The following is a 42260-nucleotide window of genomic DNA, read 5'->3' as shown; positions in this document are numbered from 1 at the left end:
GCGTAATTCAGGCTATAGCCTCAAGGAACAATCACCACCGCCAGAGGCGGTGGTTTTGGGATGACAATAAAAAAGAGGCTTATAGCCTCTTTGTTATTGTCGATTAAACAGTACACAGATTTAACGTAATTCGGCTGGCACAGCAAAAACAGTGTCTTCTTTACGCCCTTCAACTTCAGTCACAACACTAGGGGCAAGTTTAGCGATTGCTTGAACCACTTGTTGGACTAAGACCTCGGGGGCTGAAGCTCCTGCGGTGACGGCTACACGTGTAACATTATCAAACCAACTAGACTCAACATCATCTGCAGTATCCACTAGATAAGACTGAGTTCCTGTTTTCAATGCTAGCTCGCGTAAACGATTAGAGTTAGAGCTGTTCTTTGAGCCAACAACAATCAACAAATCAACGTCTGCAGATAAATTGCGTACCGCATCTTGACGATTCTGCGTTGCATAACAAATATCGTCTTTTCGCGGACCTTCTATAGAGGGAAACCTTTTCTGTAACGCAACAATAATGTCCAAAGTATCATCTACAGACAAAGTAGTTTGTGTCACGAAGCAGAGATTATTGGGATCGCGCACTTCCAAAGCTTCAACATCAGCAGGCGATTCAATCAGATAAACTCCACCATTAGGATTATCGTATTGACCCATAGTACCCTCGACTTCAGGGTGCCCTTCATGGCCAATCAGGATGCACTCAATACCTTTGCGGCTGGCACGCGTCACCTGAAGATGTACTTTAGTCACTAAAGGACACGTCGCATCAAAGACTCTCAGCCCTCTCGCCTTAGCTTCTTGTCTCACCGCTTGAGATACACCATGGGCACTGAAGATAACAATGTTGTTATCCGGCACTTGATCTAACTCTTCGACAAAAACCGCACCGCGATCCTTCAGATTCTGCACGACATAGCGGTTATGCACGACTTCATGGCGAACATAAATAGGCGGCGAAAATAATTCCAACGCCCGTTCAACAATACTGATAGCACGATCAACACCCGCACAGAAACCTCGCGGGTTAGCGAGCATAATGTTTAAACTTGGGCTAGTAGGATCGAGTTTCATCTTAAAATACCTTTACTACGTCCAGTTCAAAAGTGATCTTGTGTCCTGCCAGAGGATGATTAAGATCGACTGTGATGGAATCACCCGCAACATCACGGACAATACCTGGGATCTCACTACCACCAGGGCCTGCAAAACTCACAATCACGCCAGCCTCTAAACTCATGTCAGCCGGAAAACGGCTTCGATCTAGATAATGGATAGCATCAGGATTGGATTCGCCAAAGGCATCAATCGCTTCAAGCGTGAAACTGTGCTTATCACCTTCAGCAAGCGTCACCAGCTGCGCCTCAAATGCAGGACTTAAAGTACCATCACCCACATTTAATCGAGCCGGTTTACCCGAGGCTTTAGTGCTATCGGCAGTTGAGCCATCAGCAAGCACAATGTTCATGTGGCATAATAATGAACGTGTCACAGTCACTTTTTAACCCCTTCAGCGCTATCAGCTTCAGACTTATCGCTTACAAATGCATCCCAAATAATCAGCACTGCACCGACACAAATAGCAGCGTCGGCAATATTGAATGCTGGATAATGGCTCTTATTCCAGAAGAAATCGATAAAATCAACCACGAAACCATGCATCAATCGATCGACTAAATTACCTAAAGCACCACCAATCACTAAGGTGTAAGCTAGATTCAGTTTCCACAAAGAAGACGATTGCTTACGCAACCACACAGTTAATAACGTACTGAATCCAATCGCAACAATCGTAAACAGCCAGCGCTGCCAACCTCCAGCTTCACTTAAAAAACTAAAAGCTGCACCATAGTTACGTACATAAGTGAAATTAAAGAAGGGCAATAATTTCACTGATTCATACAAATCAAAATTGGCTAAGACCCATTGCTTAGATAGCTGATCGGCTAAAAACACCAATACAGCTACCCAATACCAACGTAAGCCACTGTCTTTCCAAGTTAATGGCATACAGATCCTTTACGCAAACTGACGAACTTCGCCGTCACCTTCAATATTGGTTACGCAGCGAGTACAAAGTGTTGGGTGAGCCTCAATAGTACCAACCTCTTCTCTGTGGTGCCAACAACGCTCACACTTTTCGGCAGTGCTTGAAGCAACCACTAATTTCAATGATGCCAACTCAGTCTCAACCGCTTCCAATGTCGCATCGGCTAAAGGCAATACTTTGGCTTCAGAAGTCAACAACACAAATCTCAGCTCATCGCCGATATGGGTTAATTGCTCAGTCAAGGTAGCATCCGCAAACAAGGTCACTTCAGCTTCTAATGAGCCACCGATACGTTTGTCGCGGCGAGCTTGTTCAATCACTTTGTTGACTTCATTACGCACGGTTAGCAACTGCTGCCAATAGTCATCGCTCAAATCAGTCGCTAAGGTGACTGATTTCAAGCCTTGATACCATTCTTGGGTAAAGACATAAGCATCACGCTCGCCAGGCAGTAATTGCCATACTTCGTCAGCAGTGAAGCTTAGAATTGGCGCAATCCAACGCACCATGGCCTCAGAGATCAGATACAGCGCCGATTGACAACTACGGCGTGCATGGCCTTCTTGCTTAGCCGTATATTGGCGATCTTTAATGATATCCAAATAGAAACTGCCTAACTCAACCGAGCAGAACTGCATCAGTTTTTGAGTCACTATATGGAAGTTATATTGATCATAGGCTTCGATGATTTCCTGTTGTAGCGCAGCGGCACGACGAACAACCCAACGATCTAACGCCACCATATCTTCAACGGCCACTAAATCCTTAGCGGGCTCGAAACCGTTTAAGTTGGCTAATAAGAAACGCGCAGTGTTGCGAATACGACGATAGGCATCGGCACTGCGATTTAAGATTTCGTCTGAAACCGTCATCTCACCGCTGTAATCTGTTGCCGCAACCCATAAACGCAGAATGTCGGCGCCTAATTTGTTGGTTACCGTTTGTGGTGCAATCACGTTACCAATAGATTTTGACATCTTACGGCCTTTACCATCAACGGTAAAACCGTGGGTAAGCACTTGCTTATACGGTGCTTTGCCATTCATTGCGGTTGAAATCATCAAAGATGACATAAACCAACCGCGATGTTGATCGCTACCTTCAAGATACAAGTCAACCCCGTGTCCGTGGAATTCAGGACGTGCGGCTACCACTGATGAGAAGGTTGAGCCAGAGTCATACCAAACGTCCAAAGTATCAGTGACTTTACGGTATTGTTCCGCTTCATCACCCAGCAATTCTGCGGTATCAAGATCCCACCAAGCTTGGATACCCTGCTGTTCGATACGATTCGCCACGCGTTCCATCAGCGACACGCTATCAGGGTGTAACTCTTCGGTTTCTCGGTTCACAAACAGCGTGATAGGCACACCCCAAGTACGTTGGCGTGAGATACACCAGTCAGGGCGGTTTTCAACCATTTTTTCGATACGACTTTGACCCCAATCAGGGATCCATTGGGTTTGTTCGATTTCTTTCAATGCTTGCGTGCGTAGGCCGTGGTTATCCATAGATATGAACCACTGCGGTGTCGCACGGAAGATGATCGGTGTTTTGTGGCGCCAGCAATGTGGGTAGCTGTGACGGTAAGCCACGTGATTCAGCAAGGCACCTTTTTCTCTCAGCAAAGCTACGACGTTATCGTTAGCTTTAAAAACATGTTGCCCAGCAAAATACTCAGTATCAGGCTTGTATACACCGTTGTCGCCAACAGGGTTTGCGACTTCTAAGCCGTACTTTTGACCAACAACAAAGTCGTCTTGACCGTGACCTGGGGCAGTATGAACGATACCGGTACCCGCATCAGTAGTGACGTGATCACCTAAAATTGCAGGCACATCAAAATCCAAGAACGGGTGATTAAAGCGGACAAGCTCAAGCGCGGCGCCTTTGGTTGTACCAAGCACAGTATGGCTTTCGATGTTATAGCGAGTCAGGCAAGATTCAACCAAGACTTCAGCTAAAATAAGCGCTTGCGTCACACCGTCTTTTTCGAATTCGACTAAGCTGTAATCCAGCTCAGGACTCAAAGACAAGGCGCGGTTCGCTGGTAGCGTCCATGGCGTGGTCGTCCAAATTACCATAGAGACAGGATGTGAGTAATCGCTTACCCCAAACTTAGCCGCAACGGCTTTACTGTCAGCGGCGACAAACGCCACATCGATTGCGGGTGATGTCTTATCTTCATATTCGACTTCGGCTTCGGCTAACGCTGAACCACAGTCGGTACACCAATGCACAGGTTTGACGCCTTTATGCAAGTGACCACTCTCAATCACTTTCGATAAAGAACGAACAATATTAGCTTCCGTCGAAAAATCCATTGTTAAGTACGGATTTTGCCAATCACCCAACACACCTAAACGGATAAAGTCTTCACGTTGGCCGTTAACTTGCTCTGCAGCGTATTTACGGCATTCTTCACGGAATTCTGCTGCAGTGATTTTTTGACCTGGCTTACCCACTTTTTGCTCAACTTTCAGCTCAATAGGCAAACCATGGCAATCCCAACCTGGTACATAAGGTGCGTCAAAACCAGACATAGTTTTTGACTTAACAATAATGTCCTTGAGGATTTTATTAACTGAGTGACCAATATGAATACTGCCATTCGCATACGGTGGGCCGTCATGCAAAATGAAGGGAGTACGGCCAATTCGGCTATCACGGATCTGTTGATACAAACCGTCTTTTGTCCAGCGCTCTAACATCTCTGGCTCGCGATTTGCCAAATTACCACGCATCGGAAACTCTGTTTCCGGCAAATTCAAAGTAAATTTATAGTCGCTCATTGATCCTATACCGTTAATTAAACTGATAAATTTCAGCCTGCATCATTACCAAATAAAGCTCTGGCTTCATTTGCATCATTTAAAATCTGTTTTTTTAGCGCATCCAATGAGTCAAAAGGTTGCTCATCTCGGAGTTTAGCTACCAACTCGACTTCAACATGTTTGCCGTAAATGTCACCTTCAAAATCAAAAAGATGCACCTCAAGCTGACACACTTGACCGTTCACTGTCGGGCGAAACCCAATATTGGCGACGCCCTCATAAATATCGCTGTTATCCCAATAACATTTAACCGCAAACACACCGCGTACCGGCACAACATTGCGCTTTAAGGCGATATTCGCGGTGGGAAAACCAATTGTGCGGCCAATTTTTTGCCCATGCGCTACACGGCCACTCAAGGTAAAAGGATGTCCTAATAGGCGTCTCGCCTGTTCAAGATTGCCCTTCGCCAATTGTTCACGCACAGCAGTCGAGCTCACTCTTTGCGAGCCCAGCATAAAACTTTGAGTGCTGACCACAGTAAAGCCATATTGGATACCCGCCTGCACTAGCATTTCAAAATTGCCTTTACGGCCTTGACCAAAACAAAAATCATCACCGACGACGAGGTATTTGACACCCAGTTTGCGGACCAACAATTCTTCAATAAAATGCTCTGCAGGTTGATTAGCAAAAGTGCGATTAAAGTTAACACACACTAACCGCTCAACCCCGAGTTCATCGAGTAAAATGACTTTATCACGTAATAAACTTAAACGAGCCGGCGCGTTGTCGCCGCTAAACAATTCTTGCGGCTGAGGCTCAAACGTCATTAATGTCGATGGCAGCGATAACTGCTTCGCCTTCTGCACTAAATTCGCAATCACTTGTGCATGACCACGATGGACGCCGTCAAAATTACCTATAGTCAATACACACCCGTGGTGGGATGACAAAATGTTATGTATACCGCGGATTAATTCCATAACGTTAGACAACTGCCAAGCGCAAATCGGCTGATTATATAACAGCTAGCGATGAGAATCAGCAATCAAGCTCCTCGTTTAATTGACCAAGGACGAATTCCGAGCAAAAGCAGACACAATAAATAACTGACTGCCCCAACTAAAATTAAGCCTATCAAGGCTTTCGCACGATCGAACAAATGCCAATCTAACCAAATTTGTTGTGAAGGCAAAAAGTAATACAAGACTACCACCATCAAGGCTGTAGAGACCACGGCTTTAGCAAAAAACACCATAGTCGGCCTAGAAACACGATAAACGCCAGCTAAATGCAAGCCTCGGTATAGTAATGTGGCGTTAAGCAATGCTGACATCGAAGTCGCAATCGCCAGTCCAACATACCCAAAAGGAATAGCAAACAGCAAGTTAAAGCCCATGTTTGTGATCATGGCAATAATGCCATAACGCACAGGTGTTTTGGTATCTTGACGAGAGTAATAGCCAGGAGCAAGCACCTTAATCAACATAAAGCTAAGCAAACCACTGCCATAAGCCATCAAACTATAGGAAGCCATTTCAACATCATGCAATGAAAAAGCGCCGCGCATAAATAATACCATCAGCATGGGCTTTGCGAGCACGATCAACCCCATCATAGCCGGTAGACCTAGCAGTAGAATCGCTTTAATCCCCCAATCCATCGTCTTGCCAAAGCCCGCACTTTCGTCATTCACATGGTTTCGTGACAACGCAGGTAAAATCACAGTAGCAATCGCGATCCCAAACAATCCTAAGGGGAATTCGAGTAAACGGTCGGCATAATAGAGCCAACTTATTGAACCCGTCATCAAAAAACTGGCGATAAATGTATCAAATAGCAGGTTAATCTGTGAGACAGACACGCCAAACAATGCTGGGATCATCAAAGTTCTGATTTTCACCACGCCTGGGTGATGCCAGCCCCAAGAAGGCTTGACGAGCGCATTTTCACGCAATAAAAAGGGAATTTGAAATAGGAACTGAATCAAACCACCACAAAAAACGCCCCAAGCCAAGGTAATCTCAGGCTGGGTCGATGTAGGCGCATAGAAAATAGCCGCCGCAATAATTGCCACATTGAGAAAAACGGGTGTAAAAGCCGATACCGCAAAACGGCCTCGGGTATTTAAAATTGAGCCCGCTAATGCCGTAAATGTGATAAACCACAGATAAGGAAAAGTAATTTTAAGCACAACGGTAGCGAGTTCAAATTTAGCACCATCTGGCTCGTTGTTAAGCCAAGCGATGAACCAACCACCACCGAATAAAGCTGACAACACAGGTGATGCAACCACCCCCAAAAGGGTCACTATTGTCACTAGTAAACCTAATGTGCCCGCAACTTTACTCAATAAATCACGAGTCTCTTCTGCGGTATGTTTCTCTTGGTACTCAGTTAAAACAGGTACAAACGCCTGTGCAAAAGCCCCTTCAGCAAACAAACGGCGTAAAAAATTAGGAATTTTATTTGCAAAGAAAAACACATCAGCACTTGTCCCTGCGCCCATCAAATTAGCAACAACCACATCCCTAACTAGACCTAAAACTCGGGATATCAATGTCATAGCACTAACAATCAGGCCAGATTTTAATAATTTTCTACTCAAACGTCCCCCAGACCCATATCGAATTGATTAGGTGATACATCTCAAAAAATCGATTCAGGCTCTGTCACACTGCGGTAATAGCTGCTAGAATTGCGCCACATATTACACGAGTTGGGTCGAAGATAGCCAAGGCAGGTTGGATTAATTTATCTTTATGATGAATATTCAATCATAGTCATTGACAAAGTGACTAAATGCAGGCATATTCCTCGGCCTTTAAAAGTATCAAATCCAGTTTTTAGGAGTTGCACCTTGGCTAATAGCAAGTCTGCAAAGAAGCGCGCGCTTCAATCTGAAAAGCGTCGTCAGCATAACGCCAGCCGTCGCTCAATGTTACGTACATACGTTAAAAAAGTAATCGCTGCAATTAAAGCAGGCGATCACAAAACAGCAACAGAAGCTTTTGCTGTTGCACAACCAATCGTTGACCGTATGGCGACTAAAGGTCTTATTCACAAGAATAAAGCCGCTCGTCAAAAGGCACGTTTGAACGCTAAGATCAAAGCAATCGCTGCTTAATCTATAACATAGCAAATGAAAAAAACCGGCAATTGCCGGTTTTTTTATATCTGAAAAACACTATTAATGACAATAAATGTTGTTCAATAAGTGAATCATCTCCCGTACTTCATCACTCTTGAGTGAATAAAATACCGTTTGCGCTTCTTTGCGTGTGGTTACTAAATTATCTTTGCGTAACCAAGCAAGATGTTGTGATAGTGCCGATTGACTTAAGCCTAATTTTTTATTCATTTCGCCAACGCACATTTCTCCTTCATTCAATAAATAACAAAGAATAAATAAACGGCGTTCGTTCGCGAGTGCCTTTAATAGCACTACGGCATGATCGGCTCGCTCCTGCATTAATTCAATATTCATTACGCACTTTCTCTCCTAAAACTAACCCCTGCGCTAATATAGCGTCGCCTTACGGATATAGTCGGGACATAAAGCACACTTTTTGCTAGATTGTTTTTAAAAATGGGACATGCTTAATAAAAATAAAGGAAATCTAATGAAGCCCTATCAAACTACACTTCTCTCGAGTCTTTTAATCGGGAGTTTAAGTGCGTGCCAAACTCAAGTAGAAACTGCCCCTAGTGAAGTCATTCAATTACAACAGGCAGCATTATCTTCGCAATTAAGCTATGACTTAGTCGAGTCACTCACGGTTGAAGTGGGTCCAAGACTTGCTGGAAGCCCAAAAGATATCCTCGCCGTTAACTGGGCGATAAATAAACTGACCAGCCTTGGTTTTGACCGTGTTTATAAAGAAGCCGTACAAGTGCCAATTTGGGAGCGCGGTGAAGCCAAAGCCAAAATCACCGTCCCTGTAGAACAGCCGTTGGTCATTACTGCGCTTGGTGGCAGTATTGCGACTCCTGCTGGAGGTATACAAGCTAAAATCGCGCGCTTTGATAGCCTAGAGGCATTACAACAAGCCAAGCCTGAAGAGGTGCAAGGTAAGATTGTTTTTATTGACCAAAAAAACAGAGCGCCATATCACTGGTGAAGGTTATGGTAAAAGCGTTGGTGGCCGCTCGAAAGGGGCAGTCGCTGCAGCACAAAAAGGCGCAGTTGCTATCGTGATCCGCTCTATTGGCACAGATCATGACCGCATGGCCCATACTGGCATCATGCGCTACCAAGATGGCGTGCCTAAGATCCCCGCGGCTGCCATGTCAAATCCCGATGCTGATTTGGTTGGTGCATTGCTAAAACGCGATCCTAATGCCCTGCTCGAATTGCATATGTCGCCAAAAAACTTAGGTTTTAATACTTCTTACAATGTCATTGCCGAAGTAACGGGCAGTAGTAAGCCCAATGAAATAGTGCTCATTGGTGCTCATTTAGATTCCTGGGATGAAGGTACTGGCGCGATTGATGATGGCGCTGGTGTCGCCATTGTGACGGCTGCAGCCAAGCATATTCAAGATCTCGTGATAAAACCCGCTCGCACAGTTAGAGTCGTGCTATATGCCGCTGAAGAAGTTGGGCTCATTGGCGGTAAAGCGTATGCAGAGGCTCATAAAGCGGAATTACCGCTGCACTACATAGCTGCAGAGTCTGATTTTGGGGCCGGTAGAATTTATCAAATCGACACTAAAGTGAATGAGAACATATTCACAGAAGTACAGCAAGCGCTCAGCCCTATGTCATTCAATGGCGTTGCACTGGGCAATAACCAAGCTTCAGGCGGGCCAGACGTGTCTATGCTCCCCGCCTTAGGTGTTCCAGTTGCATCTTTGAGGCAAGATGGCCACGATTATTTTGATTACCATCACACACCGAATGATACCTTAGATAAAATCGACCCTGCCGCATTGGCTCAAAACGTCGCCGCCTACGCACAATTTGCTTATATCATGGCAAATTCAACGGTGACATTAACGCCTTTAGTCACCCAATCTGAAAAATAGGCCATCAATGATATAGAGAACAGCATTAGCTGTTCTCTATCAATTAACATCTTATCGATATTTCGCTATTGCTCTTCACGTAAAAACGTTGGATTTGTTAGGGAACTCTGCTCTTCACTATAATAATAACCAGCAACATTAAATGCTTTTAATTCATCTAAAGTGTTAATTTGATGCGTAATGAGATATCTCGCCATCATGCCTCTAGCACGCTTAGCAAAAAAACTGATCACTTTATATTGACCATTTTTACAATCTTTAAATATGGGTGAAATTAATTGCCCTTGAAGTTTTTTAGGCTTTATTGCTTTGAAATATTCATTAGATGCAAGATTGACAATAATATCACTACTCGTTTCAGCAAGCGTTTCATTTACCGCTTGAGTTAACGTCTCTCCCCAAAACTCATATAGGTTTTTACCTTTAGGATTAGAAAGTGCCGTGCCCATTTCTAAACGATAAGGCATAATTAAATCCAGCGGTCTGAGCAAACCGTAAAGTCCAGATAAAATACGTAGTTGTGACTGAGTTCGAGCAATTTCATCTTCAGACAATGTATCAGCATCAAAGCCAGTATACACATCGCCTCTAAAAGCAAAAATGGCCTGTTTTGCATTATCTAAACTAAAATCTAGCCGCCACTCCCCAAAACGTGCCGCATTTAAACCCGCAATTTTATCGCTCACTTTCATTAAAGTGGCGATGTCTGTAGGGGTCAATTGCCGACACACTTGGATCAACTCCTGACTATAAGTTAAAAAATCAGGTTGTGAATACACCTGCGTCAGTGGCGGCTGTTCAAAATCTAAGGTCTTCGCCGGCGAAACCAATATCAACATCAAAAACTCCCAACAGAAACAAAAATATATGCCTATGATACTGAACGAGCATAAAAAACCACGCTTTAACAGCGTGGTCTTTTCGATTACAACAATCAGTAATGCCTATTGTCGATGCGCTAGGCTAATTAAAGCTTTTTAGCCGGCACAAGACTGGTATCTTGCCAAATATCATCATCAAGCTGATCCATCAACTCAGGAAATTTACTACGATCGAATTCTGGAGTCTTACCCGCTTTGATCTGTTCGCGATAATCATTGATAACGCGAATTGCCAGACCCGATAATAGTAATAGAGCAACAATGTTTACCGTCGCCATCAATCCCATCGAAACGTCAGCCAAGTTCCACACTAAACTTATCTTAGCGACGGCACCAAACATGACCATGCCAAGCACGCACAAACGGAATAAAGGCAGTGCTTTGGTACTATTTCCCATTAAGTACATCACATTTGTTTCAGCGTATGAGTAATTGGCTATGATGGATGTAAAGCAGAATAAGAAAATAGCCACCGCAATAAATGCGCCCCCCCAGTCGCCAACATGTGCAGACATGGCATTAATGGTTAATCGAATCCCATCATCACTCGAGCCAATATCCCCTGATAGCAGGATTATCGCAGCCGTTGCAGTACAGATAACGATAGTATCCGCAAACACGCCCATCATCTGCACAAAACCTTGGGATGCTGGATGATTAGGGTTAGGCGATGCACTTGCCGCAACATTCGCCGCACTGCCCATGCCCGCTTCGTTCGAGAAAAGTCCACGAGCAATACCCGCTTGCATTGCCTGCGCGACAGTATAAGCCACGCCGCCAGCGGCAGCCTCTTGCCAACCAAAAGCACTTTTCACAATTAAGCTAATAATCGCAGGTAATTGTTCTAGGTTAAAAATAACGATAATGAAGGCTACAAGAATGTAGGCTAAGGCCATAATGGGGACAAGAAATTCAGATACTCGCGCGACTTTACGTAGACCACCGACAATCACAAATCCACTGGCAATCACTAGCCCAATCCCTACATAGGTTGGATTAAAACCAAATACTCGCTCCATGGCACCGGTAATAGTGTTAGCTTGTACTGCATTGAATACTAAACCAAAAGCAATGATCAAAAAGACAGCAAATAAAATGCCCATCCATTTCTGACCCAATCCTTTTTCCATGTAGTAGGAAGGACCACCGCGAAACTGGCCATTATGATCTCGGACTTTATAAACCTGCGCTAAGGTTGATTCAACCATAGCAGTCGCCATACCTAAAATAGCGATAAGCCACATCCAAAATACTGCACCTGGACCCGCTGCACCAATAGCAACAGCAACACCGGCCATATTACCAGCACCGACGCGGGCAGCCATACTTGTACAAAAGACTTGAAATGAAGAAAGACCGCTATCGCAACCTTGCCGACTCATGGTCATAACTTTGATGGAATGTTTAAAGTGGGTTAACTGAATAAAGGCAAGTCTAATAGTGAAATAGAGACCAGCTCCTACTAGTCCATATACTAACAACTTACCCCAAAGTAGCGCATTCAAAAAATTAACTATGGTTTCTAACATATTATTTTACTTCTTCCCGTAGCAAATGCTCCTCTAATTGCAATTAAAGGTACAACATCTGTGGTGAATGAATCCTTCCAAGTTAAAGGTAAGAATTTCGGTAGATTTATTTTTTCAAATTATCCTTCCGTGAATTTACAACATCACGGCTACCGAATTCAACGCAGCAAAATAGCACAGTATTCGAAATTGCTCATGTGATCAAGCTCGCGTTTGCACAGTTAAACGTCATTGACATCACGCCTTACAACACTAGCTAAGCTACTGTTAAAGCTAGATTAACAAAAGTTATAAGTTGCGCTATTATATTTAACAGCAAAAACAACTTTTAAAATTTGGATGTAGGGCACATTTTTGTAATAAAACTACAAATATAGTAACCCCATAGAAACTTCAATCATCTCTTGTTTGTTTTAGTGAGGCTTAACATGACACAAATACATGAAATCAATGCTCTGAAAAAGTATGTCAGAGCGACAAACTTTCTTGCGACCTCGCAAATTTACCTCAAACAAAACGTCTTACATAAACGTCCACTTGCCCATACTGATATCAAGCCACGTTTACTTGGCCATTGGGGCACCTGCCCAGGTATTAACTTTGTCTATGCCAACATTAACCGCTTGATAGTGAAGCATAACCGCTCTTTTATCTATTTAGTCGGTCCAGGCCATGGTTTTCCTGCTGTACAAGCAAACTTATTCATTGAAGGCTCTTTAAGTCATTTCTACCCAGAAACTATTCCCTACAATGAAACTGGCATCGAAGATATTTGTAAGAAGTTTTCTGCCGCTTATGGTTATCCTTCACATGCAAACCCTGAAGCACCTGGACAAATTCTTGAAGGTGGCGAATTAGGCTACTCACTATCAGTAGGCTGGGGGGCAGTATTAGATAATCCAGATCTGATCGCAACCGTCTTAATTGGTGACGGCGAAGCAGAAACGGGACCATTAGCCGCATCTTGGTATGCAAACCGCTTAGTTTCACCAGCGACCAGCGGTGCAGTATTGCCAATTGTGCACATTAACGGCTATAAGATTTCCGGTCCTACCCGCATGGGCCGTATGAGCCATGAAGAACTGGATCTTGAATTCCGTGGTCTTGGCTATTTCCCCATCATAGTTGATAACGAATTAGAAGAAGATATCTATGTGCAGATGACAAATGCCATGGATACCGCTTATACCATGATCAATGACATTCAACGTCGAGCACGCAGTGGCGAAGACGTAGTTAAACCAAAATGGCCAGTCATTTTAATGCGCACAGCCAAAGGTTGGACTGGTGTCAGTGAATATAAAGGTAAAAAATTAGAAGGTAACTGCGAATCGCATCAAGTAATCGTCAATAAATGTGCCACTGATAAGGGCCATTTAGATGCACTGGATAATTGGCTTGCCAGTTACGACTTCCAAGAACTCTATCAAATGAATGAAAAAGGCGAACTGATTTTTGATGCCGACATTTGTTCATTAATCCCACCCAAGCAACTTGCCTGTGGCCGTCAACATTTAACCTATGGCGGGGAAGTTGTTAGAGCATTAACCAATCCAGATCTTGAAAAACTCAGCTATGGTCCAGAAGTACCACGTGGTCAACGTGGCTATTCAATGTTAAAAATGGGCGAATGGATGCGCGATGCATTCAAGTTAAACCGCGACCAACGTAATCTACGTATTTTTAGTCCTGACGAAACCTATTCAAATCAATTACAAGCAGTATTTGAAGAAACCGATCGTGCATGGCAGTGGCCAATTGAGAGTTGGGATGAAGATATGTCCCGTGAAGGTCGAGTCATTGAACTGCTTTCTGAAAACTTACTTTTTGGCATGCTACATGGTTACACAGTAACAGGCCGCCACGGCATGCTACCCACCTACGAAGCATTCTCACAAGTTATCTCATCGATGGCCGATCAGTACTGTAAATATGTCTACGCCAGCCAAGGCGTACATTTCCGTAAGCCACTGCCAGCCTGTAATGTCGTATTATCTTCATTACTTGAGCGCCAAGATCATAATGGCTATTCACATCAAAACCCATCTTTCCTTGGGGCTATGCTGGAGAAACATCCAAAAATAATCTCGGCTTACTTACCCGCAGATGCAAACAGCACATTAGTTTATACAGAGCGAGCCTTCGCTGACCGTGACAAACTCAATATTCTGGTTGCAGGTAAAAAAGAATTACCACAATGGCTAAGCTTGGAAGAAGCGCGTAAACAAACAAAAGACGGCGTAATGGTGTGGGATTTTGCCTCAGATGAGAATCCCGATATTGTGCTGGCAGGTTGTGGTGATTATGTCACTCAAGAATGTATGGCTTCTCTAGTATTAATCAGAGAACTCCTTCCAAGGGTGAAAATCCGCTTCGTTAGTGTCACTGAATTAAGCAGTGATGGCTTAGGTAGCCGTAAATTTAAAGAAAAACCTTGGTTAATGGACGAAATATTTACTCAAGATAAAGGCGTGGTATTCAACTACCATGGTTACCCAAATACAATCAAAAAGTTAATTTTTGATTACAAAGGCAGCCGTCGCTTCAGAATTAAAGGCTACGAAGAAGAAGGTTCAACAACAACGCCATTTGATATGGGTGTTCGTAACGGTACATCACGCTATCACCTTGTAATTGATATGGCTTACAAGCTGTTCCAACAGGGTGTTATTGATGAAACTATGCACGTCTCTATTACCACTGATATGCTGCAAAGATTAGTTGACCACCGCAACTATATTAAAGCGAATGGTGTAGACCCAGTGGAAATCGAAAATTGGGTATGGACACGCTAATAGAAACATCTAATTAACATTAGATTGTAATTTAAAGGCATTCTTCGGAGTGCCTTTTTTGCATTAAAAATGCCAGTTACAGAATGGCAACCTTTAAAAGGTTGATCTTAATACTGGAAAAAGTTAACAAACCAAGTGATAATTAACCGCTGGCTAAAATATCAAAGGATCCCCACACTAAGTGCTAGCAATGTTTTGCACAAAACCAGCAAAGCATATTGGTGGAGAATCATAATCAATGGACGTAAATAAAATGATGAAGAACACATTAAAAGTAGTATTACTGACATCTCTGCTTCCACTCGCAGCCAGCGCATCTCAGGAACTTACACCTTGGTATGTTGGTGCCGGTTTAGGCGTTAATAACTATGAGCACGTTGCCACTCAGAACGGTGAAGACAGTCCATACGCTTGGGATGTTTTCGCAGGCTACATGTTCAACGATTACTTCGGTGCTGAAATCGGCTTCCGTGATTTAGGTAATGCAGATTGGAACGCAGCGGGTATCAGCAATGATGCAAGCGTAAAAGGTTCTACACTTGGTCTAGTTGGTATTTGGCCACTAGCTAACCGCTGGAGCCTATCAGCTGAAGCTGGTGCAATGTACTATTCACTCGAAAACAGCCAAAACAATGGTGTAACGTCGAGCAAATACAGTACAAATGATTTTGCTCCATATTTAGGTGCTGGTGTTGGTTATAACTTCACTGACAACTTAAAATTACAAGCTAAATATCGTCGTTATGAAAACTTAAATGATGATTACAATATTGTTGAAGCTGATAGCAACTACTGGGGTCTAGAACTGAGCTACCGTTTCGGAACTCCAGTTGCAGCAGCTCCAGTTGCCGCAGCAGTCGTTGCAGCAGCACCGGTTGATTCTGACAACGATGGCGTTTACGACGACAAAGATCAATGTCCAGCAACACCAGCAACTCACAAAGTTGACTCTGTTGGCTGTACTATCTATGAAAACGTGAAGAACAAAGAAGACGTAGGTTCAATCCAGTTTGCTAACGATTCTGCTGTAGTTAAAAATGTTTACTACAAAGACATCGAAAGATTAGCTAACTATTTGAACAAAAACCCAGCTTTCACTGTTGAAATCGCAGGTCACGCCTCAAATGTAGGTAAACCAGAATACAACATGGAATTGTCTGACAAACGTGCTGACGCCGTTGCCAAGATTCTTGTAGAGAAATATGGTATCAGCGGAAGCCGCGTAACTTCTAACGGTTACGGTGTTACTCAGCCATTGGTTGCTGGTGATTCAAAAGAAGCTCACGCTGCGAACCGTCGCATCGAAGCTATCGTGACTACAACAACAAAACAACCTGTTCTGAAGTAATAGTACTTACTGAAGTAAAAAAGTCGCTGCTTGCAGCGACTTTTTGTTTTTGTGGGGTATACACTAGGACAAGCGACGCCCTCTACTGCAGCCAAGATGATAGCCCGTAGCTCGAGCCATACCTTAATAGACATAAAATTGTCATTTTTGTAATTTTTTTACATTCAAGGTTGGAAAAGTTGGCAAAATCGCTTCTAATAGTCATCAGTGAATTCCGAGTTAAAACTGCTACCTGAGAAGGATGTTTTTCATGGCCAATACATTAGAGCAACTCAAGTTATATACCACTATCGTCGCTGACACAGGCGACATCGAAGCGATTAAACGCTACCAACCTGAAGATGCGACCACTAATCCATCACTCATCTTGAAAGCGGCTCAAATTCCTGAATATGAATCCCTTATAGATAACGCTATCGACTGGGCAAAATCACAAAGTACCGATCTCGTGCAGCAACTTGATGATGCCAGCGACAAACTAGCGGTCAATATCGGCGTAGAAATACTGAAACTCGTTCCTGGCCGTATTTCAACTGAAGTTGATGCCCGTTTATCATTCGATAAAGAAAAATCAATCGCTAAAGCCCATAAATTGGTTCGCCTATATAAAGAAGCGGGTGTAGATAAATCACGCATTCTGATCAAACTCGCTTCAACTTGGGAAGGCATTTGTGCCGCTAAAGAACTAGAGCAAGAAGGCATCAACTGCAACTTAACCCTACTATTTAGCTTTGCTCAAGCGCGTGCGTGTGCCGAAGCGGGTGCTTATCTCATTTCTCCTTTTGTAGGCCGCATACTTGATTGGTACAAAAAAGATACGGGTAAAGATTACAATGCCGTAAATGACCCTGGTGTCATTTCAGTGACTGAAATTTATAACTACTACAAACAACACGGTTTTGACACTGTTGTTATGGGTGCAAGTTTCCGTAATATCGGTGAAATTATTGAGCTAGCAGGTTGCGATCGTCTGACCATTGGCCCTTCTCTATTAGAAGAACTGGCTAATTCGCAAGTTGACATCACACCTAAACTGGTTGCAGCAACGACCACTGTCGCTGCAGAACCCCCATTGACTGAAGCACAATTCCGTTGGGACTTTAACCAAGATCCAATGGCGGTTGATAAGCTTGCCGAAGGCATTCGAAACTTTGCGATAGACCAAGGTAAGCTCGAAGTCATGCTCACGGCTAAGCTCGCGAACTAAGCACTCTGGAGACGGTGAAATGACACTCTTGACCCAAAGCTCAACATGGCAAGCTTTATCAGCACACAGTAAAAATGTTCCGCATATGCGGGAATTGTTTGCAACTGACGCGGCACGTTTCAATAAAATGTCGCTATCAGCCTGTGGTTTATTACTCGATTACTCTAAAAACAGAGCAACAGCGGAAACGCTGGATCTGTTATTTGCGTTGGCAAGCAATAGCCAACTTGAAGCAAAAATCAAAGCGATGTTTGCAGGTGAAATCATTAACACCACAGAGAAGCGCGCCGTACTGCACACAGCGCTTCGTAGTACTGCAGAACAATCGATTATTGCCGAGGGTCAAGACATAGTTCCTGAAGTTCAACAAACTCTAGATAAGATGCAAGAGTTTGTGAACTCAGTGACGTCAGGTCAATGGAAAGGTTACACAGGTAAAGCGATAACCGATATTGTAAGTATTGGTATTGGCGGCTCTTTCCTAGGCCCCAAAATCGTCTCTCAAGCGTTGCGCCCTTATTGGAACCCCGAATTAAATTGTCACTTTGTGGCAAACGTCGACGGGACTTCTATTAGTGAGAAGCTGAAGTTATTGGATCCTGAAACGACCTTGTTCATCATGTCATCCAAATCTTTCGGAACACAGGAAACCTTAACCAATACCCTCACCGCAAGAGACTGGTTCCTGGCGAAAGGCGGTTTGCAGTCTGATGTGGCAAAACACTTTGTCGCAGTCACTTCAAACGTGGCAAAAGCGACAGATTTTGGTATCGATGCAAACAATATTTTCCCTATGTGGGATTGGGTTGGTGGCCGTTACTCTCTCTGGTCAGCGATTGGCTTGCCCATTGCACTTTTGATCGGTATGGATAACTTCAGAGCTCTACTCACGGGTGCGCAACAGATGGATGAGCACTTCGCCACAGCACCACTGACTGAGAATATGCCAGTTATCATGGGATTACTCTCTCTATGGTACGGAAACTTCTTTAATGCTCAGTCCCATGTAGTATTAACCTACGATCATTATCTGCGAGGCCTACCCGCTTACTTCCAGCAGCTCGACATGGAAAGTAACGGTAAGTCAGTCACCTTAAATGGTACTGATGTTGACTACAGCACAGGTCCCGTCATTTGGGGGGGCGAAGGCACTAATGGCCAACATGCCTACCACCAGCTATTACATCAAGGTACCGCACTGATCCCTGCCGATTTCATTATGCCGCTGCAAAGCCATAATCCTATCGGTGAGCACCATGACCAATTAGCGTCAAACTGCTTCGGTCAAACCCAGGCCTTAATGCAAGGTCGTACTTTTGATGAAGCTTTAGCCGAACTTGCTAATAGCACATTATCCGCCACAGAGAAGCAGCTGATCGCTCAACATAAAGTCATGCCTGGTAACAAGCCGAGCAACACCTTACTTATGGATAAGCTCACTCCAAGTACCCTAGGCGCTTTAATTGCCTTGTATGAACATAGAACCTTCGTTCAAGGTGCTATTTGGGATATCAACTCCTTCGATCAATGGGGTGTAGAACTCGGTAAGAATCTCGGTAACGATGTGTTAGCACGCATTGGCGCAGAGCAAGATTCCGATGCTTTAGATGCCTCAAGCAACGCATTGATTAACCTTTATCGACAAGGCAAAATCTAATCGAACAAAAAGCCAGCAATTGCTGGCTTTTTAATTCTACCCCGTTCTTTTTATTAAGTTTTCCTGCTTAACTCCGCTCTACTTCTGCATATAACATCAATGACATATCACTCAAAGTTCATTTCAACTTAACACAAATGAAACATAATTCTTGCACCCTGTTTTAAAAATATGTTATTTAATCGCTGACAAAACATACAACAACAGGAGGTTGCCATGGATCGTTTAGATTATGGTTGTGCGCTAGATGAAGTCGTTGAAAGACCCGATCGTTCGCGAGGCTCCAATAAAAAGCGTAAATGGCGTGAAATCGAAGCGTTAAAAGATAAGCATCGTTTGCTCAAAGAACTCCAAGAAATCGATAATAACTTTAACTACGACATTGATGCTATCCAGTTGTAATTACATGTTTATATGAGCTAGTTATCATTTCAAACATGAATAGAAAAGCGCCCTTCGGCGCTTTTTTTATTTACAACTATTGGAGAAAACAGAATATAAGCGGGGTATGGCCTTACGAGCCGGAGCTTTAAAAACACATCAAAAAAACCAGTAAGTTACGATAAAAACCAACGTCATCAACACCGATAATACTTTACAAATCCCAACCAACTTTGGCTCACGAGACATCGCAGTCAGAATCAAAAATGTGCTCCTGAGCTGTATAAAAACACCAGCTTAAGCCCACAACATGGACCCAATAAACTAAAGAGTATTAGTCAGATGCTGTGAGATAAACCCGTAAATCTTCAAATTCTTTCTGCTCTCGATCCAGAAACAAAGGATCATCGATCAGCGATTTCTGACACTCTAACTCAATAACTTGCCAATCTTGCTCAGTTAAACTTTTGGCTAACAAAGGAAATATTTCCCGTTCCTCCATCTGCATATGTCGCTCTTGCAATGCGACATACTCTGCAAAATCAACAATCAGTTTCTCGCGGGCAACCACAATATCACTGAGGATCAAGTTTAAAGTCGCCATCAAGGTGGCCGAGGATTGAATCACCGACTCATGTTCGGCACTCAATTTATCGATAGTATCGTTCGTTTTATGGGCTAGGTAGTAGGCATAAATAATGTCTTCAATGGGATGATGGCAACGTTCAGCATATCCTTGCATATATTCAACAATATCGCGCACGACGCTGAAGTTGATTGACTCACCTTCGGATAGTTTCATCTGCTTGTTTTTTAAAACATTTAGCAATACAGCTATATGTTTATGATCATGCATGAGTCTTTTAAGCATAATGCCTCCTGAATATGGGTCTGACTATTGATACTAGCCAAGTCGTGAACTAACACCAATATAACAGGCTAAAACCTGTTCACTTTATGACGTTGATCAAGTAAATCACATACCAAACAGTAAACAGAACACAAACATTAGCACGTCTCGGCATATTTCAGGGAAATTTAGCTGTTTATCTCACCACTTTGCGATTTCTAATCACTTTTTTATTCGTAAATACCACAACCACATAGTCATTTGGCAAGCTGATGTAATTGCTGTTGTAGCTTTTTAAACTCAAGTCTTAATACTTGCTGCGATTCGATTAGCTGCGCTTCATCTACATCCTTAACTGCAAGATACGGGTAATCCTTGAGCAGTTTTTGTTCCAGCACGAATGCTTGCTCAGTCTCCTTCGCTTCGATGAGGACTTGTAACCGATGTAAATACTCAGTCAATGACACTTGGTTGATTTCAGCAGGCTCAGATAATTTTGGTGCATTCATAGACCTTGCTGCGATAGCGGGGCTAATTGCATCCTGCTGCTCAGTTGCTCCCAATGCGGCTTTAGCTTGCTGCATTTCCGTCTGTCTTTTATGTTCAGCCACGGCTTCTGTTTGCATGTTTAAAGATTGCATCGCTTCAGTATCAGCCATTCTTGCCATCGTTTGTGGCGCGGGGGCACTCATCACCATAGGACTTGGAACAAGTGTATCTTCGACTTGAGGTCGATTCAGCACCAGCAGACCAACAACAAGCACTAACGATGCCGCGCTCGATAACGCCCAAGGATGGCGTCGCCAGACGGAACTTGGCGCTTCAACGGCGGTTATTTTGCTTTGATGCATTTCAGCTAAGTGAGTTTGCGCCAGCTGTAAGATATCTTGATCGAGTTGCTGCGGTGGAACCTCTAAGGCCTGTTGGCGATACCAAGCCAGCACTTCCTGTTGTAATGCGCGCTCATCAGCACTTGAAGAAGAATTACTCATGACCCGCCTCCTGCCATTTCGCGCTGACACAATCTTTTAGGCTTTGGTAAGCATAACGAATACGGCTTTTAGTCGCTTCTAAGGTCACGCCCGCAATGTCGCTAATGATGGCAGCCGTAAAACCCATTTCAATATTCAGGATAAATGCCTCTTTCTGAACTTGGGGTAACAGTGCGATACAGGTCTTTAGCAATAAGCTCTTTTGCGCTTCTTGCCACTGCACATCGGGCTTATCTTGCTCACCCGCCACAAAAGTATCGAGTCCTGCATCATCTTCATCAGTAGCGACTAAATCCACGGGCTTAACCGCCCGAACATGATCAATCAATAAGTTATGAGCGATACGATATAGCCAAGTAGTAAACTTAGCACTGGCTTCGTAGTTAGCCGCAGCGCGGATCACCCGCCCCCAGGTTTCTTGATACAAATCTTCAGCTAACTGCTTATCACCTAACTGGCGTACAAAGTAGCGATAGAGTGCACCTTTGTGCTTCAGGTATAACTGTTCAAATGCTTTTGAATCGCCCTTGGCATAGCACAACATCAATTGCTCATCTGAGTGCTCATGGTTTGATAATTGCGCTATTGCTAATGCCACGGGAAATTCCTCATCATTGGGGTTAGCCCCACGAATTTACTTTTACTATTGTAATCTCTCATTGCGCGTATTGCTCTTGTCTCTCACTGGCTCGCCATGAAGCTTATCTTGGGGAGGAAAAGGTTTATCCGTACCATCGAATACCTTCTTAATCGGCACATGATTAGATTGCTCTATGGCCGCGGCGGTTTCCATTAATTGCACAAACTCATGGCGATATCCAAAAGGATCGTCCCCTAATGCCGAACGTGCTAACTGGCTTAACTTAGTATAATCAAATTGATGTAGATAATGGCTGCCATTCAGTAATTGCCCTAATCCTGCAACCGCTGCTGCAAATCTAAAATCATCACTCGCTTGTTCTAACAGCTTAACATTTTGGTCTAACCTGATGGGATAGCTCAGTAACTGACTCTGTGTTTGCTCTGGCAGCTTGTATCTCAGTTTAAGGAAAGCGATTTCTTCACGGCTGTATTTTTCTTGCCCCGTTTGAGCATCAACGCCATATCTGAGTTTATCATTCGCCATCTGCCCTGCTTCAACATATCTTAATTCATATAAGGCAGTCACTGTATGACCCGCGCCAATTTCGCCCGCATCCACCTTATCGTTGTTGAAATCCTCCCGTGCTAAAGCACGATTCTCATAACCGATTAGACGATACTCAGACACTAAGGCCGGATTAAACTCCACTTGCACTTTGACGTCTTTAGCAATAGTGAACAAGCTTGAACTTAACTCGTCCACCAGCACTTTTCGCGCTTCATTCAGGGTATCGATATAGGCATAGTTGCCATTGCCCTTATCCGCTAATTGCTCCATGAGTTGATCGTTGTAATTCCCCAAACCAAACCCTAAGGTTGTCAGGCCAATACCATGATCTTTTTCCTTCTCAATCAAGGCAATCAAATCATCAAAATCTGTCATACCAACGTTGAAATCACCATCAGTCGCGAGGATGACTCGATTAATACCATGGGGGATGAAATGCTTTTTCGCCAATTGATAAGCTTGTGTGATTCCTTGCCCACCATTGGTTGAACCACCTGCGCTCAATTGCTCTAACGCATAGGTTAAAGTTTGAGTGTCATTACCCGACGCGCCATCGAGCACTACACCAGCAGCCCCTGCATAAACCACAATAGAGACTTTATCCTGCGCGCTTAATTGCGCCGTCAGCAACTTGAGTGCTGTTTGCAGTAAAGGCAATTTATCGGTAGATGCCATAGAACCTGACACATCGAGCAAAAAGACTAAGTTACTAGCACCTAACTGAGATTTAGGTAAGTCATACCCTTTAAGACCAATCCGTAACAGCATCATGTCATCGTTATAAGGGGATGGCGCAAGCTCTGTCGTAACACTAAACGGCGCGGCATTTTTAGCAGGTAAGGGATAATCGTAGGCAAAATAATTGAGCATTTCCTCAACTCTGACAGTGCCTTTCTCGGGCAAGCGCCCTTCCCTCAGCATCCGCCTTAAGGTGGCATAACTGCCAGTATCGACATCGATGGAAAAAGTCGATACTGGGATTTCTCCTGCCACCATGATGCCATTTTGCACCAGCGGCTCGAATTTATTTTGTGCTAACGGAATCGCGGCATAGTCTGACGGCGTTGGGGCTATGTTCATTCCCATCACTGCACCATGGGTAGACATTTGCATCGGCGCCGCGACTCTGGCCATCTCAATCTGAGTAGCATCACGCATTTCAGCACGGCGCAGTGACACTTCTTTATGACTCTGCTCAGCTTGCAGCTCCGCTTGTCGTTGTTGAGCCTCAGAGCCTTTACCGCCACAGGCCGTTAAACTCAGCATGACTAAGAATAAAGCTGCGCTATTGCTCGCCGATATGCTGGCGTTTCCCCAAGGTAATAAGGAATGTGCAATGGTTTTCTGGGAGTATATTGTTTTCATGTTGAATGCCTTTGATGTTGACCTAAGGCTGTAAACGGCGCAAATGACTAAAAGGGTTAAAGTATCAAAATATTTTACAAACCACTCTTAAATGAGAATCAAACAGCCTCCAAGCACACTATTTATACAAAACAAAGTATTTTCAATCGTTTTTGCAATCAAGCTCACACTGCGTCTTGTATCAGGTCACTAAAATAGAAGCTTGTTACTCGCCTCGCTATGGGACCCACTCGTGTCACACTCAGCTCATTTGTTTTCCCTAAGAATCGCCCACGCACTCACAGAAGCTTGCGTGAAGGATAAGTATTCGTTTAAACGTTTTGGGCAAGATCTTCTTGCAGGTCTCACTGTCGGCATTATTGCCATTCCGTTAGCAATGGCATTAGCCATTGCCAGTGGAGTTGCACCTCAATACGGTTTATACACTGCGATTGTCGGCGGTTTTATTATCGCCATATCTGGCGGCTCACGTTATAGCGTGTCAGGCCCGACAGCGGCATTCGTAGTATTGCTCTATCCGATAGCCCAACAGTTTGGTTTAGCAGGATTATTAATCGCAACTGTGATGTCCGGAATGATACTCGTCGGCATGGCAATGCTGCGACTTGGCCGATTAATTTTGTATATCCCTGAATCCGTCACCTTAGGCTTTACCGCGGGGATAGGTGTCGTCATCGCGACCTTGCAGCTCAAAGATTTTTTCGGACTCGAGATAGCCCAGATGCCAGAGCAATATCTGGCTAAGTTGATGACATTAGCTCAAGCGCTACCCTCGGTGCATTTACCTAGCCTACTGGTAGCATCCGCGACCTTAGCGACTATGCTACTTTGGCCAAAACTCAAAACACCCGTGCCAGCGCACCTTCCAGCTATTATACTCGGCACTATGTTCGCCTTGGTTCTCAATGCTATGGGTGCAGATATAGAAACCATAGGAACCCGTTTTCACTATCAACTGAGTGATGGCACCACAGGCATGGGAATTCCTGCCGTATTACCCAGTTTCGAATGGCCTTGGCTGCAAGCTGGCGCGAATGGCCAAGCCTTTCAGTTTAATCTCGCGACCTTTCAAGCCTTATTACCTGCCGCCTTTGCCATTGCCATGTTAGGTGCAATTGAATCGCTACTGTGTGCAGTGGTGCTCGATGGTATGACAGGTAAACGTCACAGTGCCAACAGTGAATTACTAGGCCAAGGTATAGGTAATATCATCACGCCGTTTTTTGGCGGTATTCCGGCCACTGCAGCAATTGCCCGTAGCGCGGCAAACGTCAAAGCGGGCGCTCAGAGCCCGATAGCGGCCATGATCCACGCCATAGTAGTCTTAATTGGTTTAGTCGCCTTAGCGGGCGTATTAGCTTATTTGCCCATGTCAGCCATGGCAGCCCTGCTACTTGTTGTGGCTTGGAACATGAGTGAAGCCCACAAGGCACTACATTTAATTAAAACTGCGCCCACCAGCGATATCATGGTTTTTGTCAGTTGTTTTTCATTAACAGTTATTTTCGACATGGTGATCGCCATCAGTGTGGGAATTATCCTTGCTGCCTTGCTGTTTATGAAAGAAATTGCCGAGATGACAAAGCTTTACGATATCAGCACCAACAAGCGTTATGTGGATCAAGAGCTACCTGCCGATTGGGCTGTCCTTAAAATTAACGGGCCGCTATTCTTCGCTGCTGCTGACCGCATTTTCTCCGAAATCGCGAGTCTCACCGAAGATAAACAAGTGATAGTGCTTTATCTCGATGGAGTATCTATTCTGGATGCGGGAGGATTAGCCGCACTGACGAAGCTGATTGAAAAATGCAAAGCGAATAAGACTAAGCTCATTATCGCCGATCTGCAGTTCCAGCCCATCCGAACACTGGCGAGAGCGAAGATCCAGCCAATTGAAGGTGTATTGAAGTTTTACTCGACCCTACGTGAGGCAATGACAGAAGCGCCAGTTATCACTCAGCAAACTGAAATCACTGCGGAGAAGCAGACACAGTAAACCAGTAGCACGATCTCAGGGCTTAATGTTGCTGACTTATCTCAAAGGCCAACCTCAGTGTTGGTCTTTTTTATTGCTCCATCACCTCACCTATTCATCGCCGCGAAAGACGTTTTTTCACACGCAAAAACGGGCAGAAATCGCTAGGATCATGGTATTATTCAGCGCCATGATGCTAGCTACCGATGACGGCTAGACAAGCATCAACTGTACCTAGACCTGAAACAAGGTCAAAATATAATTAAAATTAGTGAGTTAAGGAGTTATCATGCAAGCCCTTGTTGCTGTTGTTATGGGTTCTAAAAGTGATTGGCCCACGATGGAAGCCGCCGCTGAGATAATGGATAAACTGCAAGTGCCTTATCATGTTGAAGTGGTTTCCGCCCATAGAACGCCAGATAAACTCATGGAGTTTGCAGCCTCTGCCGCCGAACGTGGTTTTAAAATCATCATTGGTGGCGCCGGTGGTGCAGCGCACTTACCCGGTATGATCGCCTCTAAAACTCGCTTACCCGTATTAGGTGTACCAGTCCAAAGTAAAGCCCTGTCAGGTATGGATAGCTTATTATCTATCGTTCAAATGCCAAAAGGCATCGCCGTCGGCACCTTAGCCATAGGTACAGCGGGCGCATTCAATGCGGGATTATTGGCCTGCCAAATCCTTGCGAATAACGATGCAGAATTAGCGGCTCGTGTTGACGCTTTCAGAGAAGAACAGACCCGTGCGGTACTGGACAATCCAGACCCGAGGGAAGTCTAATGACCCAGACAAACACTAAACCTAAGGTTTGGGTATTAGGTAATGGTCAGCTGGGCGCCATGTTGACCCACGCTGGTGAGCCATTAGCGATTGAAGTTAACGCCGTCGATATCATGACGCCTACGGATGACATTCTGCCACTCGCGCCCCACGACATTATTACCGCCGAGCGCGAACAGTGGCCAGAGTCCGCCCTGAGTTTACAACTCAGCTCACACCCCCATTTTGTTAATGGTCCGGTATTTAGCCGTTTAGCCGACCGTTTTAGCCAAAAGAGTCTACTCGACCAGCTCAGCGTTCCCACGGCGCCTTGGACCTTAGTCGACGATAACACCCAAGTCGATACCCTGTATCAGCACTATGGTCCTAGAGTCTTGATGAAACGCCGTACTGGGGGTTATGACGGTAAAGGTCAACATTGGCTAAAAGAAGCCGAAGCGGGTGATATTCCAAACGATTGGCGTAACCTTGCGATTGCTGAGCAAGCGATTAATTTTGATGAAGAAGTATCATTGGTTGGCGTGCGTACTCGCGAAGGCGAATGCGTGTTTTATCCGCTGACGCTGAACTTACATCAGGACGGCATTTTAATGGCGTCGATTTCGCCACTGGCACGCTTAAGCCCTTTGCAAGCCCAAGCCGAAACTATGCTCAGCGCTATTATGCACGAACTTGAATACGTTGGCGTAATGGCGATGGAATGCTTCCGTGTTGGCGATGAGCTACTGGTGAATGAGCTGGCGCCGCGAGTGCACAACTCTGGCCATTGGACCCAAGCCGGAACCCATATGGATCAATTCCAGCTGCATCTTAGAGCACTTTGCGGAATTGCGATCCCACAGCCACAAGTGAATTTTCAGTGTGTTATGGTCAACCTTATCGGTATCGATAATGACCCTCGCTGGTTAAGTTTGCCCAATGCTGAGTTGTACTGGTACAACAAAGAAGTTCGCCCGGGTCGTAAAGTCGGACATTTAAACCTATCAGTGCCAAATCAAACTGTGCTCAACCAGAGCATAGCCGCACTGCAAACTTGGATGCCAATCCAATACCAAGCACCATTAGCTTGGATATTGGCCGAATACGCAGAAAATTCGCGTTAATTCAGTATTTAGTACCAAAATCACTGATATGAAATTGTCCACAGTTTCATATCAGTTTATATTTCAATTTTCGTTATATACTTAACTGAACTCAGTGTGAATACGTTAGTGATGTATAGCATTCAATGATTACTAGCAATGACACAGATAAAGGAATAGTCGAGTGAAATTAAGGGATAATTTCAAACGTAAGACCATAGATCGCTTAGATTATCGCTATCATCTGCTACTGCTTATAGTGCCGATATGTCTATTCATCCTGCTGTTTATCTTTAATGCACCCACAGAAAATTGGACTATCCTGCCCTTACTGTTTGTTTGCATCATTTATATTTTTGCCTACAGCCTAATTTACTATTTGCATCAGGGTCGTTTAACTCGACTATGGCAGCATTTAGAGCAAGTCGTCACCATCAACGATGCCATCTATGAACTCGCCCATCTCTCGAGCCATTATAAAAATGAGCATGCCTTTCTGGACGCCTTACTCAATAAAGCCGTGTACGTGATTAATGGTGCCGAAATGGGCAGCATCATTAAAATCAACGAGGTGAATAATAAACTGTATTTTGAATCTGTCGTGGGGCTCGATTTAGCAAAGCTCAGACAACTGGATTTTACCTTAGAGCAAACTTTTGAATATCGACTCACTGAAGGGAGATGCGATCAAGTAGTGGTCATCAATGATATGAAGAATATCAATGCGGCTAGCACCTTAACGGAAGATGATCAAAAAGTGTTACTCTCAGTGTCGAAGCAGCCGATACGCTCAACCCTGTCTAGCCCTATTCGTATTGATGGCAAACTGTATGCCATGCTCAATCTCGATAGCAGTAGCCTTGGCGCCTTTAGCGATTACGACCGCAATCTTGTCTCTATCCTAACTCACGAAGCTAGCAATGCCATTGCGCTCTATCAGAAGTCACTGCAGATCACTAAACTCGCCAATTTTGATCCATTAACAGGACTTTATAATCGAAAGAATTTTGAAGATGAACTGCACCATTGGCAGCACAAACCTCACTTAGGCAGTTTTTTAATTATTATCGATATGGACAATCTCAAGTCCATTAATGATGCCTATGGGCACCAGATGGGTGATGTTGCCATCAAGCGAACGGCCACTGCCATGCTCACCTATTGGCAAAACAAAGGCATTATTTCCCGTTTTGGTGGCGATGAGTTTGTCGCTTTATGCCATGGGCCGTTAGCTCAAATTGAACAGGACTTAGATGATATGCGCAAAACCTTGAATCAAGGTTCAGAGCTTAGCCTAGGTTTTAGTTTTGGTATTGCCCCCTTCGAAGCCGATTGGTATCAATCCTTTAAGACTGCAGATCATGCTATGTATGAGCAAAAGCGTGCGAAGAAAAAAGCCATTCAGGCATTAGAAACCTTCGCAGTGAAAGCGCAATAAATCAATTGAAGTCAGTTGCTGCAGCCGATGTCAAAAGGCTAATATCAACAATCAGTAAGCGTCGGAGTTGAATATCTGAGTTTAAGATTTGAGTTTACTATCTCGATTAGCTATCTCGATTAAATATCTAAATTGAACACCGACAGTCAGCCATTCTCACTTAAGTGGCTGACAATGATATAAAAACGTAATCCTAACCAAAAAATAAACGCCACAGCCAAGATGAATCTAAATCTTCTTGGCAGGTTTTATATTGAGCCGCGTAGCGTTTCGACCTCGCATCCACCTTGTTCGCCACTTTCACTAACCACGCCTTAGATTTATAACTGCCACGGCGATAACCGCCCCAGCCTTCGTGATAATTAAGATACTGCGCCCGCGCATCCCATTTAGATACGCCATTTATCTTATGGGTTTTGCTAATAAACCAGCCCATAAAATCCAAGGCATCATCGAAATCACTGCGGCTCGACCAACTGTTTCCCGTCTCACGCACATAATCATCCCACGTCATGGTCTTAGCCTGCGCATAACCATAGGCATCGCTGGCACGGCCAATAGGGATAAAACCTAAAAAGTATTCCATCGGTGGCGCGGCGTTGTGCTTGAATGAACTCTCTTGATACATCATAGCTAACGGCACATGCACTGGCACACCCCATTTATCACGGACATCTTTAGCGGCATCGTACCAATCTCGGTGTTCTTGAAATATCTCACACAAATTTTCGGGAGACTTAGGCGGAGATGTCGCACAACCTGACAAGATGCCGAGACTTGCGCAGAGTAAGATAGCGGAGGATTTATTCATTAATATCATGTTCTTTGGAGAGTTAGCTCGCGCCATGATGTCATAGACTCAGGCTGAGGCAAGCATAAAAAGCCTTTTTTGCGCTTAGAAGATCTCAACGCTAGGGGCTAAATCAATATGACTTAAATCGTATGTTGCTGGCTTACCACTTGAACTTAACACTTTGGCTATTTCGTTTCGGGACTCAGCTCAAACTGACACTCATGATCTTCTTGCTGCCACACGCCGGGTTCCCAATACGCAGTGTCTTTACCCATATAGCGCTTATCGGTGTGAAATAACGCACCGATATGATAACGCTGATGACTTTCAACATTGAGCTTGAATACTTTGGGTGTCCGCGCGGCAAGCGTGACTGACAAACTTGGATCATCGATCAGCTCCGCAACGGTAAATTCATATTCGCCAGGCGCTAACTGATAATTAGGCTTAGAAACGACTGCCTGCCCGTTTAAATGGGTCACCACAACTCGATACCAGTGAGTACTGGCATCGGGCTGCAAATAACCCGACACAGTACCACAGCCCAGTGGGTCTTCAGGTGACGCGGCGCAGCCAGATAACAAGGCACTGAACACAATCAAAGCTGCGCGGGCACGTAGGCCAGTGAAAGAGAATAACCCCTCTTTCACGGCTTCACTCCAAAGTAATCTTCCAGATAATCATCGAATGAAACTGCACTCTGCGCCGCCTCTAGTTCAGCTTGCTTGTTAAGCGAACTGGATGCTTCAGCTTGATACTGCGCTATGGTCTCGCTCGACAAGGGATAATCGATAAAGTATTGGTAGTATTGCTGCGCTAACGTCATTACCCACTGACCATGATCTTGGCCCTTGTTGATCACGTTTTGAAGTACTTGTCCCGACAGGGTTAAATTCGGATCTTCAGCCGCTTTGCGCCAATGGGCCAAAGCCACTTGATAATCCGTCCCCTCACCATCAAGCAATACTGCCAAAGGTTGCAAGGCATCAAACAACTCTTCTAACCAAGATTTAAGCGAACGTGAACCGTCTGCGGTTAATAACTCAAGCCCAGGTTTACGGCCTTCAAGCACCACAGCTTTAAGATTTGCGCTTAATCTCGCCTCTTCGCTCGCCTCAGACTTAGGCGACTGCGTTAATAAACAATAGAGTAGGAATAAATCAAGGAAACGCACTTGTGTCGCCTCAATGCCAACTGGGCTAAATGGATTAACATCCAGCGCTCTCACTTCAATGTATTCCACCCCAGCACGGGCCAAAGCTTCAGACGGTTTCTCGCCACTACGTGTGACCCGTTTCGCACGGATTGGCGAGTAGAACTCGTTTTCAATCTGCAATACATTGGCATTAAGTTGACGATACTCACCATCGACTTTAACGCCGATATTAGCAAAGTTTGCTGAAGGCATTTTAGTGGCAGCATTCACGCCAGCCAGATACTCAGGCAAAGAGTTATAGCTGATATTTAGATCTTCTTGCTCTTTGTTGGTGTAGCCTAAATCACTCATACGCAACGAAGTGGCATAGGGCAGATACAGAGTTCCGTGGCCCGTTTTTTCAAACTTGAGGTCGGTTTTTTGATCTTTAATAAAGGAGCTACATAACGCTGGCGAGGCACCAAATAAATAAGGTAGTACCCACACTAAACGGCGATAGTTACGGATCAAGCCGAAATAGGATTCTGAAATAAAATCATCGTAAGTTAACTCTTTATCACTTAACTCATACAGACTTTGCCATAATTCTTGCGATACCGAAAAGTTAAAGTGCACCCCAGAGATGATCTGCATCAGGGCGCCATAACGATAGGTTAACCCCTTACGATACAAGGTTTTCATCATGCCAGTATTCGATGAGCCATAGCGGGCAACGGGGATCTGTTGCTCATCTTTCACATAGCAAGGCATGCTCACGGGCCACAAACGCTGACCATTTAAGTGGCGCACGCTGAAGGCATGAGTCTCAGTTAACCCTGTGAGAAGTTGCTCAACATTGTGATTTACTGGCGTAATAAACTCGAGCAAGGCTTCACTGTAATCCGTCGTAATACGTGAATGCATTAACGCCGAGCCTAAGGCTTCGGGATGCGAGTCTGTAGCGAGATAACCAAACTCATCAATCCGCAACGCCTCACGTTCTATGCCACGTAACATACCCAAGAGTGCTGTGCGCCCATTGGCGTCCGAGAGATGTTGTACTAATTCATTGAATGACTTCAATTTGCGCTTCTCTAATTGGTGATTCGCTATCGCGACAAGGTTAACAGTCAGACCTTTATTTTGAGGCTTATCTTGCAAAATATGCCTCAAAATAAATCTAAACCTGTCTGTGGGGCAAGCCAAATTCACACCTTGTATGATTAAAAGCAGACGGTGACAGCTAATGCTGTCACCGTCTTTCGATGTAAATCCGGTAAATATAGGGCAAATAGTCGTTAACTAATACACCTGTCTATCTACCTATATAAGGGCGAAATACTAATTTACAATACTAAAGTTTCAATTGGATAGCCCAATACCGCTAAATCCGCTTCAATTGTAGCTTTATCTCCCACCACCAGAATCACCATTTTATTGATATCTAGCTCGGAAGCCGCGAGGGCATTGAGTTCATCTTTTGTTACAGTATTAATGATCTTGTCCTGTTGAGTCGTAAAATCTTGACTCAATTGGTAACGTTGGATCATCCGCATAAAGCCCGCTTTTTGATACGGTGTTTCATAATCAAGGGCTTGCCCTTGAGAGACTGAATTACGCATAAAGGCAAGTTCAGCATCTGTCATGCCCTGCTGCTGATAAGCACTGATTTCTTTTACAAACTCAATGAGTGCTTTCGCCGTCACGTCACTGCGAACGTTACTTGATGCGACAAAATCGCCCACTTCAGCACCGCCTGTAAAACGAGTGCGAGCACCATAGGTATAACCTTTATCCTCACGTAAATTTAGGTTGATACGGCTATTGAATGCGCCGCCTAACGGATAATTCATCAGATAGGATTTAAAATAATCGCCTGTGGCATCGTAGGGTAATGCGCGCTTGGCAATATTGATTACCGATTGCGCCGCACCAGGTTTATCAATCAGATAAATTGTGCCGCCTTTTAATGCAGGGAGTGGCTTAAGTGGCGGTATCACAGCTGCTTCTCCTTTCCACTGGTTTAATCCCGCTAATTTAGGCAGCAATGCAGATTCAGATAAATTAGCAACAGTGACAATTTTAGCGTTGCCGCCTTGATACTGCTGGGCATAAAATGCTTTTACATCGGCTAACGTAAGCGCCGCGACAGAATCGAGCGTGCCGAGATCATTCACACCTAACGCATTGTCTTTACCGTATAACAAAGACGACAACGCCGTATCAGCCAGATAGCTAGGATCAGACTGCATATGCTGGATCTGTTGTAATTGCTGTTGTTTCACTCGCGCAAAGTCAGCTTCGCTGAACGCTGGCTGAAACAGCTTTTCTTCCATAATCGCCAGCGTCTCATCTAAATGTGCTGTCAGAGCCGATACTTTGATCGAACTTTGATATTCAGACGCACTAAAGTCGACACTACTACCTAGCATTTCTAAGGCTTGTGATAGTGCTTCACTGCTGCGCTTCTGGCTCGATTCATTAAGCATTTCCGCAGTCAGCGTTGCTAAGCCTGCTTTTTCGACGGGTATGAGTCTGTGGCCACCATTGAGATAAACAATTAACTCAACTGTTGGTGTTTCAGTACTTTGAGTGCCCATGACTTCGATGCCATTGGCTAAGGTTTTTGTCCAAATTTTAGGTACTTTTAGCATAGGTGCAACGCCAGATGCAGGCATCTTAGTCCGATCAAAACTTGAAACAAGTTCAGGCTTGGGCAAATCCCCCTCTACCGCAGAGTGTGCAATCGGCAACGTTGCAGGCGTGAAGTTATCCGCATGGGCAATAAGTGACGTCATTCCCTGCGGCACCACACTCATAACCACCATAGGTTTATCTTTAATGTATTGCTTAAACACGCGCATCACATCGTCTTTGGTCACATTGGCATAACGATTCAGATCTGAGGCAATCATGTTCGGATTGCCCGACAGCGTTTGGTTCATCGCTAAAGTCGACACTTTGCCAGAAACACTCTGCAGGCTATAAATAGTATCAGCCTCAAACTGTACTTTGACTTTTTGCAGATCGTCATCGGTAACGCCACGTTGCTCAAACTCCTTAATCGAGTCGAGAATACGTTGCTCCAGATCCGCCAGTTTGCCGCCCTTTTCAGGATTGGCTAAAGCATAAATCGACATCTGACACGCAAGCTCTTGACAAGGATGACTCACATTAGCCTGCACCGCATAACCGTCCTTCACCAAGTTTTTATATAATAAGGATGTTTTACCACCACCTAAAATATTGGCTAACAGATCGAGCGCGGCCTCATCTGAATGTCTAGCGTATACGGTTGGAAAACCAATACGGATCAAAGGCAAGTGCACTTGATCTTCCATGGAGATGTAACGCGTTTTATCTAAGTTAACCAGCGCCTTTTGCTCTAATGAGACTTCAGGACCGCGGGGGATTTCACCAAAATATTTATTGACCCAGGCTAAGGTTTGCATTTCATCGAAATCGCCACCTATGGTCAAGGTCGCATTGTTAGGGCCATACCAACGTTGGAAAAAGTGTTTAACATCGTCAACCGTGGCGCGATTAAGATCGTCCGGCCAGCCAATTACAGGCCAAGAATAAGGATGACCGACAGGATACATAGCTTGGCTAAAACGCTCACTCATGCGGCCATAGGGCTGATTATCGATACGTTGTGCACGCTCGTTTTTGACGGTTTCGCGCTGCACTTCGAATTTTTCACTAGTGAGTGCGGGCAACAAAAAGCCCATACGGTCCGACTCAAGCCACAACATTTTTTCTAATTGATTGTTGGGTACTGTCTCAAAGTAATTGGTTCTGTCGGTATTGGTCGTGCCATTTAGGGTACCACCGGCTTCAGTAACCACTTCAAAATGCTGTTCATCGGCAACATGCTGCGAGCCTTGGAACATCATGTGTTCAAATAAATGCGCAAATCCCGAACGCCCAGCTAATTCACGGGCAGAGCCCACATGATAAGTGACGTCGACATGCACTAAGGGATCGGAATCATCTTGATGTAAAATAACCGTTAACCCATTGGCTAATTGGTACTTTTTGTAGGGGATCCCTACTTGCGAATCGGCCAATTGCACATTTTCGATAAGTTTAACGCCTGTGGGCAAGTTCGCCGTAGTCGTTTCAGATGCACAACCCGCAAGTGCGGCAGAAATTGCGACCGCTAATATCCATTTCTTCAAAACATTCCCCTCATACATCAATGGGCCAAAAATACAGCTTCATAATCATAGTGCTGCGTTTAGTCATAGTGCGCTTAAATGATTAAGCATTGGGATTTATGACTCGCAAAATTAACACTAAGTTCCTATCTATACAGTCTATACAGTCTATACAGTAAATTCAGTCTAAACGGAAAAACACTCCACACCCTTGACCATTAAATGCATCCTAGCGCCATCATGCCATCCATTGCAGCACGGCAGCGGCAACAATTAAGTAACGAATTGTTTTACCGATTAAAATCATCACCAAAGAAGGTATTAGCGGTAGCCTCAACCAACCCGCCAATAAACAGAGGATATCGCCGACAACCGGTGCCCATGAGAGTAACAACGCCCACACGCCGTAGCGTTCAATCAAGGCGAGCCCCTTTGCGTGTTTACCTGTCGCTAACGCTTCTGGTGATTTTGCGAGGCGACCTAAGCGGCCTAAATAGAAACTGGTCATCGCGCCCAAGGTGTTACCAATACTGGCCACCACGACCAGCGCAACCCAAGCCTCTGGGGTATTGTTTAATAACGCCACGAGTAAGACTTCAGATCCCCCCGGTAACAAAGTGGCCGCTAAAAAAGCGCCGGAGAACATAATACCTAACTCAGTCATAATGGCTTACTCAATGATAAATCTCTCTTTTTGTATTCAATGTGATGAGGTTTGCCATGGGTTAATTGAATGTTTCAGTTAATCTTTTTACAACAAACTCACTTATCACAATAAGTTATAAGAAAAACGGTTTGTTATAACCCTAGCTCTGTCGATACAATAGGTTAACTATGGCAGGCAATAACCATGCGCATGACTGAGAGCGCGTTAACATCACGCTCAACTCGTTAAATACGAATCCTATCATCGCAGGCCTATTGGCTCACTCTTAATTTATTTTTCTGGAATATGCATGATCCTTCAAACCATTAGCCGCATTCCGTTTTGGCAAAAAGTCTTAGCAGGCTTTATCTTAGGTGCGCTCGTTGGCGTTATTTTAGGTGAAAGCGCCACAGTGCTAAAACCATTAGGTGATCTGTTCATTGGGGCCATTAAGATGTTGGTCGCGCCTTTGGTATTTTGTGCCATTGTCGTGAGTATCACATCGCTCAACTCGCAAACCAGTCTGAAACGCCTGAGCTTGAAAACTTTGGGTATGTTCATGCTGACAGGCACAATCGCCTCTCTGATCGGCTTAGCTGTGGGCTCAATGATCGACATGGGTGGCACCATGCAACTCACAACGACTGAAGTGCGCGAGCGTAATATTCCCTGTTTCGCACAAGTGTTGCTCGACATGATCCCTGTCAATCCTTTTGCTTCACTCGCTGAAGGCAAGGTACTGCAAATTATCGTGTTTGCAGCTTTGGTAGGTATCGCTATCAATAAAGTCGGCGAGAAAGCAGAGCCATTAAAACGCACCATTGAAGCAGGTGCTGAAGTCATGTTCCAACTGACTCGCATGGTCTTAAAACTCACTCCTATCGGTGTGTTTGGTTTAATGGCATGGGTTGTGGGTGAATATGGTTTATCGACTCTACTGCCTTTAGGTAAGTTTATCGGGGCTATCTACATTGCCGCCTTTATCCACATCATCTTTGTTTACGGTGGCTTAGTGAAATTTGTCGGTGGTTTAAGCCCACTGCAATTTTTCCGCAAAGCTATGCCAGCGCAGTTAGTCGCCTTTAGTACTTCTTCAAGTTTCGGTACTTTACCTGCGAGTACACGTGCAGTCGAAACCATGGGCGTATCAAAGCGTTATAGCGCCTTTGTGATGCCATTAGGTGCGACCATGAACATGGACGGCTGTGGGGGTATTTATCCTGCGATTGCCGCTATCTTCATCGCGCAGATTTACAATATTCCGCTCGATACACTGGACTATGTGATGATCGCCGTGACTGCGACAGTGGCTTCTGTTGGTACCGCTGGCGTACCAGGAAGTGCGATGGTGATGTTAACTGTCACCTTAGGTGTGATTGGTCTGCCACTTGAAGGCATTGCCTTTATCGCCGCGATTGACCGTATTATCGATATGATCCGCACAGCAACTAACGTAACGGGCGATATGATGACTGCTGTTGTGATTGGTAAGTCCGAAAATGAACTCGATGAAGTACAGTTCTATTCGAATGACAATCAAGACATTACACCTGTGAGTTCGTAGCAATAACAATACTGTATAAACAGTATTAAGCTAAATCATCAGTACCATTGACCACAGTAAGAGACCGCTTCGGCGGTCTCTTTTATTATCCTGCAAACAGTCTTTAATCTATTGGCTTTAGAGACCACAATCGACTTCGACAGTCTCTATTAACTGCAAAATAGGTTACTCAAATAAGATCAAGCTGTTAGACTCTAAAACCACTCTAACTCACACTTTAGCAGAACAGACAATGACGAGACTCTTCCTTATCCCGCTGATCCTATGTTTGTTTTGGGCGTTATTTTTAAAAGCCAACAAACTCACACTAAAACAAGGCCGACGAGGTTTTATCTACATTATCGGTATAGGTGGCGGACTGATTTTAATCCTTATGGCATTACTCTGGTTAACGGCTTAGGTTAATACCAAGGATTATTTTCTAAATTAGTGACTTAACAAAAAGCCAACTCAATACTGAGTTGGCCTTAGTAATAAAACAGCGTTAACGACTAGAATAAATTCGAAGATAAACCCGCTAAATTTACCCACTCAGTTAACCCAATCTGCCATCACCCCAGCACGGCAAGTAAAATCCCCGCAGCCACAGCAGAACCTAGCACTCCCGCCACATTGGGTCCCATGGCGTGCATCAACAAGAAGTTATGTTGATTGGCCTCTAATCCAACTTTGTTCACGACTCGCGCTGCCATAGGCACAGCCGACACCCCTGCCGCACCAATCAACGGATTAATCTTACCACCCGACAACTTACACATCAGTTTTGCCATCAATACTCCTGCAGCAGTACCAATGCCAAATGCTAAAGCTCCCAATACCAAAATCCCTAAGGTTTCCAGTCGCAGGAATTGGTCGGCTGATAACTTAGAACCGACAGCTAACCCTAAGAAAATCGTAACTATATTGATAAGCTCGTTCTGCGCCGTTTTCGATAATCTATCCACCACGCCCGATTCACGCATCAAGTTACCAAGGCAAAACATGCCCACTAACGGCGTGGCAGCAGGTAAAAAGAGGATCGTTAATCCCAGCACCATCAAAGGGAAAATGATCTTTTCCTTCTTGCTGACTTCGCGCAGCTGCTCCATTTTAATTTCGCGCTCAGCTTGGGTTGTCAGTAAGCGCATGATCGGCGGTTGAATAATCGGGACTAGTGCCATGTAGGAATAGGCCGCGACCGCAATCGCACCTAATAACTCAGGCGCCAGTTTTGAGGCAAGGAAAATCGCCGTTGGTCCATCGGCACCGCCAATAATCGCAATGGCCGCCGCATCCTTCATGGTGAACTCAAATCCCGGCACTAAGTTCAGCGCGATTGCGCCAATCAGTGTCGCAAAAATCCCAAACTGCGCAGCAGCCCCTAATAACAGAGTTTTAGGATTCGCAATCAAGGCGCTAAAGTCGGTCAACGCGCCGACACCCATAAAGATCAATAGCGGAAACACCCCAGTCTCAATCCCCACATGATAGGCGTAATACAGCATGCCACCTTCTTCGGTAAATCCCGCATGGGGAATGTTCGCCAGCACTGCACCAAAACCAATGGGCAACAATAGCAAAGGCTCAAAACCACGTACGATGGCGAGATACAAGAGCAAAGCGCCCACTGCCATCATCAACACTTGCCCGCCAGTAAAGTGAGCGATTCCCGTCTCGGCCCAAAAAGCTATTAAACCTTCCATAATGACTCCTACGCCAAGGCCAGTAATTGAGAACCCACAGACACTGAGTCACCTTCTTTCACCCAAATCTTAGCGATAATGCCATCGCCCTGTGCACGAATTTCAGTTTCCATCTTCATCGCCTCAAGGATGATCACGACATCGCCTTCACACACTCTATCGCCAGGAGAAACATGCACTTTGAAGATATTGCCCGACAAAGGCGCGCTCATTTCAAGCCTGATTTCACCATGGCTTGTTGCTGGTGTTGTACTCTCTGTCACAGCTTGCACAGCATGAACACTTTGGCCCTGTGGCTGGATTTGCGAGATCTCACCGCCTGTGGCGACTTCAACTACGTACTCTTGCCCTTCGACAGTTACCGTGTAGGTTTCAGGACCACGATCCGCAGCATTAGTAGTAAGTGCCGAAGTCAGCTCAGGTTTAGGCTCAAAGGCGCTCGGATCGTCACGATTCTTTAAGAACTGCAATCCTATCTGTGGGAAGAGTGCATATGTCAGCACATCATCGTCATGCTCTGACGATAGGCGAATGCCTTGTTCCTGTGCTTTATCAGCTAACTCAAGCCGTAATTTAGCCAGCTCTGGCGTTAATAAATCAGCAGGGCGACATGTAATGGCTTCGGCTCCTTGTAAGACTCTCGCTTGCAATGCGGCATTGACTGGCGCAGGTGTCGTGCCATATTCGCCCTTAAGCACGCCTTCAGTCTCTTTAGTCAGTGACTTATAACGCTCACCCATTAGCACATTGATTACCGCCTGCGAGCCGACAATCTGCGATGTAGGTGTCACTAAGGGCAAAAAACCTAAGTCAGCACGCACGCGGGGAATTTCTTCCAAGACCAAGTCCATCTTATCGGCCGCGCCTTGTTCCTTAAGTTGGCTCTCCATATTGGTCAGCATGCCACCAGGCACTTGTGCACGTAAGATCCGCGAATCAATGCCTTTCAGCGCGCCTTCAAACTTAGCGTACTTCTTGCGTACTTCACGGAAATAAGCGGCAATCTCCTCAAGCAATACCATATCGTAACCAGTCGCACGCTCAGTATCTTCCACCATAGCGATAACGGTTTCAGTAGCAGTATGTCCATAGGTTTGGCTCATCGACGAAATTGCCGTATCGAGCACATCGATACCCGCTTCAATGGCTTTCTGATAAGTGGCGGTACTTAATCCTGTCGTCGCATGACAATGCATAGATAACACGAGTTGCGTTTGGGATTTTAGTCGACTGATAAGCTCAAACGCTTCCATAGGCTTAAGTAAGCCCGCCATATCTTTGATACACAAAGAATCACATCCCATATCTTCGAGACGTTTTGCCATATCAACCCAAGTCTCTATGGTATGCACTGGACTTGTGGTGTATGAGATAGTCCCCTGCGCATGGCCACCAACTTGGCGCACCGCTTTCACCGCAGTTTCGAGATTACGAACATCATTCATTGCGTCAAAAATACGAAATACATCGACGCCATTGGTATGGGCACGCTCAACAAAACGCATGACTAAATCATCGGCATAATGGCGATAGCCCAATAAGTTTTGGCCACGCAGCAGCATTTGCTGCGGCGTATTTGGCATGGCCTTTTTCAACTCACGAATTCTGTCCCAGGGATCTTCACCAAGATAACGAATACAGGCATCAAAAGTCGCCCCGCCCCAAGATTCCAATGACCAGAAACCGATCTTATCGAGTAACGGCGTTATAGGTAACATGTCATCAATGCGTAAGCGCGTCGCTAAAATGGATTGATGTGCGTCCCGCAATACGACATCAGTTAAAAATAATGGCTTAGCCACTGCTGTCGTAGAATTAGATACAAAAGTCATACTGCTCCCCATTACTTAATCTTTGAACGATACTGCTTTACCGCTAGTGAAATCGCAGCGACCAAGCTTGGATCTAAAGGTTTAGCATCAGATTGCGCTACCCTCTGCTGACTCTTAGCATGATTTTTAGCAAAACGTGCAGATGCAGCATCGACTGCACACCAACGCGCAACCAAATGAATCCCAAGGATTAGTACACTTAAAAATAAATAAACTAAGCCCATCCCCAAAAACATAATGCCAACGGCATCCAATAAAGATTGCGTTACATCCTCCATAGCCCCCTACCCCTTACTCTCTAGATCCCTATCAACAGCGCGATTGCCCAAAAATCATCGCTATCGCATTACAAGTTCAAAATTCATCAAATGAACTGCTCATAAACTATGGTTCTTCCGTAAACAGACACATAGCAATCACCAATCAGAAAAAAATCGAATAAAAAATCACATTTTAAAGCTAACTAATCACACAAAAAGAAAGCCAGCCAAACTCAACCTGCTAAGAATATAACCAATTGATAACAAAAAAACCATATCAGTGTAAATTGGTCTTACCAACATTAAGTGAATCCACAGGCGACAAGTTATTAATCCTCATAAATCGAGCGATTAATTCAATATTCCATAATGAAACAAGCATAATGTTGGATTTAAGCTGAAGTGATGTCTTAGGCTAAAAAATGATTCCTAAATTGCAAACAACGAGCATAGGAATAAACCAAGTGAAAAAATATGCAAATTTAACAATCCAAGTCACTGCTATTTGATTCTGAGAGAAGATAAAAAGGAATGTCGTTCTGAAGGCATTGATTGAAGAAGAGGAATGGGTTCAATCTAGACAAATTAAATCATCCATTTTGACAACTTAAGTATCCGCCTTGGTATCAACTCCGAGAAGTGCCCGACAATACGATCTGTGTCTCGAACAGTTACCTTGAGAGATACGTAACAGTATTACCTCAGAAAACCTTAGCCTCTTAGTTATGCGCAGGATTAAGCAATAGAACTAGGGCAAGAACGAAATGAGGAAGCCTAAGGGCGACAAGGAACTCAGTAATTGAAATGGCAAGTAAGTTGGTGAGTTGGTGAGTTGGTGAGTTGGTGAGTTGGTGAGTTGGTGAGTTGGTGAGTTGGTGAGTTGGTGAGTTGGTGAGTTG

At 44.6% G+C, this 42260-nt stretch carries 34 protein-coding genes and 1 pseudogene; 13 read left to right on the top strand and 22 right to left on the bottom strand.

Translation table 11 applies throughout. The annotated features are described in order from the left end of the window. Window positions 1–120: 120 nt before the first annotated feature. From ispH to murJ, 6 genes are all read right to left on the bottom strand, one after another. On the bottom strand, window positions 121–1077 hold the full coding sequence (gene ispH / locus GWI56_RS20465; RefSeq protein ID WP_028760920.1) for a 4-hydroxy-3-methylbut-2-enyl diphosphate reductase: 957 nt from the start codon (window positions 1075–1077) through the stop codon (window positions 121–123). A 1-nt stretch (window position 1078) separates the two neighbouring features. Continuing rightward, window positions 1079–1501, bottom strand: coding sequence for an FKBP-type peptidyl-prolyl cis-trans isomerase (gene fkpB / locus GWI56_RS20460; RefSeq protein WP_028760921.1), 423 nt, complete (start codon window positions 1499–1501; stop codon window positions 1079–1081). Then, window positions 1498–2013, bottom strand: coding sequence for a signal peptidase II (lspA, locus tag GWI56_RS20455; protein ID WP_028760922.1), 516 nt, complete (start codon window positions 2011–2013; stop codon window positions 1498–1500). Before lspA ends, fkpB begins: the two co-directional genes overlap by 4 nt. A gap of 9 nt (window positions 2014–2022) precedes the next feature. Then, the gene (gene ileS, locus GWI56_RS20450) at window positions 2023–4845 is read right to left on the bottom strand and encodes an isoleucine--tRNA ligase (protein ID WP_198573911.1); all 2823 of its coding nucleotides are present in this window, start codon (window positions 4843–4845) and stop codon (window positions 2023–2025) included. 32 nt (window positions 4846–4877) lie between these two features. Next, window positions 4878–5813, bottom strand: a complete 936-nt coding sequence (ribF, locus tag GWI56_RS20445) for a bifunctional riboflavin kinase/FAD synthetase (protein WP_105249940.1) — start codon at window positions 5811–5813, stop codon at window positions 4878–4880. 65 nt (window positions 5814–5878) lie between these two features. Further along, on the bottom strand, window positions 5879–7438 hold the full coding sequence (gene murJ / locus GWI56_RS20440; RefSeq protein ID WP_198573910.1) for a murein biosynthesis integral membrane protein MurJ: 1560 nt from the start codon (window positions 7436–7438) through the stop codon (window positions 5879–5881). Between the two features lie 252 nt (window positions 7439–7690). Between murJ and rpsT the strand changes: the two genes are divergently transcribed. Then, a complete protein-coding gene (gene rpsT / locus GWI56_RS20435; RefSeq protein ID WP_011790375.1) occupies window positions 7691–7957 on the top strand; it encodes a 30S ribosomal protein S20 in 267 nt (88 codons plus the stop codon). Window positions 7958–8020: 63 nt separating this feature from the next. Here rpsT and GWI56_RS20430 read toward each other — a convergent pair whose 3' ends face one another. Then, window positions 8021–8317: a metalloregulator ArsR/SmtB family transcription factor gene (locus GWI56_RS20430; protein WP_006084975.1), complete on the bottom strand. Its 297-nt coding sequence runs from the start codon at window positions 8315–8317 to the stop codon at window positions 8021–8023. A 136-nt stretch (window positions 8318–8453) separates the two neighbouring features. On the opposite strand from GWI56_RS20430, the pseudogene GWI56_RS20425 reads away from it, so the two are divergent. Then, window positions 8454–9858, top strand: a pseudogene (locus GWI56_RS20425) (M28 family metallopeptidase). 65 nt (window positions 9859–9923) lie between these two features. On the opposite strand, the gene yaaA reads toward GWI56_RS20425, so the two are convergent. Continuing rightward, on the bottom strand, window positions 9924–10697 hold the full coding sequence (gene yaaA, locus GWI56_RS20420) for a peroxide stress protein YaaA (protein ID WP_198573909.1): 774 nt from the start codon (window positions 10695–10697) through the stop codon (window positions 9924–9926). Window positions 10698–10825: 128 nt separating this feature from the next. After that, a complete protein-coding gene (locus tag GWI56_RS20415) occupies window positions 10826–12268 on the bottom strand; it encodes a sodium:alanine symporter family protein (RefSeq protein WP_028760928.1) in 1443 nt (480 codons plus the stop codon). Window positions 12269–12696: 428 nt separating this feature from the next. On the opposite strand from GWI56_RS20415, the gene GWI56_RS20410 reads away from it, so the two are divergent. The 5 genes from GWI56_RS20410 (at window position 12697) to GWI56_RS20390 (ending at window position 19677) form a co-directional block, all read left to right on the top strand. Next, on the top strand, window positions 12697–15063 hold the full coding sequence (locus tag GWI56_RS20410; RefSeq protein ID WP_105249944.1) for a phosphoketolase family protein: 2367 nt from the start codon (window positions 12697–12699) through the stop codon (window positions 15061–15063). Window positions 15064–15301: 238 nt separating this feature from the next. After that, complete coding sequence (locus GWI56_RS20405) at window positions 15302–16411, top strand: OmpA family protein (RefSeq protein ID WP_028760930.1); 1110 nt, start codon at window positions 15302–15304, stop codon at window positions 16409–16411. Between the two features lie 250 nt (window positions 16412–16661). Continuing rightward, a complete protein-coding gene (gene tal, locus GWI56_RS20400; RefSeq protein WP_028760931.1) occupies window positions 16662–17618 on the top strand; it encodes a transaldolase in 957 nt (318 codons plus the stop codon). A gap of 19 nt (window positions 17619–17637) precedes the next feature. After that, window positions 17638–19275, top strand: a complete 1638-nt coding sequence (gene pgi / locus GWI56_RS20395) for a glucose-6-phosphate isomerase (RefSeq protein WP_131525269.1) — start codon at window positions 17638–17640, stop codon at window positions 19273–19275. 216 nt (window positions 19276–19491) lie between these two features. Continuing rightward, window positions 19492–19677 carry a DUF3545 family protein gene (locus tag GWI56_RS20390; protein ID WP_006080618.1) on the top strand — a complete coding sequence of 62 codons (186 nt, stop codon included), beginning with the start codon at window positions 19492–19494 and terminating at the stop codon, window positions 19675–19677. 313 nt (window positions 19678–19990) lie between these two features. On the opposite strand, the gene GWI56_RS20385 is transcribed toward GWI56_RS20390, so the two are convergent. The 4 genes from GWI56_RS20385 to GWI56_RS20370 all read right to left on the bottom strand — a co-directional run bounded on the left by GWI56_RS20385 (window position 19991) and on the right by GWI56_RS20370 (window position 24013). After that, complete coding sequence (locus GWI56_RS20385) at window positions 19991–20527, bottom strand: hemerythrin domain-containing protein (protein ID WP_105249947.1); 537 nt, start codon at window positions 20525–20527, stop codon at window positions 19991–19993. Between the two features lie 236 nt (window positions 20528–20763). Then, window positions 20764–21498 (bottom strand): hypothetical protein, encoded by a 735-nt coding sequence (locus tag GWI56_RS20380; RefSeq protein ID WP_198573908.1) that lies wholly within the window; start codon window positions 21496–21498, stop codon window positions 20764–20766. Continuing rightward, the gene (locus tag GWI56_RS20375) at window positions 21491–22096 is read right to left on the bottom strand and encodes a sigma-70 family RNA polymerase sigma factor (protein ID WP_105249949.1); all 606 of its coding nucleotides are present in this window, start codon (window positions 22094–22096) and stop codon (window positions 21491–21493) included. The genes GWI56_RS20380 and GWI56_RS20375 overlap by 8 nt, the downstream gene beginning before the upstream one ends. Window positions 22097–22141: 45 nt before the next feature. Continuing rightward, the gene (locus GWI56_RS20370; RefSeq protein WP_198573907.1) at window positions 22142–24013 is read right to left on the bottom strand and encodes a VWA domain-containing protein; all 1872 of its coding nucleotides are present in this window, start codon (window positions 24011–24013) and stop codon (window positions 22142–22144) included. 232 nt (window positions 24014–24245) lie between these two features. Between GWI56_RS20370 and dauA the strand changes: the two genes are divergently transcribed. From dauA to GWI56_RS20350, 4 genes are all read left to right on the top strand, one after another. Continuing rightward, entirely contained in the window at window positions 24246–26009 is a 1764-nt protein-coding gene (gene dauA / locus GWI56_RS20365; RefSeq protein ID WP_198573906.1) for a C4-dicarboxylic acid transporter DauA, read from the top strand. Between the two features lie 268 nt (window positions 26010–26277). After that, complete coding sequence (gene purE / locus GWI56_RS20360; RefSeq protein WP_028760937.1) at window positions 26278–26769, top strand: 5-(carboxyamino)imidazole ribonucleotide mutase; 492 nt, start codon at window positions 26278–26280, stop codon at window positions 26767–26769. Beyond that, window positions 26769–27872, top strand: coding sequence for a 5-(carboxyamino)imidazole ribonucleotide synthase (gene purK / locus GWI56_RS20355; protein ID WP_113941630.1), 1104 nt, complete (start codon window positions 26769–26771; stop codon window positions 27870–27872). The genes purE and purK overlap by 1 nt, the downstream gene beginning before the upstream one ends. A gap of 163 nt (window positions 27873–28035) precedes the next feature. Further along, on the top strand, window positions 28036–29289 hold the full coding sequence (locus GWI56_RS20350; protein WP_106649726.1) for a sensor domain-containing diguanylate cyclase: 1254 nt from the start codon (window positions 28036–28038) through the stop codon (window positions 29287–29289). 193 nt (window positions 29290–29482) lie between these two features. Here the strand turns inward: GWI56_RS20350 and GWI56_RS20345 are convergent, their stop codons facing one another. The 5 genes from GWI56_RS20345 to GWI56_RS20325 all read right to left on the bottom strand — a co-directional run bounded on the left by GWI56_RS20345 (window position 29483) and on the right by GWI56_RS20325 (window position 36041). After that, window positions 29483–30100, bottom strand: coding sequence for a hypothetical protein (locus GWI56_RS20345; protein ID WP_081729062.1), 618 nt, complete (start codon window positions 30098–30100; stop codon window positions 29483–29485). 167 nt (window positions 30101–30267) lie between these two features. Continuing rightward, window positions 30268–30732 carry a hypothetical protein gene (locus tag GWI56_RS20340; RefSeq protein ID WP_168823560.1) on the bottom strand — a complete coding sequence of 155 codons (465 nt, stop codon included), beginning with the start codon at window positions 30730–30732 and terminating at the stop codon, window positions 30268–30270. Beyond that, window positions 30729–32378 (bottom strand): glutamate--cysteine ligase, encoded by a 1650-nt coding sequence (gene gshA / locus GWI56_RS20335; protein ID WP_168823561.1) that lies wholly within the window; start codon window positions 32376–32378, stop codon window positions 30729–30731. The genes GWI56_RS20340 and gshA overlap by 4 nt, the downstream gene beginning before the upstream one ends. Before the next feature lie 185 nt (window positions 32379–32563). Then, window positions 32564–35416 carry a pitrilysin family protein gene (locus GWI56_RS20330; RefSeq protein ID WP_198573905.1) on the bottom strand — a complete coding sequence of 951 codons (2853 nt, stop codon included), beginning with the start codon at window positions 35414–35416 and terminating at the stop codon, window positions 32564–32566. A 199-nt stretch (window positions 35417–35615) separates the two neighbouring features. Continuing rightward, window positions 35616–36041 (bottom strand): YqaA family protein, encoded by a 426-nt coding sequence (locus GWI56_RS20325; RefSeq protein ID WP_198573904.1) that lies wholly within the window; start codon window positions 36039–36041, stop codon window positions 35616–35618. A gap of 292 nt (window positions 36042–36333) precedes the next feature. Here GWI56_RS20325 and GWI56_RS20320 point away from each other — a divergent pair, with 292 nt between their 5' ends. Together GWI56_RS20320 and GWI56_RS20315 are read left to right on the top strand one after the other, a co-directional pair. Continuing rightward, a complete protein-coding gene (locus tag GWI56_RS20320; RefSeq protein ID WP_198573903.1) occupies window positions 36334–37587 on the top strand; it encodes a dicarboxylate/amino acid:cation symporter in 1254 nt (417 codons plus the stop codon). A gap of 232 nt (window positions 37588–37819) precedes the next feature. After that, window positions 37820–37987: a hypothetical protein gene (locus tag GWI56_RS20315; RefSeq protein ID WP_168823570.1), complete on the top strand. Its 168-nt coding sequence runs from the start codon at window positions 37820–37822 to the stop codon at window positions 37985–37987. Between the two features lie 151 nt (window positions 37988–38138). On the opposite strand, the gene GWI56_RS20310 is transcribed toward GWI56_RS20315, so the two are convergent. The 4 genes from GWI56_RS20310 to GWI56_RS21640 all read right to left on the bottom strand — a co-directional run. Continuing rightward, window positions 38139–39269: a sodium ion-translocating decarboxylase subunit beta gene (locus GWI56_RS20310; protein WP_168823572.1), complete on the bottom strand. Its 1131-nt coding sequence runs from the start codon at window positions 39267–39269 to the stop codon at window positions 38139–38141. A gap of 8 nt (window positions 39270–39277) precedes the next feature. Then, window positions 39278–41101 carry a sodium-extruding oxaloacetate decarboxylase subunit alpha gene (gene oadA / locus GWI56_RS20305; protein WP_198573902.1) on the bottom strand — a complete coding sequence of 608 codons (1824 nt, stop codon included), beginning with the start codon at window positions 41099–41101 and terminating at the stop codon, window positions 39278–39280. An 11-nt stretch (window positions 41102–41112) separates the two neighbouring features. Further along, a complete protein-coding gene (locus GWI56_RS20300; RefSeq protein ID WP_198573901.1) occupies window positions 41113–41379 on the bottom strand; it encodes an OadG family transporter subunit in 267 nt (88 codons plus the stop codon). 701 nt (window positions 41380–42080) lie between these two features. Further along, the coding region (locus GWI56_RS21640; protein ID WP_206766165.1) for a hypothetical protein at window positions 42081–42260 on the bottom strand (180 nt) is incomplete at its 5' end.

The organism is Shewanella sp. DW31 (assembly GCF_015767295.1).
In the GTDB taxonomy this organism is placed as follows: domain Bacteria; phylum Pseudomonadota; class Gammaproteobacteria; order Enterobacterales; family Shewanellaceae; genus Shewanella; species Shewanella oncorhynchi.
The sequence above is the reverse complement of the archived record's forward strand: the minus strand, read 5'-3'. Positions and strand labels throughout refer to the sequence as shown.

What these genes read in the sequence shown, in the direction of transcription:
- ispH (WP_028760920.1), bottom strand. Translation starts at nt 1,077, where the DNA reads ATGAAACTCGATCCTACTAGCCCAAGTTTAAACATTATGCTCGCTAAC.
- lspA (WP_028760922.1), bottom strand. Translation starts at nt 2,013, where the DNA reads ATGCCATTAACTTGGAAAGACAGTGGCTTACGTTGGTATTGGGTAGCT.
- ileS (WP_198573911.1), bottom strand. Translation starts at nt 4,845, where the DNA reads ATGAGCGACTATAAATTTACTTTGAATTTGCCGGAAACAGAGTTTCCG.
- ribF (WP_105249940.1), bottom strand. Translation starts at nt 5,813, where the DNA reads ATGGAATTAATCCGCGGTATACATAACATTTTGTCATCCCACCACGGG.
- GWI56_RS20430 (WP_006084975.1), bottom strand. Translation starts at nt 8,317, where the DNA reads ATGAATATTGAATTAATGCAGGAGCGAGCCGATCATGCCGTAGTGCTA.
- yaaA (WP_198573909.1), bottom strand. Translation starts at nt 10,697, where the DNA reads ATGTTGATATTGGTTTCGCCGGCGAAGACCTTAGATTTTGAACAGCCG.
- GWI56_RS20415 (WP_028760928.1), bottom strand. Translation starts at nt 12,268, where the DNA reads ATGTTAGAAACCATAGTTAATTTTTTGAATGCGCTACTTTGGGGTAAG.
- GWI56_RS20410 (WP_105249944.1), top strand. Translation starts at nt 12,697, where the DNA reads ATGACACAAATACATGAAATCAATGCTCTGAAAAAGTATGTCAGAGCG.
- GWI56_RS20405 (WP_028760930.1), top strand. Translation starts at nt 15,302, where the DNA reads ATGGACGTAAATAAAATGATGAAGAACACATTAAAAGTAGTATTACTG.
- tal (WP_028760931.1), top strand. Translation starts at nt 16,662, where the DNA reads ATGGCCAATACATTAGAGCAACTCAAGTTATATACCACTATCGTCGCT.
- pgi (WP_131525269.1), top strand. Translation starts at nt 17,638, where the DNA reads ATGACACTCTTGACCCAAAGCTCAACATGGCAAGCTTTATCAGCACAC.
- GWI56_RS20390 (WP_006080618.1), top strand. Translation starts at nt 19,492, where the DNA reads ATGGATCGTTTAGATTATGGTTGTGCGCTAGATGAAGTCGTTGAAAGA.
- GWI56_RS20385 (WP_105249947.1), bottom strand. Translation starts at nt 20,527, where the DNA reads ATGCTTAAAAGACTCATGCATGATCATAAACATATAGCTGTATTGCTA.
- GWI56_RS20380 (WP_198573908.1), bottom strand. Translation starts at nt 21,498, where the DNA reads ATGAGTAATTCTTCTTCAAGTGCTGATGAGCGCGCATTACAACAGGAA.
- GWI56_RS20370 (WP_198573907.1), bottom strand. Translation starts at nt 24,013, where the DNA reads ATGAAAACAATATACTCCCAGAAAACCATTGCACATTCCTTATTACCT.
- purE (WP_028760937.1), top strand. Translation starts at nt 26,278, where the DNA reads ATGCAAGCCCTTGTTGCTGTTGTTATGGGTTCTAAAAGTGATTGGCCC.
- purK (WP_113941630.1), top strand. Translation starts at nt 26,769, where the DNA reads ATGACCCAGACAAACACTAAACCTAAGGTTTGGGTATTAGGTAATGGT.
- GWI56_RS20345 (WP_081729062.1), bottom strand. Translation starts at nt 30,100, where the DNA reads ATGAATAAATCCTCCGCTATCTTACTCTGCGCAAGTCTCGGCATCTTG.
- GWI56_RS20330 (WP_198573905.1), bottom strand. Translation starts at nt 35,416, where the DNA reads ATGTATGAGGGGAATGTTTTGAAGAAATGGATATTAGCGGTCGCAATT.
- GWI56_RS20325 (WP_198573904.1), bottom strand. Translation starts at nt 36,041, where the DNA reads ATGACTGAGTTAGGTATTATGTTCTCCGGCGCTTTTTTAGCGGCCACT.
- GWI56_RS20320 (WP_198573903.1), top strand. Translation starts at nt 36,334, where the DNA reads ATGATCCTTCAAACCATTAGCCGCATTCCGTTTTGGCAAAAAGTCTTA.
- GWI56_RS20315 (WP_168823570.1), top strand. Translation starts at nt 37,820, where the DNA reads ATGACGAGACTCTTCCTTATCCCGCTGATCCTATGTTTGTTTTGGGCG.
- GWI56_RS20310 (WP_168823572.1), bottom strand. Translation starts at nt 39,269, where the DNA reads ATGGAAGGTTTAATAGCTTTTTGGGCCGAGACGGGAATCGCTCACTTT.
- oadA (WP_198573902.1), bottom strand. Translation starts at nt 41,101, where the DNA reads ATGACTTTTGTATCTAATTCTACGACAGCAGTGGCTAAGCCATTATTT.
- GWI56_RS20300 (WP_198573901.1), bottom strand. Translation starts at nt 41,379, where the DNA reads ATGGAGGATGTAACGCAATCTTTATTGGATGCCGTTGGCATTATGTTT.